This is a genomic window from Hydrogenophaga sp. T66 (assembly GCF_057219855.1).
Window position 1 is genome coordinate 1 of the sequence record NZ_JBXVVX010000002.1, and the last position, 55,787, is coordinate 55,787.

The 55,787-nt window shown below is 69.7% G+C and carries 54 protein-coding genes (1 of these 54 running past the window's edge); 26 read left to right on the top strand and 28 right to left on the bottom strand.

From position 1 onward, the window contains the following. Positions 1-40 precede the first annotated feature (40 nt). From era to AC2D80_RS09040, 17 genes are all read right to left on the bottom strand, one after another. Positions 41-1,063 carry a GTPase Era gene (gene era / locus AC2D80_RS08960; protein WP_484632672.1) on the bottom strand — a complete coding sequence of 341 codons (1,023 nt, stop codon included), beginning with the start codon at positions 1,061-1,063 and terminating at the stop codon, positions 41-43. Positions 1,064-1,065: 2 nt separating this feature from the next. Then, positions 1,066-1,761: a ribonuclease III gene (gene rnc / locus AC2D80_RS08965; protein ID WP_484632673.1), complete on the bottom strand. Its 696-nt coding sequence runs from the start codon at positions 1,759-1,761 to the stop codon at positions 1,066-1,068. A 4-nt stretch (positions 1,762-1,765) separates the two neighbouring features. Further along, on the bottom strand, positions 1,766-2,113 hold the full coding sequence (locus AC2D80_RS08970; RefSeq protein WP_484632674.1) for a DUF4845 domain-containing protein: 348 nt from the start codon (positions 2,111-2,113) through the stop codon (positions 1,766-1,768). A gap of 25 nt (positions 2,114-2,138) precedes the next feature. Next, a complete protein-coding gene (gene lepB / locus AC2D80_RS08975) occupies positions 2,139-3,104 on the bottom strand; it encodes a signal peptidase I (RefSeq protein WP_484632675.1) in 966 nt (321 codons plus the stop codon). A gap of 11 nt (positions 3,105-3,115) precedes the next feature. Then, positions 3,116-4,927 carry a translation elongation factor 4 gene (gene lepA / locus AC2D80_RS08980; protein ID WP_484632676.1) on the bottom strand — a complete coding sequence of 604 codons (1,812 nt, stop codon included), beginning with the start codon at positions 4,925-4,927 and terminating at the stop codon, positions 3,116-3,118. 509 nt (positions 4,928-5,436) lie between these two features. Next, on the bottom strand, positions 5,437-6,942 hold the full coding sequence (locus AC2D80_RS08985) for a Do family serine endopeptidase (RefSeq protein ID WP_484632677.1): 1,506 nt from the start codon (positions 6,940-6,942) through the stop codon (positions 5,437-5,439). Between the two features lie 74 nt (positions 6,943-7,016). Then, positions 7,017-8,057: a MucB/RseB C-terminal domain-containing protein gene (locus AC2D80_RS08990; RefSeq protein ID WP_484632678.1), complete on the bottom strand. Its 1,041-nt coding sequence runs from the start codon at positions 8,055-8,057 to the stop codon at positions 7,017-7,019. Continuing rightward, complete coding sequence (locus AC2D80_RS08995) at positions 8,038-8,649, bottom strand: sigma-E factor negative regulatory protein (protein ID WP_484632679.1); 612 nt, start codon at positions 8,647-8,649, stop codon at positions 8,038-8,040. Before AC2D80_RS08995 ends, AC2D80_RS08990 begins: the two co-directional genes overlap by 20 nt. Positions 8,650-8,679: 30 nt before the next feature. Beyond that, on the bottom strand, positions 8,680-9,321 hold the full coding sequence (gene rpoE, locus AC2D80_RS09000) for an RNA polymerase sigma factor RpoE (protein WP_484632680.1): 642 nt from the start codon (positions 9,319-9,321) through the stop codon (positions 8,680-8,682). A gap of 527 nt (positions 9,322-9,848) precedes the next feature. Continuing rightward, on the bottom strand, positions 9,849-11,093 hold the full coding sequence (gene fabF / locus AC2D80_RS09005; protein WP_484632681.1) for a beta-ketoacyl-ACP synthase II: 1,245 nt from the start codon (positions 11,091-11,093) through the stop codon (positions 9,849-9,851). Between the two features lie 7 nt (positions 11,094-11,100). Continuing rightward, on the bottom strand, positions 11,101-11,340 hold the full coding sequence (gene acpP / locus AC2D80_RS09010; protein WP_484632682.1) for an acyl carrier protein: 240 nt from the start codon (positions 11,338-11,340) through the stop codon (positions 11,101-11,103). 93 nt (positions 11,341-11,433) lie between these two features. Next, the gene (fabG, locus tag AC2D80_RS09015; RefSeq protein ID WP_484632683.1) at positions 11,434-12,195 is read right to left on the bottom strand and encodes a 3-oxoacyl-ACP reductase FabG; all 762 of its coding nucleotides are present in this window, start codon (positions 12,193-12,195) and stop codon (positions 11,434-11,436) included. Between the two features lie 14 nt (positions 12,196-12,209). Then, the gene (fabD, locus tag AC2D80_RS09020; protein WP_484632684.1) at positions 12,210-13,160 is read right to left on the bottom strand and encodes an ACP S-malonyltransferase; all 951 of its coding nucleotides are present in this window, start codon (positions 13,158-13,160) and stop codon (positions 12,210-12,212) included. Between the two features lie 48 nt (positions 13,161-13,208). Then, a complete protein-coding gene (locus tag AC2D80_RS09025; RefSeq protein WP_484632685.1) occupies positions 13,209-14,186 on the bottom strand; it encodes a beta-ketoacyl-ACP synthase III in 978 nt (325 codons plus the stop codon). A 12-nt stretch (positions 14,187-14,198) separates the two neighbouring features. Then, the gene (plsX, locus tag AC2D80_RS09030; RefSeq protein ID WP_484632686.1) at positions 14,199-15,248 is read right to left on the bottom strand and encodes a phosphate acyltransferase PlsX; all 1,050 of its coding nucleotides are present in this window, start codon (positions 15,246-15,248) and stop codon (positions 14,199-14,201) included. Between the two features lie 127 nt (positions 15,249-15,375). After that, on the bottom strand, positions 15,376-15,558 hold the full coding sequence (rpmF, locus tag AC2D80_RS09035) for a 50S ribosomal protein L32 (RefSeq protein WP_234266733.1): 183 nt from the start codon (positions 15,556-15,558) through the stop codon (positions 15,376-15,378). A gap of 138 nt (positions 15,559-15,696) precedes the next feature. Beyond that, positions 15,697-16,266: a YceD family protein gene (locus AC2D80_RS09040; RefSeq protein ID WP_484632687.1), complete on the bottom strand. Its 570-nt coding sequence runs from the start codon at positions 16,264-16,266 to the stop codon at positions 15,697-15,699. 42 nt (positions 16,267-16,308) lie between these two features. On the opposite strand from AC2D80_RS09040, the gene AC2D80_RS09045 reads away from it, so the two are divergent. Both AC2D80_RS09045 and AC2D80_RS09050 read left to right on the top strand, forming a co-directional pair. Then, on the top strand, positions 16,309-16,917 hold the full coding sequence (locus AC2D80_RS09045; RefSeq protein WP_484632688.1) for a Maf family nucleotide pyrophosphatase: 609 nt from the start codon (positions 16,309-16,311) through the stop codon (positions 16,915-16,917). Beyond that, on the top strand, positions 16,914-17,699 hold the full coding sequence (locus AC2D80_RS09050) for an SAM-dependent methyltransferase (protein ID WP_484632689.1): 786 nt from the start codon (positions 16,914-16,916) through the stop codon (positions 17,697-17,699). Before AC2D80_RS09045 ends, AC2D80_RS09050 begins: the two co-directional genes overlap by 4 nt. Before the next feature lie 16 nt (positions 17,700-17,715). Here the strand turns inward: AC2D80_RS09050 and galU are convergent, their stop codons facing one another. Continuing rightward, on the bottom strand, positions 17,716-18,609 hold the full coding sequence (gene galU, locus AC2D80_RS09055; RefSeq protein ID WP_484632690.1) for a UTP--glucose-1-phosphate uridylyltransferase GalU: 894 nt from the start codon (positions 18,607-18,609) through the stop codon (positions 17,716-17,718). Between the two features lie 99 nt (positions 18,610-18,708). On the opposite strand from galU, the gene AC2D80_RS09060 reads away from it, so the two are divergent. Together AC2D80_RS09060 and galE are read left to right on the top strand one after the other, a co-directional pair. Then, positions 18,709-20,130 carry a mannose-1-phosphate guanylyltransferase/mannose-6-phosphate isomerase gene (locus tag AC2D80_RS09060; protein ID WP_484632691.1) on the top strand — a complete coding sequence of 474 codons (1,422 nt, stop codon included), beginning with the start codon at positions 18,709-18,711 and terminating at the stop codon, positions 20,128-20,130. Position 20,131: 1 nt separating this feature from the next. Beyond that, the gene (gene galE, locus AC2D80_RS09065; protein ID WP_484632692.1) at positions 20,132-21,169 is read left to right on the top strand and encodes a UDP-glucose 4-epimerase GalE; all 1,038 of its coding nucleotides are present in this window, start codon (positions 20,132-20,134) and stop codon (positions 21,167-21,169) included. A gap of 17 nt (positions 21,170-21,186) precedes the next feature. Here the strand turns inward: galE and AC2D80_RS09070 are convergent, their stop codons facing one another. From AC2D80_RS09070 to xdhC, 4 genes are read right to left on the bottom strand one after another with little or no spacing between them, the layout of a single operon-like run. Continuing rightward, positions 21,187-22,179: a S49 family peptidase gene (locus AC2D80_RS09070; protein WP_484632693.1), complete on the bottom strand. Its 993-nt coding sequence runs from the start codon at positions 22,177-22,179 to the stop codon at positions 21,187-21,189. Positions 22,180-22,209: 30 nt separating this feature from the next. Next, positions 22,210-22,584 carry a Rieske (2Fe-2S) protein gene (locus AC2D80_RS09075; RefSeq protein WP_484632694.1) on the bottom strand — a complete coding sequence of 125 codons (375 nt, stop codon included), beginning with the start codon at positions 22,582-22,584 and terminating at the stop codon, positions 22,210-22,212. Between the two features lie 13 nt (positions 22,585-22,597). Further along, a complete protein-coding gene (locus AC2D80_RS09080; RefSeq protein WP_484632695.1) occupies positions 22,598-23,275 on the bottom strand; it encodes an HAD family hydrolase in 678 nt (225 codons plus the stop codon). Between the two features lie 46 nt (positions 23,276-23,321). Next, positions 23,322-24,200 (bottom strand): xanthine dehydrogenase accessory protein XdhC, encoded by an 879-nt coding sequence (xdhC, locus tag AC2D80_RS09085; RefSeq protein WP_484632696.1) that lies wholly within the window; start codon positions 24,198-24,200, stop codon positions 23,322-23,324. Between the two features lie 142 nt (positions 24,201-24,342). On the opposite strand from xdhC, the gene AC2D80_RS09090 reads away from it, so the two are divergent. From AC2D80_RS09090 to AC2D80_RS09140, 11 genes are all read left to right on the top strand, one after another. Continuing rightward, positions 24,343-24,861 carry a hypothetical protein gene (locus AC2D80_RS09090; RefSeq protein WP_484632697.1) on the top strand — a complete coding sequence of 173 codons (519 nt, stop codon included), beginning with the start codon at positions 24,343-24,345 and terminating at the stop codon, positions 24,859-24,861. A 290-nt stretch (positions 24,862-25,151) separates the two neighbouring features. Then, positions 25,152-27,080: a methyl-accepting chemotaxis protein gene (locus AC2D80_RS09095; RefSeq protein WP_484632698.1), complete on the top strand. Its 1,929-nt coding sequence runs from the start codon at positions 25,152-25,154 to the stop codon at positions 27,078-27,080. A gap of 34 nt (positions 27,081-27,114) precedes the next feature. Next, entirely contained in the window at positions 27,115-28,731 is a 1,617-nt protein-coding gene (locus tag AC2D80_RS09100; protein ID WP_484632699.1) for a chemotaxis protein CheW, read from the top strand. A 10-nt stretch (positions 28,732-28,741) separates the two neighbouring features. Next, positions 28,742-29,845: a chemotaxis-specific protein-glutamate methyltransferase CheB gene (cheB, locus tag AC2D80_RS09105; RefSeq protein ID WP_484632700.1), complete on the top strand. Its 1,104-nt coding sequence runs from the start codon at positions 28,742-28,744 to the stop codon at positions 29,843-29,845. A 13-nt stretch (positions 29,846-29,858) separates the two neighbouring features. Beyond that, a complete protein-coding gene (locus AC2D80_RS09110) occupies positions 29,859-30,482 on the top strand; it encodes a HEAT repeat domain-containing protein (protein WP_484632701.1) in 624 nt (207 codons plus the stop codon). Further along, positions 30,479-31,354, top strand: a complete 876-nt coding sequence (locus tag AC2D80_RS09115; RefSeq protein ID WP_484632702.1) for a CheR family methyltransferase — start codon at positions 30,479-30,481, stop codon at positions 31,352-31,354. Before AC2D80_RS09110 ends, AC2D80_RS09115 begins: the two co-directional genes overlap by 4 nt. Beyond that, complete coding sequence (locus tag AC2D80_RS09120; RefSeq protein WP_484632703.1) at positions 31,351-31,788, top strand: response regulator; 438 nt, start codon at positions 31,351-31,353, stop codon at positions 31,786-31,788. Before AC2D80_RS09115 ends, AC2D80_RS09120 begins: the two co-directional genes overlap by 4 nt. Further along, positions 31,785-34,079 (top strand): chemotaxis protein CheA, encoded by a 2,295-nt coding sequence (locus tag AC2D80_RS09125; RefSeq protein WP_484632704.1) that lies wholly within the window; start codon positions 31,785-31,787, stop codon positions 34,077-34,079. Before AC2D80_RS09120 ends, AC2D80_RS09125 begins: the two co-directional genes overlap by 4 nt. Further along, a complete protein-coding gene (locus tag AC2D80_RS09130) occupies positions 34,079-34,336 on the top strand; it encodes a hypothetical protein (RefSeq protein WP_484632705.1) in 258 nt (85 codons plus the stop codon). The genes AC2D80_RS09125 and AC2D80_RS09130 overlap by 1 nt, the downstream gene beginning before the upstream one ends. Continuing rightward, positions 34,333-34,701 carry a response regulator gene (locus AC2D80_RS09135; protein WP_484632706.1) on the top strand — a complete coding sequence of 123 codons (369 nt, stop codon included), beginning with the start codon at positions 34,333-34,335 and terminating at the stop codon, positions 34,699-34,701. Before AC2D80_RS09130 ends, AC2D80_RS09135 begins: the two co-directional genes overlap by 4 nt. A 26-nt stretch (positions 34,702-34,727) precedes the next feature. After that, positions 34,728-35,996 (top strand): methyl-accepting chemotaxis protein, encoded by a 1,269-nt coding sequence (locus tag AC2D80_RS09140; protein ID WP_484632707.1) that lies wholly within the window; start codon positions 34,728-34,730, stop codon positions 35,994-35,996. Between the two features lie 16 nt (positions 35,997-36,012). Here AC2D80_RS09140 and uraH read toward each other — a convergent pair whose 3' ends face one another. After that, positions 36,013-36,366 (bottom strand): hydroxyisourate hydrolase, encoded by a 354-nt coding sequence (gene uraH, locus AC2D80_RS09145; RefSeq protein WP_484632708.1) that lies wholly within the window; start codon positions 36,364-36,366, stop codon positions 36,013-36,015. Positions 36,367-36,439: 73 nt separating this feature from the next. Between uraH and AC2D80_RS09150 the strand changes: the two genes are divergently transcribed. The 5 genes from AC2D80_RS09150 to AC2D80_RS09170 all read left to right on the top strand — a co-directional run bounded on the left by AC2D80_RS09150 (position 36,440) and on the right by AC2D80_RS09170 (position 43,608). After that, positions 36,440-37,132 carry a GntR family transcriptional regulator gene (locus tag AC2D80_RS09150; protein WP_484632709.1) on the top strand — a complete coding sequence of 231 codons (693 nt, stop codon included), beginning with the start codon at positions 36,440-36,442 and terminating at the stop codon, positions 37,130-37,132. Beyond that, positions 37,129-38,076 (top strand): allantoinase PuuE, encoded by a 948-nt coding sequence (gene puuE / locus AC2D80_RS09155; protein WP_484632710.1) that lies wholly within the window; start codon positions 37,129-37,131, stop codon positions 38,074-38,076. Before AC2D80_RS09150 ends, puuE begins: the two co-directional genes overlap by 4 nt. A 4-nt stretch (positions 38,077-38,080) precedes the next feature. Beyond that, positions 38,081-39,874, top strand: a complete 1,794-nt coding sequence (gene uraD / locus AC2D80_RS09160; RefSeq protein WP_484632711.1) for a 2-oxo-4-hydroxy-4-carboxy-5-ureidoimidazoline decarboxylase — start codon at positions 38,081-38,083, stop codon at positions 39,872-39,874. Beyond that, a complete protein-coding gene (locus tag AC2D80_RS09165; protein WP_484632712.1) occupies positions 39,871-41,136 on the top strand; it encodes a M20/M25/M40 family metallo-hydrolase in 1,266 nt (421 codons plus the stop codon). Before uraD ends, AC2D80_RS09165 begins: the two co-directional genes overlap by 4 nt. A gap of 189 nt (positions 41,137-41,325) precedes the next feature. Next, a complete protein-coding gene (locus AC2D80_RS09170) occupies positions 41,326-43,608 on the top strand; it encodes an NADP-dependent malic enzyme (protein WP_484632713.1) in 2,283 nt (760 codons plus the stop codon). A 72-nt stretch (positions 43,609-43,680) separates the two neighbouring features. Here the strand turns inward: AC2D80_RS09170 and AC2D80_RS09175 are convergent, their stop codons facing one another. Beyond that, positions 43,681-44,253, bottom strand: coding sequence for an Mpo1 family 2-hydroxy fatty acid dioxygenase (locus AC2D80_RS09175; RefSeq protein WP_484633315.1), 573 nt, complete (start codon positions 44,251-44,253; stop codon positions 43,681-43,683). A gap of 164 nt (positions 44,254-44,417) precedes the next feature. On the opposite strand from AC2D80_RS09175, the gene AC2D80_RS09180 reads away from it, so the two are divergent. From AC2D80_RS09180 to AC2D80_RS09195, 4 genes are read left to right on the top strand one after another with little or no spacing between them, the layout of a single operon-like run. Beyond that, positions 44,418-45,446 (top strand): ABC transporter substrate-binding protein, encoded by a 1,029-nt coding sequence (locus AC2D80_RS09180; protein ID WP_484632714.1) that lies wholly within the window; start codon positions 44,418-44,420, stop codon positions 45,444-45,446. Positions 45,447-45,459: 13 nt separating this feature from the next. Beyond that, entirely contained in the window at positions 45,460-46,293 is an 834-nt protein-coding gene (locus AC2D80_RS09185) for an ABC transporter ATP-binding protein (RefSeq protein ID WP_484632715.1), read from the top strand. 7 nt (positions 46,294-46,300) lie between these two features. Continuing rightward, a complete protein-coding gene (locus tag AC2D80_RS09190; protein WP_484632716.1) occupies positions 46,301-47,077 on the top strand; it encodes an ABC transporter permease in 777 nt (258 codons plus the stop codon). Continuing rightward, positions 47,074-47,946, top strand: coding sequence for an urease accessory protein UreD (locus AC2D80_RS09195; protein ID WP_484632717.1), 873 nt, complete (start codon positions 47,074-47,076; stop codon positions 47,944-47,946). The genes AC2D80_RS09190 and AC2D80_RS09195 overlap by 4 nt, the downstream gene beginning before the upstream one ends. Before the next feature lie 76 nt (positions 47,947-48,022). Here AC2D80_RS09195 and AC2D80_RS09200 read toward each other — a convergent pair whose 3' ends face one another. Then, complete coding sequence (locus tag AC2D80_RS09200) at positions 48,023-50,011, bottom strand: hypothetical protein (protein WP_484632718.1); 1,989 nt, start codon at positions 50,009-50,011, stop codon at positions 48,023-48,025. Positions 50,012-50,221: 210 nt separating this feature from the next. Between AC2D80_RS09200 and AC2D80_RS09205 the strand changes: the two genes are divergently transcribed. Then, entirely contained in the window at positions 50,222-51,889 is a 1,668-nt protein-coding gene (locus AC2D80_RS09205; protein ID WP_484632719.1) for a tetratricopeptide repeat protein, read from the top strand. Positions 51,890-51,996: 107 nt separating this feature from the next. Beyond that, positions 51,997-53,691 (top strand): hypothetical protein, encoded by a 1,695-nt coding sequence (locus tag AC2D80_RS09210; protein ID WP_484632720.1) that lies wholly within the window; start codon positions 51,997-51,999, stop codon positions 53,689-53,691. A gap of 25 nt (positions 53,692-53,716) precedes the next feature. Here the strand turns inward: AC2D80_RS09210 and urtE are convergent, their stop codons facing one another. From urtE to urtC, 3 genes are all read right to left on the bottom strand, one after another. Continuing rightward, complete coding sequence (gene urtE / locus AC2D80_RS09215; protein ID WP_484632721.1) at positions 53,717-54,415, bottom strand: urea ABC transporter ATP-binding subunit UrtE; 699 nt, start codon at positions 54,413-54,415, stop codon at positions 53,717-53,719. 105 nt (positions 54,416-54,520) lie between these two features. Continuing rightward, the gene (urtD, locus tag AC2D80_RS09220) at positions 54,521-55,396 is read right to left on the bottom strand and encodes an urea ABC transporter ATP-binding protein UrtD (RefSeq protein WP_484632722.1); all 876 of its coding nucleotides are present in this window, start codon (positions 55,394-55,396) and stop codon (positions 54,521-54,523) included. Beyond that, a protein-coding gene (gene urtC / locus AC2D80_RS09225) for an urea ABC transporter permease subunit UrtC (protein ID WP_484632723.1) crosses the window boundary here: on the bottom strand, positions 55,393-55,787 show its final stretch. Its footprint extends 775 nt past the window's final position; the window shows 395 of its 1,170 coding nt (coding positions 776-1,170); its start codon lies off the right edge, out of view — the gene reads right to left on this strand; the stop codon is at positions 55,393-55,395. The genes urtD and urtC overlap by 4 nt, the downstream gene beginning before the upstream one ends.

Sequence of the window (55,787 nt, forward strand, 5' to 3'; positions counted from 1 at the left end):
CGGGGGGCAGCGACCCGCGCAGCGGCGGAGCGTGGGGGCCCTATTCATACCCAAACGAGCGCACACGGGCGTCGTCGTCGGCCCAGCCCGACCGGACTTTCACCCACAGCTCCAGAAACACCTTGCCGCCCCACAGCTTCTCCAACTCCACGCGGGCTTCGGTGCCGATGCGCTTGAGCTTTTCGCCCTTGTCACCGATCACCATGCCTTTGTGGGCGTCACGCTCCACCACGATGGTCGCCGCGATGCGACGCAGCGCGCCCTCTTCTTCGAAGCGATCAATGATGACGGTGGAGGTGTAAGGCAACTCGTCGCCCGTCAAGCGGAACAGCTTTTCGCGGACCATCTCCGCGGCCATGAAGCGCTCGCTGCGGTCGGTCAGTTCGTCGGGCTCGTGCATCCATGGCTGTTGCGGCAGGTACTTCTCGCAAATCGCCAGCAGCCGCTGGATGTCGCGCGGGGTCTTGGCCGACATGGGCACAAACTCCGCGAACGGATGCCGCTCCTGCATGCCCCGCAGCCAGGGCGCCAGCTCGCCGCGGCGGTGCACGAGGTCAAACTTGTTGGCCACCAGGATCACCGGCGCGTTCGCGGGCAAGAGCGACAGCACCTTCGCGTCGGCGAGGTTGAAATGACCGGCCTCCACCACAAACAGGATCAGGTCGACGTCGGCCACCGCGCCCAGCACGGTCTTGTTGAGCGAGCGGTTGAGTGCGTTGCCATGGCGGGTCTGGAAACCCGGCGTGTCCACGAACATGAACTGCGTCGCGCCTTCTGTGCGGATGCCGGTGATGCGGTGGCGCGTGGTCTGCGCCTTGCGCGAGGTGATGCTGATCTTCTGGCCCACCAGGGCGTTGAGCAGCGTGGACTTGCCCACGTTGGGCTTGCCGACGATGGCCACAAAGCCGCACCGCTGCAGCGCGGGGTCCACGGGCTCGGCCGCCGCGGGCGACTCCTGCGGGCCAGTCCCTGCCTCGGCGGGCCGTCCCAGTGCGCGGGCCAGCATCGCCTCCAGGTCGGGGTCGGTGGGTTCGGCGGGCGGCGGGCTGGCGGAAGCGGACATGGTCAGGCGCGGCTGCGGGCGGGCAGCGATTGGAGGGTTTGCAACATGGCGGCAGCCGCGGCCTGTTCGCCGGCGCGGCGGGAATTGCCGATGCCGCGCTCCTGGCGACCCAGCTCGGGCACACTGCATTCAATGTCGAAGGTCTGGCGGTGGGCCTCGCCGGTGATGGCCACCACGCGGTAGCTGGGCAGTCGCAGCCGGCGGCCCTGCAGCCACTCCTGCAGCTCGGTCTTGGGATCCTTGCCCAGGGCGGTCATGCCGGCGTGCAACTCAACGTCCGCGTACAGGCGCAGCACCAGCGCGCGCGCCGGCTCGAAGCCCGCATCCAGGTACACCGCGCCGATCAGCGCCTCCACGGCGTCGGCCAGGATGGAAGGCCGCTTGTGACCCCCGGAGCGCTTTTCGCCGTCGCCCAGCCGCAGGTGGGCGGAGACACCCAGATCCTGCGCGAGGCCGACCAGGGTGTCCTGTTTCACGAGATGGGCGCGCACCCGCGACAGATCGCCCTCCGGCAGGCGATCGAGCTTTTCGTACAGAAGGCCGGAAACCGCCAGGTTGAGCACCGAGTCGCCCAGAAACTCCAGGCGCTCGTTGTGGTCGGCGCTGAAGCTGCGGTGGGTCAGCGCCCGCTCCAGCAGGCGGGGGTTGGCAAACACATGCTGCAGGCGTTGCTGCAGCGCGGCGAGGTCAGCGTTCAAACCGTCACTGCGAGCTGCCCTGGTACTTCATGACCAGGTAGGCCGGCCCGGCCAGGTGGATCTCGCGCGCGTAGGCGAAGGACACCACCACGGCGTTGCCCTGCTTGCCCACCTCAAGATCCTTGCCGCTGATGCTGCGGATGTCATCCACGGCAGCGGCCTTGTCGAACAACTCGCGCACCTCGGCCACGGTGTTGCCCGCGGACGCCTTCTTGGCGGCTTTCTGCACCGCGAGAAACTCGATGTAGGTGGGCGCCACCTGAGCGGCGACGATGCCGGTGCAGGCCAGCAGGCCGCCGACGATCACCAGACCGAAAAACGTCAATCCCCGTTGGTGGCGTTTGAGCTTCATGAGGGCAGTCTCCAGCAGCAGCGCTTCACTCGAACGAGCCGATGCGGCTCAGGTCGCCGAAGTTCATCCACACCAGGAAGGCTTTGCCGACGATGTTGGCGTCAGGCACAAACCCCCAGTAGCGCGAGTCCAGCGAATTGTCGCGATTGTCACCCATCACGAAGTAGTGGCCAGCAGGCACCTTGCAGGTGACGCCCTCCACCGTGTAGCGGCAGCCATCGGCGAAGGGAAACTCGGTCGCGCCGGGCACAAAGGCCGGGCGGTCGCTGTCGTTGAGCGTGCTGTAGCGCTTGGCGTCGAGCGTCTCCTGCCACTGCTTCGAATACCGCATGGTGCCGCTGTCGAAGAAGTCGGGCTGGGCCGCCCGCGGCACCGGCTTGCCATTGACCGTGAGCTGCTTGTTCAGGTAGGCCACCTCGTCGCCGGGCAGGCCAATGACGCGCTTGATGTAGTCAAGGCTGGGCTGCGGCGGGTAGCGAAAGACGATCACGTCGCCGCGCTTGGGCTCCTGGTTGGCCCACACCTTGGTGTTGATGACCGGCAAGCGGATGCCGTAGTGGTATTTGTTGACCAGGATGAGATCGCCGATGCGCAGCGTCGGAATCATCGAGCCCGAGGGGATCTTGAAGGGCTCGAACAGGAAGGAGCGCAAGACGAACACCGCCAGGATCACCGGGAACAGCCCGGCGGTCCAGTCCAGCCACCATGGCTGGGCAAGCAGCTTCTGGCGCGCCGTCTCGACATCGCCCTCGATCTGGCTGAAGCCTTGCGCCGCCAGGGCGGCGCGGCGGCGGTTGTGCTCCTCCAGCAGCTGGTCTGCCTCGCGCCGACGGCGCGGCAGAAAGATGAACCGGTCGGCCAGCCAGTAAACACCCGTGACCACCACCGCCAGGAACAGCAACAACGAGAAGTTGCCCTGCACGATCCCGGCGTACCAGGCCCCGGCGTAGCCAATGAACGCCGCCAGCACCACCGCCGTGATGGAAGCCATCGCGCCGGCCATCACTCCTCCACCTGCAGGATCGCCAGGAACGCTTCCTGGGGCACCTCGACCGAGCCGATCTGTTTCATGCGCTTCTTGCCTGCCTTCTGCTTTTCGAGGAGTTTGCGTTTGCGGGTGATGTCACCGCCATAGCATTTTGCCAGCACGTTCTTGCGCAGCGCCTTGATGGTCTCGCGGGCGATCACGTTGCCGCCGATCGCGGCCTGGATCGCCACATCGAACTGCTGGCGGCTGATGATCTCGCGCATCTTGGCCGCCACCGCACGACCCCGGTATTGGGCCTGGGTCCGGTGGACGATGATCGACAGGGCGTCGACCTTCTCGCCGTTGAGCAGCATGTCGACCTTCACCACATCGGATTTGCGGTATTCCTTGAACTCGTAGTCCATCGAGGCGTAACCGCGACTCACCGACTTCAGCTTGTCGAAGAAGTCCAGCACGATCTCGCCCAGCGGCAGCTCATAGGTCAGCAGCACCTGCTTGCCGTGATAGGCCATGTTGATCTGCACGCCGCGCTTCTGGTTGGCCAGCGTCATCACCGGCCCCACATACTCCTGCGGCATGTAAAGGTGCACCGTCACGATGGGTTCGCGGATTTCCTCAATCCGGCCGGCCTCCGGCATCTTGGAGGGGTTTTCCACCATGATGACCTCGCCATCGCCCTTGACCACCTCGTACACCACGCTGGGGGCGGTCGTGATCAGGTCCTGGTCAAACTCGCGCTCCAGCCGCTCCTGCACGATCTCCATGTGCAACAGACCAAGGAAGCCGCAGCGGAAGCCAAAACCCAGCGCCTGCGACACCTCCGGCTCGTAACGCAGGGCCGAATCGTTGAGCTGCAATTTCTCCAGCGCGTCGCGCAGCTGGTCGTACTCGCTGGCCTCTGACGGGTACAGGCCGGCAAACACCTGCGGCTGCACTTCCTTGAAACCCGGCAAGGCCTCCGTGGCGAAAGCCAGATTGGCGCCGCTGCTGGTCTTGATGGCCGTGACGGTATCGCCCACCTTGGCGGCCTTCAACTCCTTGATGCCCGCAATGATGTAACCCACCTCACCGGCTTCCAGCGACTCGCGCGGCTGGTTGGCCGGGGTGAACACGCCGAGTTTCTCGGCGTTGTAGAGCGACTCGGTGGCCATCAGCTTGATCTTGTCGCCACGCGCCAGGCGGCCATCGACCACCCGCACCAGCATCACCACGCCCACGTAGTTGTCGAACCAGCTGTCGATGATCATGGCGCGCAGCGGCGCGTCGGGATTGCCGCGCGGCGGCGGCACCTTGGCCACCACCATCTCCAGGATTTCCTCCACGCCCATGCCGGTCTTGGCCGAGCAGGGCACGGCCTCGCTGGCGTCGATGCCAATGACGTCTTCAATCTCCTGCTTGGCCGTGTCCGGGTCGGCTTGCGGCAGGTCCATCTTGTTGAGCACCGGCAGCACTTCCACGCCCAGATCCAGCGCCGTGTAGCAGTTCGCCACCGTCTGCGCCTCCACGCCCTGGCTGGCATCCACCACCAGCAACGCACCCTCGCAGGCCGAGAGCGAGCGCGACACCTCGTAGGAGAAATCGACGTGGCCGGGCGTGTCGATCAGGTTGAGGTTGTAGACCTTGCCATCGCGGGCCTTGTACTGCAGCGCGGCGGTCTGCGCCTTGATGGTGATGCCGCGCTCCTTCTCGATGTCCATGGAATCGAGGACCTGCTCGCTCATCTCGCGGTCCGACAAGCCGCCGCAGCGCGAGATGAGGCGGTCGGCCAAGGTCGACTTGCCGTGGTCGATGTGGGCAATGATCGAGAAGTTGCGGATGTGATTCATCGGGAACACAGTGCTCGCGCGGTGTCGCGCGAAGAGGGATGACGAGGGGTCGTCGCGGCCATAAAAAAGGGCGCGTCAGCTGCTGACGCGCCCGGAACCAACAATCAATGGCAACTGCGATAGTTGGGGTTTCATTGTAGGCAAAAAGCCCGGAACGCACACCCCGAAACCGCCCGCCACGCCTTGTCGTCCGGCAACAACAGCTTTTTCATCCACAGGATATCCACAGATCGTGTGGGCAAGCTGAGGAGCCCTTGTGGATGATCGGAGGACAACCGCGCGCGCTTCCACATGGTGGTGCCCGATGCTGTCCGGCCGGCCCTGTGGACCGGTCGATGGTTCGATTTTATCGAATAGAGACATGCCACCCGGCAAGCTGGTGAGCGGTCACTGACAAATTGGCCCCTTGCGGCGCCGCGGGATCGGGAAAGTGGCCTGTGGCGAATCGGCCACCCCCACCGGAATACCCCGGGCGTCGCCTGGGGAATCCGGGTGCGGAACGGCCCCGATCAGCGCTGCGGGCGGATGACCGCGTACTGCGCCCACTCGCCGCGGCGGAACAGCACGCTCACGGGCTTGGACTTGTCGAGCTTCGCCAGGGCGGCCTCGACCTCCTTGACGCTGGTCACCTCCACGTTGCCGATCTGCAGGATCACGTCGCCTTCGCGCAGGCCGGCGCGGGCGGCCGCACCGTCGGCAGACGCAATGCGCGCCCCGCCCTTCACGTTGAGTTCCTTGCGCAGATCCGCCCCCAGATCCACCAGGGCCAGCCCCAGCGCCTGCAGCGCGTTGCTCGGCTGCGGCTTGGCGGGCGCCGGCGCGCTGGCGCGGGTCTCGGACCGCTCGGGCTCCAGCTCGGCCACCGTGATGGCGAGATCGCGCTGCGCACCGCGGCGCAGCACGGTCACCGTGCTGCGGCTGCCGGGCTTGGTGTTGCCGACCATGCGCGGCAGGTCCACCGACTTGTCGATGTCCTTGCCGTCAAACTTCAGGATGATGTCGCCGGGCTCGATGCCGGCGCGCGCGGCCGGCGAATTCGGCTCGACGCCGCGGACCAGCGCCCCCTTGGGCTGCCCCAGCCCGAGCGACTCGGCCACGTCCTTGCTGACCTGATCGATCTGCACGCCGATGCGCCCGCGCGTGACGCGCCCGCTGGTGCGCAGCTGATCGGACACACGGACCGCCTCATCGATCGGGATCGCGAAAGAGATGCCCTGGAAGCCACCGGAGCGCGAATAGATCTGGCTGTTGATGCCGACCACCTCGCCGCGCATGTTGATGAGCGGCCCGCCGGAGTTGCCCGGGTTGATGGCCACATCGGTCTGAATGAAGGGCAGGAAGTCCCCCGTGTCGCGCTGCTTGGCGCTGACGATGCCCGCGGTCACGGTGTTTTCCAGGCCGAACGGCGAACCGATCGCCATGACCCACTCGCCCACGCGCAAGCGGTTGACATCACCGATCTTCACGGCCGGGAGTCCGGTGGCCTCGATCTTCACCACGGCCACGTCGGTGCGCTTGTCGGCGCCGACGATCCGGGCCTTGAACTCGCGCTTGTCGGGCAGCGTGACGATCACGTCATCGGCCCCCTCGACCACGTGGGCGTTGGTCATGATGAAGCCGTCGGCGCTCAGCACAAAGCCCGAACCCACGCCGCGCGGCCGCTCCTCGGGCCCGCGCTCCTGCCGCGGGCTGCGGGGCTGGGCGCCCGGCGGCACCGGGATGCCGAAGCGCCGGAAAAACTCCAGCATCTGTTCATCGGGCGTGCCCGCGCCGGCGCCGCCGGATTCACTGCGCTCGATGGTGCGGATGTTCACCACCGACGGCCCGACCAGATCCACCAGGTCGGTGAAATCGGGCAGGCCGCGCGCGCTGGCCACGGCCTGCGCCGCAGCGGGCGAAGGCGCCAGGGCCGTCGCCGCCGTCAAACCCCATGCGCCCGCGGACAAGAGGGCAGAGAGCAGTGCGGACCGGGCCAGACGGGTTTGCGTGGGACGCAACAGCGTGATCGTGTTCATGGGGCTCCTCGACAGGGACACTCACGATAGCGAAGCCGGCGCGCCGAGTGGCGCGCGCGGGCATTCCGGGAAATTCAGGGCTTGGTGCGCTCGAGCGCGGCGGTGAAGCGCTTGAGCGTGGCGCGAGGCACTTCGCCCACCGCTGTCACCCAGTGGTCGCCCACGCGGCGGCTGGCCGAATGGGTGGCGCCGGTGGCGGCTGCGGCCTCCTCGGTGTGGCGCTTGGGGTCGTAAGCCTCGACAAACAGGGACACCGAGGCCAGACCGTCCGAAAACACCCATTGCATCGGCGCCTTGCCGGCGGCCGCACCCGGGGTCTCGCGCACATGGCAGCTCATCGACGCAAACCCCGGCACCGCCTCTTTCAGCCGCCAACCCTGGGCCTCGGGCGTGGTTTTCTTCAGGGTGGGGCGCACCACCTCGTAGCCCCGGGTGTCGCGCATCATGGCCGCGAGCTTGTCCATCGTAACCGGCGCTTCGAGCTTGAGCTCAGAAAAAGCCACCTGCTCCAGCACCGCGCCCTGCTCGCCCAGCGTCTGCAGTTTGATGACCAGACCGGTCTGCCGCTCCGACCAGATGCGGTAGCCAAAGCGCAGCTCATCGCGCGGCTGAAACTCCACCATGTCGGCCAGGTGGCCGGCCACGCGCTGGCTGCCCACTTCGCGCGCGGTGTAGAACTGCGGAATCACGTTGTTGGGCGTGCGCAGCAAGTCAGGAAACAGGCCCAGCGCTTCGCGCCGCTCGACCACCGCGGTGCGGGTGTCGGGCGTGAAGGTGATCACTTCGCTGTTGTGACGGAAGGTGGTGCGCGGCGTCCCGGTGAGGGTTTCGATGCGCTCCATCTGCTCGGTGCCATCGCAGACGTGCCAGATGCGCGAGGCCGACATCGTGGTCCCGGCCGTGACCACCAGCGTGCCGGTGTACGCCCGCTGGCGGGACGCCTCGTGGATGCGGTTGAGCCACTCATTGACCGAGCGGGCGGGGGTCGACGCGCCGGCCGGGGCCGTCTGGGCCCAGGACGGCAAGGCCGCGACAGCGCCCAGCGCGACCGCGCCGGCCGTCATCCAGCGGCGCCAGCGCCGCGCACGAACCAGATCAGCGCTCGGACGCGTCATAGGTGGCGTTGCGGATGAAGCCGGTGGGGCCCTGCAAGGCGGACTGTCCGGCGAATTGGCGGTGATCGGCCAGGAGCTGCTCCAGGCGCGCGTCGCGCACCACCGGCCCTTGCGGCGTGGACACGAGCACCGGCTGGGCGGAGGGCAAGGCCGGCGCCGCCGGCGACGGTTGAGCCAGCACTGGTGCAGCGCCGGGGGCCGGCGCGGTACCGACCAGGCCCCACGCCACCGCCATCACGGCCGCCAGCGAGGCAAAGCCCGCCGCCAGTTTCCAGCGGAAGACACCGTCGTTGGCCGCCGGGCCGCGCACGACCACCGTCGGCTCGACCGGAATCGCCATCGGCACCGGACGGGGCTCTTCGGCCAGGCGGCGCTGCAACCCGGCCAGGAAGTCACCCGGCGGCGTGACCGGCACGGCGGAGGCCCCCGCCCGAAGCGCGTCGCCGATCAGCTGGTAGCGGGCGAGCGTGTCGCCCGGCCAATCGCCGCCGGCCGCGATGGCCGACCACTCCGCCTCGGCCACCTCGCCGTCGAACAGGGCCGACCACGCGTCGTCGCGGGTCGGGAGAGAGGGTGTCGGGTCTGCGTTCATCGTGGGCTCCGGGTGTGGCTCACCAGCTGTTCACCAGCGCTTGCCGCTCTGGCGCTCAAGCATGGGCTTGATGCGGCCGGAGATGGCTTCGCGGGCCCGGAAAATCCGGGACCGCACGGTGCCGATCGGACAGTCAAGCGCCTGCGCAATCTCTTCGTAACTCATGCCTTCGATCTCCCGCAAGGTGATCGCCATGCGCAATTCCTCGGGCAGGGCGTCCATGGCCGCGTTCACGGCCTCGGCAATTTCCTTGCTGGCCAGCACCGCGTCAGGCGTTTCGGTGTCGGCCACACCTGCGCTTAGTTCGCGCTCCGGCGCGGAAGTTTCATCGTCCTCGGCACCCTGCAGCTGCGATTGGAAAACCAGCGGGTCGCGCTTGAGTTCCATGAGCTGCTTCTTGGCCGTATTGACGGCGATCCGGTAGAGCCAGGTGTAGAACTGCGCCTCACCGCGGAACTGGCCCAGCGCCCGGTAGGCCCGGATGAACGTTTCCTGGGCAATGTCGGGCACCAGATCGACGTCGCGCACCATCCGCCCGATCAGCCGCTCGACCCGACGCTGGTACTTCATCACCAGCAACTCAAAGGCACGCTGCTCCCCGGCCAGGGTGCGCTGCACCAGCAAGGCGTCGCTGTCGGGCGCCGGCGGCGCGGTGTGGTCGGGGGGCGTCATGCGCGCGGGACTATACCCGATGGAGCATCCCCCTCAGGGTTTCCCCGAGGCGGCGCGTGTGCAAGCAGCGCCCGCCGCCAATCGTCCCAGCGGGCCGGTTCGTCCCGGCGCTGAAACACCAACCACCGCACCCCGTTGGCGACGCCGAGGTCCAGGCGGACCAGCAACCAGGTCTGCGCGTCGACCGCCACGCGCACGGAACGTGCCGGCGTGGCGCCCTGCGCGCCGACCGGGGCGTACCAGAGCCACGCTCCCGGCCGATCACCGCCGGGAGCCGGCGCCTGGGCGTCCCAGGCCAGGCGGCCTCCCGCCGAACGACGCCAAGCGCCCCAGGCCAGGCAACCCCACAGGACGGACCCAACCACGCCGACCGCCGCAACACCCGACGGCCAGGCCAGCGCCGCGACACCCCACAACTCGGCAGCCAACACCGATACCAGCGCCAGTGCAGCACCCTCCCAAGCCAAACGCCCCGCCGGGTATGCCACGGACGGGGCGTTTCGCATGGGGCAGACCGGCGTTGTGCGTCAGATCCGGCGGAACACCAGCGTGCCGTTGGTGCCGCCGAAGCCGAAGTTGTTCTTCAGCGCGACGTCGATCTTCACGTCACGCGCGACGTTGGCGCAGTAGTCCAGGTCACACTCGGGATCCTGGTTGACCAGGTTGATGGTCGGCGGCACCTTCTGGTGGTGCACCGACAGCACCGTAAACACGCTCTCAATGCCCCCGGCGCCGCCCAGCAGGTGGCCGGTCATCGATTTGGTCGAACTCACGACCATGCGGTGGGCGTGGTCACCGAGCGCCGCCTTGATGGCATTGCTCTCGTTCACGTCACCCAGCGGGGTGGACGTTCCGTGGGCGTTGAGGTAATCCACCTGGTCGGCGTTCACCCCGGCGTTGCGCAGCGCGGACAGCATCGCGCGGCGCGGGCCGTCCATGTTGGGTGCGGTCATGTGGCCGGCGTCGGCGCTCATGCCGTAACCCGCCACCTCGGCGTAGATCGTGGCGCCGCGCGCCTTGGCGTGTTCGTACTCTTCCAGCACCATGACGCCCGCGCCCTCACCCAGCACAAAGCCATCGCGGTCCTTGTCCCAGGGGCGGGAGGCGCTGGCCGGGTCGTCGTTGCGGGTTGACAGGGCGCGCATGGCGGCGAAACCGCCGATGCCCAGCGGCGAGACCGTGGCCTCGGCGCCACCGGCCACGATCACGTCCGCGTCGCCGTACTCGATCTTGCGGGCGGCTTCCCCGATGCAGTGCAAGCCGGTGGTGCAGGCGGTCACCACGGCCAGGTTCGGGCCTTTGAAGCCGTAGCGCATCGACACGTGACCGGAGATCATGTTGATGATCGACGCCGGCACAAAAAACGGCGAGATGCGCCGCGGTCCCCGGTTCGTGAGCTCGGTGTGGGTGTCCTCGATCAGCGGCAGACCGCCGATGCCGGAGCCGATGATGACGCCGATCCGCGTGGCCAACTCCTCCCCCAGCGCCTCACCCGTGGGCAAGCCAGCGTCGACCACGGCCTGATGGGCCGCCGCGATGCCGTAATGGATGAAGGTGTCCATCGTCCGCGCCTCTTTGGCGCTGATGTAGGACTCGAGCGGGAAATCCTTGACCTCTCCGGCGAACTTGCACGCAAACGCCGACGCGTCAAAGCGTTTGATGAAGTCGATGCCGGACTTGCCGGCCAGGAGCGTGGCCCAGGCATCGCCCACCGTGTTGCCCACGGGGCTGATGCAACCCAGGCCGGTCACGACGACGCGGCGGCGGCTCATGGGTGGATCAGCCCTTCTGGTGCGCCAGCGCGTAGTCGATGGCGTGCTGCACGGTGGTGATCTTCTCGGCGTCCTCGTCCGGAATCTCAATGCCGAATTCGTCTTCCAGGGCCATCACGAGTTCCACGGTGTCCAGCGAGTCGGCGCCCAGGTCGGCCACGAAGGCTTTCTCGTTGGTGACCTGACCTTCTTCCACGCCGAGTTGCTCGGCGATGATCTTCTTGACGCGTGCTTCGATGTCGCTCATATGTCCCTCAGGGGGTTGGTTGAAATACAAACCGGCATTTTAGCCGGGGCTAGGGAGGCGTCCCTAGGCGCGGCGACGGGCCGCGCCCGGCCGTCAGGCCATGAACATGCCGCCGTTGACGTGCAACTCTTGGCCCGTGACGTAGCCGGCCTGTGGGCTGGCGAGGTAGGCGACCGCGTGGGCGATGTCGGCGGGCTTGCCCAGCCGGCCCAGCGGAATCTGGCCCAGGAGTGCTTTCTGCTGCTCTTCGGGCAAGGCGGCGGTCATGTCGGTGTCGATGAATCCGGGCGCCACGCAATTGACGGTGATGGAGCGGCTGCCCAGTTCGCGCGCCAGCGCCCGGGTCATGCCCGCCACGCCGGCCTTGGCCGCAGCGTAGTTCGCCTGACCGGGGTTGCCGGAAGCGCCCACCACGCTGGTGATGCTGATGATCCGGCCGTAGCGCTGCTTCATCATGGGGCGGATCACCGCCCGGCTGAGGCGGAACACCGCCTTCAGGTTGGTGTCGAGCACCGCGTCCCAGTCATCGTCTTTCAGGCGCATGGCGAGCATGTCGCGGGTGATGCCCGCGTTGTTGACCAGCACCTGCAGGCCGCCGTGGGCCTTGACGATCTCGTCGACCAGGGCCTCGGCGGCGGCGCCGTCGTTCACATCCAGCCGGACACCCCGGCAGTCCGCGCCCGCGCCAGACACCGCAGTGAGGGCCTGACCGATCCGGGCCGCGCCGTCGTCCGACGTGGCGGTACCGATCACGGTCAGCCCGCGGGCGGCGAGTTCGTGGGCGATGGCGGCGCCGATGCCGCGGGAGGCGCCGGTGACGAGGGCCACCTGGCCGGCGAATTTCACATCAGACATCAGCTCGCTCCGCGTCAGGCCAGCAACTGGCGCACATCGGCCAGCGTGGCGGGGTCGTACAGGGGGGCGCCCGTGAGGTCGGCGCCGATGCGTTTGGTCAGACCGGCCAGCACCTTGCCGGGTCCGCATTCCACCAGCGTGACTAGGCCGCGCGCCTGCAGCGCCTGCACGCATTCCACCCAGCGCACCGGACCAAACGCCTGGCGATAAAGGGCGTCGCGGATGCGGGCGGGATCGGTTTCGACCGCCACGTCAATGTTGTTCACGACCGGGATCTGCGGTGCCGCCAGCGGCGTAGCCTCCAGGCGCTCGCGCAACCGGTCGGCCGCGGGCTTCATCAGGCTGGAATGGAAGGGCGCGGAGACCGGCAGGGGGAGCGCGCGCTTGGCGCCGCGGGCCTTGAGCACCTCGCACGCCTTGTCGACCGCGGCCTTGCTGCCGGCAATCACGGTCTGGGCTGGGTCGTTGAAATTCACCGCCTCCACCACATCGGCACTGCCGGGTCCGAACGTGGCCTGCGCCTCCGAGCAGCCGGCCTTCACCGCCTCGGCATCCAGCCCCAGGATGGCGGCCATGGCGCCCGTGCCGACGGGCACGGCCTCCTGCATGGCGGCGGCGCGGAACCGCACCAGCGGCGCGGCTTGCGCCAGCGTCAGCACGCCCGAGGCCACCAGCGCGCTGTACTCACCCAGCGAATGACCCGCCACCGCGGCCGGCAGCGCGCCACCCTCGGCGCGCCACACCCGCCACGCTGCCACGCCGGCCACCAGCATGACCGGCTGGGTGTTGGTGGTGAGGGCCAGCGCTTCTTTCGGACCCTCGTGGATCAGGCGCCCGATGTCCTCGCCCAGGGCGTCGGACGCCTCCTGCAGCGTGTCGCGCACGGCGGGGTGGTCGCCCCAGGCGTCGAGCATGCCGACCGACTGGGAGCCTTGGCCAGGAAAGACGAATGCAAATGCTTTCATGCGATCGGACGGGAAATGACAGGGGAAAAAACGAGATCGCGCACCCGGTCAGAAATCGACCAGAACCGCGCCCCAGGTGAAGCCGCCGCCCACACCTTCGAGCATGAGCGTGTCGCCGCGCTGGATGCGGCCACCACGCACCGCGTGGTCCAGGGCCAGCGGGATGGACGCGGCCGAGGTGTTGCCGTGCTGGTCGACAGTGACGATGAGCTTCTCCAGCGGCAGTTTGAGTTTGCGCGCTGTGCTGTGCATGATGCGGATGTTGGCCTGGTGCGGGATCAGCCAGTCGATGTCGGCGTCGGTGCGACCGGCCTTGGCCAGGGTGGTCCGGGCCGCGTCTTCCAGCACGCCGACCGCCAGCTTGAACACCGCCTGACCGTCCATCTTGAGCAGCGGGTCGCCCAACACCTGGCCGCCGCTCACATGGCCCGGCACGCAGAGGATGCCCACGTGCTTGCCGTCGGCATGAAGATCGGTGGCAAGAATGCCGGGCGTGTCAGACGCTTCCAGCACCACAGCCCCAGCGCCATCGCCGAACAGCACGCAGGTGGTGCGGTCGTTGAAATCGAGCAGGCGCGAGAACACCTCGGCCCCGATCACCAGCGCACGGCGGGCCGAGCCGGTGCGGATCATCGCGTCGGCCACGGTGAGTGCGTAGACAAAGCCGCTGCACACCGCCTGCACGTCAAACGCCGGGCAGCCGGCGATGCCCAGCTTGTGCTGGACGATGGCGGCGGTGGACGGGAAGACCATGTCCGGCGTGGACGTGGCCACGATGATGAGGTCGATGTCGGCCGGCGTGAGCCCCGCCGAGGCGATGGCGGCGCGGGCCGCTTCGGCGCCGAGATCACTGGCAAACACGCCGTCGTCCACGAAATGGCGCGCGCGGATGCCGGTGCGCTCGACGATCCAGTCGTCGCTGGTCTCCACGCCGCGCGGCGCCAGCAGCGCCACCATGTCGGCGTTGGTCAAACGGCGCGGCGGCAGGGAACTGCCGGTGCCGGTGATGCGGGCGTAACGGGTCATGCGCGGAAGGGGTCAGGAAATCGAAGGGGCGGCGGCCGCGTCGGTGGCCGAGAGCAGGGGTCGCGCGCGGGCGATGCGCTCGCGCACGTCCGGGAGCATGCCGCGGGCGGCGGCATCATACGCCCGGGACAAGGCCTGTTCGAAGGCGAAGGCGTCGGCCGAACCGTGGCTCTTGAAGACCAGCCCCTGCAACCCCAACAGCGCCGCCCCGTTGTAACGCCGGTGATCGACCCGGCGCTTGAACGACGAAAGCACCGGATAGGCCACGATGGCGGCCATTTTTCGGCCGATGCTGCTCGAAAACTCCTGTTTGAGAAAGCCGCCAATCATGGCCGCCAGCCCTTCGCTGGCCTTGAGCGCCACGTTGCCGACGAAACCGTCGCACACCACGATGTCGGTCGTGCCCTTGAAGATGTCGTCGCCCTCGACGTTGCCGTGAAAATTGAGGTCGCCTCGGGCGGCGGCGTCACGCAGGAGCGCACCGGCTCGCTTGATGACCTCGCTGCCCTTGATGACTTCCTCTCCCACGTTGAGCAAGCCCACCGTCGGATCGCTGCGGTCGCCGGTGGCAGCAACCAGGGCAGACCCCAGCACCGCAAACTGCAGCAGGTGCTCAGCGGTGCAATCGACGTTGGCCCCCAGGTCAAGCACGGTGGTCGCCCCGCCACGGGCGTTGGGCATGCGGGTGGCGATCGCGGGCCGGTCGATGCCATCCAGGGTCTTGAGCACGTAGCGGGCGATCGCCATCAGGGCGCCGGTGTTGCCCGCAGACACCGCCGCCTGGGCAGCACCGGATTTCACCTGCTCGATGGCCATGCGCATCGAGGAGTCCTTCTTGCGGCGCAGCGCCACCTCCACCGGGTCGTCCATCGCCACCACCTCGCTGGCGGCCACCACGCGGCACCGTCCATGCGTGGCCAGGGCCCCGCGGGTCAGGGCATCCGGCCGTCCGACGAGCAACAGGTGGGCGTCGGGATGCTGGCGCAGAAACGCTTCGCAGGCGGGCAAGGTCACGGATGGGCCGTGGTCCCCGCCCATGCAATCGACGGCAACGGTGATCATGTCTGGCATTCGACGTCGCGGGGCCCGGACCCCGCGCCAAAAAAAAGACCCGCATGAGCCATGCGGGCCTGCGACTGCCGCACCCGCGCCCGGACACCTGGGCGTCCGCGGCGGGTGGCCCGAAGCGTCAGGCTTCGGACTTGTTCTTCAGCACCTGACGACCACGGTAGAAACCGTTGGGGCTGATGTGGTGGCGCAGGTGGGTTTCGCCGGTCGTCGGCTCCACGGCGATGCCCGGCACGCTCAGGGCGTTGTGCGAGCGATGCATGCCGCGCTTGGACGGGGACTTCTTGTTTTGCTGAACGGCCATGTTGGGCTCCTTGGGCTCGTGGAATCGGTGAGGTCAGATCAGGCGCATCTCCCGGGTTGACCGGGTCGACCGCCAAAGCGGCGCCTGAGCATGTCAGCGCAAAGCCCAGCATTATAACCACCTCGCCGGTTTGGGGGGTCAATCGCCCCGGCGCTTGAGCGCCTGCAGCGCGGCGAACGGGTTGGGGCGCGGGCTGGGGGCTTCCACGGCAGCCGGCGGGCCGACCGGCGGCAAGAGCGGCTGTGGGCAGGTGTCGTGCATGGGCAACACCGGCAGGGACATGATCAATTCGTCTTCCAGCACGGCAATCAGGTCCGGACGTGGCTCGAGCGCCAGCAGGTCTTCCTCGCAGTCGTCGTCCTCGGCTTCGGCGGTCGCCTCGTCCGCCACGAAACGGAACCAGCGGTCGACCTCCAGCGGGGTGTCGACCGGCGCCAGGCAGCGCTGACAGCTCAGGGGGACCACCGCGTCGGCGTGCAAGTGCAACCAGATGGAAGGCTCCCCGCCGGCCGGGCCGGGGCGCTGCTCGGCGCGGGCCCGCCAGCGGACCGAACCGGCCAGGGCCTGATCATCGGTCGGGGTGAGGTCCTCGGCCAAACGCTCCAAAGCAGTCAGGGGCGTTTGGCCTTCGAGGGAGCCGGCCGCGGCCGCGAGGGACCGCACGTCCAGCCGCGCCGGATTCCAGGCGGGGGTTGTCGCACTCTTCATCCGTGGCAGTGTACGGGAGCGAGGCAGCGCGACAATCGCCGGATGACGACCGCCGCCCCCTCCACCGCCCTGCCCCGCCCGCTGGTGCTGGGCTCGACCTCCCCGTATCGCCGGGAACTGCTTTCCCGCCTGGGGTTGCCTTTTGACGTGGCTGCACCCGAGGTGGAGGAAACACCGCAGCCGGGCGAAACGCCGGCCGCCCTGGCGCAACGGCTGGCGCTGGCCAAGGCGCGGGCCGTGGCCGCCCGCTTTCCGAACGCTTTGGTCATCGGCAGTGATCAGGTGGCCGACCTCGCGGGTGAGCCGCTCGGCAAACCCGGCAACCACGAACGGGCGGTGGCGCAACTGCGGCGGCTGTCGGGCCGCACGGTGGTCTTCCAGACGGCGCTGGCGGTGGTGTGCGCCGAGACGGGCTTTGAGCGGGCCGATCTGGCGCCGGTGCGGGTCGTGTTCCGCCCGCTGGATGACGAGGCCATCGAGCGCTACCTGCGCGCCGAGCGACCCTACGACTGCGCCGGGAGCGCGAAAAGCGAAGGGCTGGGCATCGCCTTGCTGGAGCGGATTGACAGCGACGATCCCACCGCCCTGGTCGGCCTGCCGCTGATCCGGACCTGTCAGCTGCTGCGCGCGGCTGGGGCGGTCGTGCCATGAGCCCCCCGACCGGGGCCCTGTACCTCGTGCCCACGCCGCTGGACTTCGGCACCGCCGAGGCCGCCGAGCGCGGTGCCACCGACTGGCTGCCCGCCAGCACGCTGGCCGTCGCTGCGCGCCTGACCCATTGGGTCACCGAAAACGCGAAATCCACCCGCGCCTTTCTCAAGCGGGTGGATGCGGTGGCCGGGCTCGCGGCGCCTCTCCAGGCAATGACGATCACCGAGCTGCCGCGCGCCGCCCACAAACACGGGGACCACCGCCCCGACGCGGCACTCGACGCGCAGGCCCGCGCGCTGATCGCGCCGGCGCTGGCCGGTCATGACGTGGGCTTGGTGAGCGAAGCCGGCATGCCGGCGGTGGCCGATCCGGGCAGCGCGGTGGTGCGCGCTGCGCACGCCGCGGGCGTGCGGGTGGTGCCGCTGGTGGGACCGGTGTCGCTGGTGCTCGCGCTGGCGGCCAGCGGGATGAACGGCCAGGCCTTCGCTTTCGTGGGCTACGTGCCGCAGGCGGCGGCCGACCGGCAACGGCGGCTGCGCGAACTGGAAGCCCGCGCCCGGGACACCGGGGAGACGCAGGTGCTGATCGAAACGCCTTACCGGAACGCCGCCCTGCTCGATGCGCTGCTGCAGACCCTCAAAGGCGACACCCGGCTCGCGGTGGCGGTCGGGCTGGGGCTGACGGACGAACGGGTGGTGAGCCTGCCCGTGGCCACGTGGCGGCAACGCGGCACCGCCGGGCTGGCGCTGGACCGGCCGGCGGTGTTCCTGATCGGCCGCTGACGCGCGGCCGCGGCGATCAACCGGCGGACTGCAGCCGGTCCAGGTGGGCCCGCACCGCGGGGGCGAGCGCCGGATTGGCCAGCGCGAGATCGATCGTGGCCTCGAGGAAGCCCTCCTTGCTGCCGCAGTCGTAGCGACGACCGTCGTAACGGAACGCTTGCACGCGCTCGGTGCCGATCAGGGCAGCGATGCCGTCGGTGAGCTGGATCTCGCCGCCAGCGCCACGCGGTTGGCGGCGGATGCTGTCGAAAACCGACGGCGTGAGGATGTAGCGACCGGCGACCGCGAGGGTCGAGGGCGCCTTGTCCGGGGCGGGTTTTTCAACCATGCCGAAAACCTCGGCCAATGGCGCGTTGACGCCTCGCACATCGACCACCCCGTAGCGGCGGGTGTCTTCGCGCGGCACGTCCTGCACCGCCAGCACCATGCCCGGGCTCGCGGCGTGGGCCTGCACCATCTGGGCCAGCACGGTCGGACCACCGCTGAACTGCTCACGGCCGATCATGAGGTCGTCGGCCAGCAACACCGCAAACGGTTCGTCGCCAACCAGTCGCTCGGCGCACAGGACCGCGTGGCCCAGGCCCAGGGCGCGGGGCTGGCGCACGTAGAAGCAGTCCATGTCGTCGGGCTTGATGGAGGTCACCAACTCCAGCAGCGCGCCCTTGCCCGCGGCCTGGAGTTCGGCTTCGAGCTCGTAAGCCGTGTCGAAATGGTCTTCGATCGCGCGCTTGTTGCGGCCGGTGACGAAGATCATCTCGCGGATGCCCGCGGCATAGGCCTCTTCCACCGCGTATTGCATGAGCGGCTTGTCGACCACGGGCAGCATCTCTTTCGGGATGGCCTTGGTGGCCGGGAGGAACCGGGTGCCGAGGCCCCCCACCGGGAAAACGGCTTTGCGAATCGGGCGCATGAGAGTGAATTCCTTCGCATCAATGGATCGGGACAGCCCACCATAATACCCACCCAATACGTACACAAATCGCTGCGGCTCAAGCCGCAGCGCCCTTCCATGACTTTGTTCCCTGTCGTGTTGTGTGGCGGCTCCGGCACCCGCCTGTGGCCGCTCAGCCGCCAAAGCTTCCCCAAGCAGTTTGTGCCGCTGATCGGCGATCGCAGCCTGCTGCGGCTCACGCTGGAGCGGCTGGCCTGGTGCGGCGCGCCCGCCACCTGTGTGGCCGCCGAGGAGCACCGGTTTTTGGTCAGCGACACGCTGCTGGCCGCCGGACAGCGTGGGGCGGCGGTGCTGCTGGAACCCGCGGGCCGCAACACCGCCGCGGCGATGGCGCTGGCCGCTCTGCAGCCCGGCGACCCGGGGCGGCTGTTGCTGTTCTGCCCGGCCGATCACCACATCCCCGACGCCGCGGCCTTCGCGGAGACGGTTCGCGCCGGCGTGGCGGCGGCGCAGGCCGGCGCCATCGTCACCTTCGGCGTGATGCCGAGCTTTCCCAGCACGGCCTACGGCTACATCCAGCGCGGCGCGGCGCGCGCGGACGGCTCTGAGCGGGTCGCGCGCTTCATTGAAAAGCCGAACGCCGAGGCGGCCCAGGCGCTGCTGCTGCAGGGCGACGTGCTGTGGAACGCCGGCATCTTCCTGTGCCAGGCCGACACCCTGCGCAGCGCGCTGAGCACCCACGCCCCGGACATCCTCGCGGCGTGCGAGCAGGCGCTGGCTGGCGCGGGCCGCGAAACGCTCGACGCGGTGCACTTCGTGCGGCCCGACCGCGAGGCCTTCCTGGCCTGCCGCTCGCAAAGCATCGACTACGCGGTGATGGAACACCACCCGGACGTCGCCGTCGTGCCATTCCAGGGCCAATGGAGCGATGTGGGCAGCTGGAACGCGGTGGCCGACCTCACCCCGGCCGACGGCGCGGGCAACCGCGTCCACGGCGCCGGACACGCGCTGCAGGCACGCAACACTTACATCCACGCTGGCGCGCGCCCGGTGGTGGCGCTGGGCACGGACGACCTGCTCATCATCGACACGCCCGACGCGCTGCTGGTCGCACAGCGCGACCACGCCGAGCGGGTAAAGGACGTCGTGGCCCACCTCGCCCGCAGCGACGTGCCCCAGGCCGCCGCCCACCGGCGGGTGGCACGGCCCTGGGGCTGGTACGACAGCATCGACGCCGGCGAACGCTTCCAGGTCAAGCGCATCGGCGTGAAACCGGGCGCATCGCTCAGTCTGCAGAAACACCACCACCGCGCCGAACACTGGATCGTCGTGCGCGGCACGGCCGAGGTCACGCGCGGCGCCGAGACCTACCTGCTGTCGGAGAACCAGTCGACCTACATCCCCATCGGCGAAGTCCACCGCCTGCACAACCCCGGCAAGCTGGAACTGGAGATGATCGAGGTGCAATCCGGCGCCTACCTCGGCGAGGACGACATCGTGCGCCTGGAAGACCGTTACGGTCGCGAACCGAAGGCCTGACGTGAGCGCCCTCCGCATTGTTCTCACCGGCGGCGCTGGCTTCATCGGCAGCCACACGGCCGTCGCCCTGTGCGAAGCCGGATTCGAGCCAGTCATCCTCGACAACTTCGCCAACAGCCACCCGGCGGTGATGGAGCGCCTGCAGCGCATCACCGGGCGCACGCTGATCCTGGAACGCGGCGACGTGCTCGACACGGCCTGGGTGCAAGACGTGTTGCAGCGCCACCGGCCGGCCGGCGTCGTGCACTTCGCGGCTGACAAGGCGGTGGGCGAAAGCATGGCCCAGCCGCTCAAGTACTACCACCACAACCTCGGCGGGACCATCAGCCTGCTGCGCGCCCTGCAAGCCAGCCGCGCGGTGATCGGCGCGCCCACGCTGGTGTTCTCCAGCAGCGCCACGGTCTACGGCGATCCGGCCAGCGTCCCGATCACCGAAGACTTCCCGCGCCGTCACACCAACCCGTACGGCCACACCAAACTGGTGACCGAGGACATGCTGGCCGCGCTCAATCAGGCCGAGCCCGACTGGCGGATCGCCACGCTGCGCTACTTCAACCCGGTCGGTGCGCACCCCAGCGGCCTGATCGGCGAAGACCCGTCGGACGTGCCCAACAACCTCATGCCCTACGTGGCGCAGGTCGCGGTCGGGCGGCGCGAGGCCCTCAGCGTGTTCGGCACCGACTACCCGACCCCCGACGGTACCGGCGTGCGCGACTACATCCACGTCATGGACCTTGCCGAGGGGCACGTGGCGGCGCTTCAGGCCCTGCTGCGCGACGGCCGCAGCTTCACCGTCAACCTGGGTACCGGCCGCGGCCACAGCGTGCTGGAGGTGGTGGCGGCGTTCGAGAAGGCGTCCGGGCGCCCGATCCCCTGGCGCGCCGCACCACGCCGCGCCGGCGACGTGGCGGAATGCTGGGCCGACCCGGCGCTTGCCCGGGCGACCCTCGGTTGGGAAGCCACACGCTCGCTGGACGCGATGTGCGCCGACGCCTGGCGCTGGCAGCAGGGCAACCCGAACGGCTACCGCGGCGGCTGAGCGCCCGGCGAAACCGCTCAGCGCAGCTGAACGCCCGCGGCGCGGGCGGCGTGGAAGATCCCCTCGCCCACGCTGGCGCCAAACCGCTTGGCCAGCCGCAGGCCCACGTTTTCGCGGTGGGTGTAGTCCACGATGTCCTCGGCCTTGATCACTTCGCGGGCCACGTAATCGAGATTGCCCAGGCCATCGGCCAAGCCCAGCTGCACCGCCTGCTGGCCGCTCCAGACCAGGCCGCTGAAGGTGTCGGGCGTTTCCTTGAGGCGATCGCCGCGGCCTTTCTTGACGACGGCGATGAACTGCTGGTGGATCTCGGTGAGCATGGCCTGGATGTAGGCCTTCTGGTTCGCGTCTTGCGGGCTGAAGGGATCCAGCAGGGCCTTGTTCTCACCGGCGGTCATCAGGCGGCGCTCGACGCCGAGCTTTTCCATCAGGCCGGTGAAGCCGAAACCGTCCATCAAGACGCCGATGCTGCCCACCAGACTGGCCTTGTCGACGTAGATTTCATCGGCAGCGGCGGCGATGTAGTACGCGGCCGACGCGCAGGTTTCTTCGACCACCGCGTACACCTTCTTGTTGTGCAGCGCTTTCAGGCGGTGGATCTCGTCGTTGATGATGCCCGCCTGGACCGGGCTGCCGCCGGGCGAGTTGATCAGCAGCACGACGGCGCGCGACCCGCTGTCCTCAAAGGCCGACTTCAGGGAGCCGACCACGTTTTCCGCACTCGCATCAGCGCCGTCGCCGATCTCGCCCTTGACCTCGATCACCGCCGTGTGTGGCGTGCTGGGCGCGCCGGTGGTGGCTTCGGCCTGATACACCAGCCACACAAAGGCGCCGGCCAGCAGCAGCCAGAAGAAGCGGAAGGCGATCTTCCAGCGGCGGGCCGCCTGCTGCTCGCGCAACTGGGCGAACAGCAGCTTTTCGATCGTTTCGCGCTCCCAGGGACGGCCGTCGGTGCCACGGGCGGGCGTGCTGGCCGGGAGGTCGGTGGGCGGAAAGTCGTTGTCGGGCATGGGGTCGCCGCGCGAGGCGGTGGTTCGGGTTCAGAACACGACGGGCTTGAACGGGTATTGTGCCCGCCAGTGCACGACCCCCTGGGTCTCGACGAGTTCAATCTTGACCAGCCCGCCCCGGCAGGGGCCGCCGCGGCAAGCGCCGGTGTCGGGCTCGTAGACCGCGCCGTGGGTGGCGCACAGCAGCCAGCGCCCGGTGTCGTCGAAGAAACGGTCGGGCTGCCAGTCCATTTCCATGGCCACGTGGGCGCACCGGTTGAGGTAGGCGTGGACGCGGCCCTGGTACCGAACCGCAAACGCCCGGCAGGTCTGTCCGGCGTGGTTCACATCGAAGGGCACCGCACGGCCGCCGTCGACCAGGTCGCGGCTGTTGCACAGCGGGATCAGGGCGTCGTCGGGGGCCATGCGATCTCCGGTGTCAGGCGTGGGCCAGCAGCCAGTCGTGGAGCTCGCGCACCGAATGGACGACCGCGAGCGGACCGAGTTCGGCGAAGGCGGCGGGCTCGTGGGCGCCGTAGCTCACGCCGACGCTGGCGCACCCGGCATTCACCGCCATCTGGAGGTCGTGGGTCGTGTCGCCAATCATCAGGGTGCGGGTGGGGTCCACGCCGAATTCGCGCATCAGCTCGTGCAGCATGCGCGGCGCCGGCTTGCCGGCGGTCTCGTCGGCGGTGCGCGAGCCGTCGAACACGCCCGCCAGCGACTCGCTGTGCAGCACCTCGTCCAGCCCACGGCGGCTTTTGCCCGTGGCCACGGTCAGCCAGTGGTGGCGCGCGCGCAGGTCGGCCAGCATCGGCAGCACGCCGTCGAACAGACTGAGGTCGTTCTGATGGATCAGGTAGTGGTGGCGGTAGCGCTCACCCAGTTCGGGGTAGCGCTCGCGCGGCACGTCCGGCGCGGCGTGGGCCAGGGCCTGCATGAGGCCCATGCCGATGACGTAAGAGGCGTCGCGGTCGGAGGGTGGCGTGCCACCCACGTCGCGCACGGCGGCCTGGATGCAGCGGGCGATGACGGCGGTGGAGTCGTAAAGCGTGCCGTCCCAGTCGAAGGCGATGAGGTCGAAGCGGCGCGGACGGTGATCGGCGGACAGTGGCATGGCGGGATCGTAGCGCGGCCGGTACCGCCCAGCTCAGTCGCCAGGATCAATCGCCGGGGAGTTGCATCAGCAGCTGCGCCGCCACCGACGCCGCGATCACGGCGGGCGCCTTGCCGCCGATCCCGGGCAGGCCGATCGGGCAGGTCACCCCGTCGAGCTCGGCCTCGCTGAAGCCGCGCGCGCCGAGGCGTCGACAGAACGTGGCCCACTTGGTGCGGCTGCCGATCAGGCCGATGAAGGGCAGGTCGTCCCGCGCCCGCCGACGCTCGAGGCAGGCGGCCACGATGTCGAGGTCCTCGGCGTGGGAGAAGCTCATGATCAGCACGGCGGAGCCGGCCGGCAGGTCGTCGACGGCGCGGTGCACCGGCTCGGCGTGGTCGGTGGTGGCCAGGGCGGCGAGGGCGGGTGGAAAGACGCCGTCGCGGCTGTCGATCCAGTGCACGGCGAACGGCAGCGGGGCGAGCGCGCGCACGATCGCCGCCCCGACGTGGCCGCCACCGAACAGCCCGACCGGGCGCCGGGACGGCGCCAGCCGGGCGGCCAATGCCGCCGCGTCGGCCTCCCCGACCGGCTCGCCGCGCCAGCGCAGCGCGCCGCCGCAGCACTGGCCCAGCGACGGGCCCAGCGCCACCTCGCGCTCCCAGGGTCCGGTGCGTCGGGTGGCCAGTGCGTCGCGCGCGGCGGCGACGGCGTCCCACTCCAGATGCCCGCCGCCGATGGTGCCGATCACGGCGTCCGGCGTGACCGCCATCCAGGCGCCGGGCCGCCGGGGCACCGACCCACGCGCGGCGATCACGGTGACCAGCACCGCGGGGCGGCCGCCTTGCAGCCACGCCAGCAACGCGTCCAGCGGGCGGTCGACCAACGCCGCACCGAACGCGCCGGACGGCGCGGTGGAAGGCGGATCGTGTGGCGTGGCGGCCATGGGCGTGTGAGCAGACGTAAACAGACGAAGCAAGGGTGAGTATCGGGCCGGCCCCGATGGGCGCACTGAAGGAATCGCCATACACTCCATCGCGCTGCGTGTATGGCCGCCCCCCGCGGTCGCCCCCTGAGCCGAGGCCCCGATGAACACACCCTCTCCCGCTCCCCGTCCCCTGCCCGTGTGGCTGGGCGTTGCCGCCGCGGTCTTGCTGGCGTCGTGCGCCGCGCCCGTGCCGGCTCCGCCGCCACCGCCGCCCGCCCCCGCACCGGCCCCCGCGCCGGCGCCGGTGACCGTGGCGCCCACGCCGGAGCGCATTTCCCAAGCGGCCTCGCCGCTGGAATACCGCAAGGACGGCGCCAAACACATCTACGAGCGCAACGCCGACCGCATCTACAAGGGGCAACTGCCGCCGCTGATGCACGCCGTCGGGGTGTTGCAGGTCGAGGTGGACCACCTCGGCCACGTCAAACACCTCAACTGGATGCGGGCGCCCAGCCACGTGCCCGACGTGATGCGCGAGATCGAGCGCACCGTGCGCGCCGCTTCGCCCTTCCCGGCGCCGGTGCGCATGGGCCGCGTCACTTACACCGATGTGTGGCTCTGGGACAAAAGCGGCAAGTTCCAGCTCGACACGCTCACCGAAGGCCAGCGCAACCGCTGAAGCCTTGGGTCCCGACCTCCGGACGGCCGCCCTCGGGCGGCCGTTTCGTTTTGGGCCGGGAACACTTAGGGATACACGCAAACGGGTGACAGTCAGTCGACTTGAGTACCGGCCAACGGGCGGTTCAGGCCACCCATCGCACTGGCAGCCGCCTGCGATGACGAATGTCACGCAAACGCGTGTCAATCCGCTCAGACGGCTTCAGCCGGCTCCGATAGCTCACACACGGCCGGTCCAACGGCCGAGGGCCCCGCAAGGGGTTCCGTGCAGCCATCCCGAGGAGCCCAACGATGTCCCTGGTCATGAAGAGCCGCAGCGCGGCCACCCCTCCCCTCGTTCCCAACGGGGGCATCCCCGGCGTGACGCGGCGCATGACGCGCGATGCCGAAGCCAACCGCAAACGGGCCCGCACCGTGGCCAAGCAGCAGCAAGCCGCCGAGCGGGTGGCCAGCGCTTCGAGCCAGCTGTCCTCGGGCATCAATGAGGCCGCGGCCGCGGCCGAGGAACTCAAGCGCGCTTCGGATCAGATCGCCACCGGCGCCGAAGAGGCATCCAGTGCGGCGCAGGAGTCCCTCGCGGCCATCACCCAGGTCAGTGGCGCCATCACGCGGCAGATGGAAGCATGCCGTGTGGCCCAGGCCACCGCGGGCGGCCTGCAGTCGATGGCCTTGCGGGTGAACCAGGCGGTGCAGACCACGGTATCGGCCGTCGGCACCGCGGCTCGGCGTCAGGCGGAGTCGGTGAAGATGGTCGCGGAGCTGGAGCGGCAGGCCGCCAACATCGGGGACATCGTGAAGGCGGTGGCCCGCATCGCCGACCAGACCAACCTGCTGGCCTTGAACGCCGCGATCGAGGCCGCCCGCGCCGGTCAGCATGGCAAGGGCTTCGCCGTGGTGGCCGACGAGGTGCGCACGCTGGCGGAGACGAGTGAGAAGAGCGCCCGCCAGATCCAGGAACTGGTGAGCCAGATCCAGGGCGAGGTCAAGGTGATTGCCGGCGGCATCAATGAATCGGCCGACACCATCCAGGGCGAGGTGGACAAGAGCGACCGCATCCTGCAGCAGCTCGACCAGATCCGCGCAGACGCGGCCGAGATCGTGGCCGGCGCGGGGGACATCGCCACCGCCGCGACCCAGAGCAACACCGCCGCGCAGCAGGCCCTCAAGGGCGCCGAGCTGGTGGCCGCCGCAGCCACGGAGCAGGCCTCGGCCTGCGCGGAGGCCAGCAAGACGGTGGAAGAGCAGAGCGCCGCGCTGGCGGAATGCGAGCAAAGCTCGGCCAGCCTGTCGGAGATTGCGGACGACCTGAAAAACTCGACCGACATCGGCAAGAGCGCCGAGGAGGTGGCCTCGGCGGCCGAGGAGCTGTCGTCAGCGGTGCAGGAAATCAACCGGGCCGCCTCGCAGATCATGATCGCGCTGGAGCAGATCCGCAAAGGCTCGCAGGCCCAGGCCTCGGCGACCACCGAGTCGGCCGCCGCCATCACGCAGATCGAGCGGGGCGCCCAGCTGGCCGAACAACGCGCCACGGCCGCCCGCGACCGGGCCGGCGCCATCCGCCAGTTGATGGAGGAGAACCGCCGCCAGATCGATGGCCTGATCGCCAGCATTGGCCATGGGGTGAGCGCCACCCGGCAAAGCCTGCAGCAGATCAAGGAGCTGGAGCTGGTCAGCCGCAAGATCGACAAGATCGTCGACGCCATCACGCAGGTCAGCATCCAGACCAACATGCTCGCCGTCAACGGCAGCATTGAGGCCGCCCGCGCCGGCGAATATGGCAAGGGTTTCGTCGTGGTGGCCACCGACATCCGCAACCTCGCGCACGACTCGGCCGAGAACGCCGACCGCATCAAGGATCTGGTCAAGGGCATCCAGGACCAGATCGGCATGGTCGGACGCGATCTGATCGACATCATGGCCGCCGGCCAGACCGAGGTGGAGAAGACGCGGGTGATCGCCACCGACCTGGTCAACATCAGCGCCGATGTCGAACAGCTGGAGCAAGGCAACGTACAGACGGTGGCGGCCTCGCAGGAGATCGCTGCGGCGCTGGCGCAGGTGAAAGTCAGCGTGGATCAGGTGTCGGCCGCCGCACAGCAGGCCGAGAAAGCCGCCGAACAGGCCGCTGCCGCCGCCAAGCAGCAATCGCAGGGCGCTGAAGAGCTGAGCGCCGCGATCGAGGAAATCGCGTCGCTCGCCGACGAACTGCAGAGCAACTGACCGCGGCCGCCGCATCCACGAAAGGAGGTGCGCCGTGCGTGCCGACACATCGACCGACCCCGTCTCGGACGACCGCCAGTTCGTGACCTTCAGCGCCGCCGGCGAGCGCTTTGCCGTGCCGATGGCGCCGGTGCAGGAAATCATTCGCCTGCCCGAGGTGGCGCGGCTGCCACTGGCGCCTCCGGCGCTGGAGGGACTGGCCAACCTGCGCGGGCGGGTGCTGCCCCTGATCGACCTGCGCCGCCTGCTGGGCGCGGCGGACACCGCCGACAGCGACGCCACGCGGGCCCTGGTGATCCATCTGGGCCAGCCCCTGGGCTTCATCGTCGACCGGGTCAGCAGCGTGATCGAGGTGGAGCCCGCCCACATGGAACCGGCCCAGCGGATCCGGGGCGTGGTCGATGCCGATTACCTCACGGGCGTGATCCGTCAACCGCGCAGTGATGGTGAGGACGAGCTGTTGCTGGTGCTGGACTTTCAGCGCCTGATCGGGGCGCAGTTCCGTGGCGCCGGCGGGCGCAGCGAGCGGGCGGCCGGCGGCAGGCTGGACGGCGGTTCGCCCGGGAGCACCGTCGCTCCCGAGACCGCGGGCAGCGACGATCTGCGCCTGGTGAGCTTCACGGTCGACGCCCAGGAGTACGCGGTGGACATCGCCGACGTGCAGGAGATCGTGCAGATGCCGGCCCAGGTGACCACCGTGCCCAACGCGCCGCCCCACGCCCTGGGCCTGGTGACGCTGCGGCAGCGGCTGTTGCCCCTGGTCAGCCTGCGCAGCCTGTTCGGGCTGGCGCCGGTGACCGCGGACGAGCACCACCGCATCGTGGTGGTGGGACACGGCGGCGCGCAGATCGGGCTGGTCACCGACACGGTCAAGGAAGTGCTGAGCGTGCCGCGCAGCCTGACACAGGACGTACCGCCGCTGCTGGCGCGCGAGGGCGAGCTGAGCGAATTCGCCGGCATCTGCCGGCTCGACGACGGGCGGCGGCTGGTGTCGGTGATCGACATCGGGCGCCTGCTCGGACTGCCAGCGGTGCAGGCCGTGGAAGCCACCCTGCACGCCGCCGCCGGCGCCTCCCTCTCCCATCCCGAGGAGTCTTCCATGAACACGCCCCGCGCCAGCGCATCCTCCCCGGTCAACGACGATCTCCAGGTGGTGATCTTCCGGCTGGGTGCCGAGGAATTCGGGGTCCCGATCATGAGCGTGCAGGAGATCGTGCGCGTGCCGGAGGTGCTCACCCGCGTGCCGCAAACGCCGGCGTATGTGGAGGGGGTGATCAACCTGCGCGGCACGGTGCTGCCGGTGGTGGACCAGCGCCGCCGCCTCGACATGGCGCCGATCGAACGCAACGACCGCCAGCGCATCATGGTCTACACGCTGGGCGGCCAGCGAACCGGGTTCATCGTGGACTCGGTGGCCGAGGTGATGCGCATCGACAGCGCGCAGGTCGAACCGGCGCCCGACCTGAGCGACACCCAGCGCGCGCTGTTCTCGCGGGTGGCGAAGGTTGAAGGTGGGCGTCGGCTGGTCATGCTGATCGACCCGGACCGGCTGTTGGGCCATGGCGAGCGGGTGGCGCTGGACGGGGCGGTCGGCGGGGTGATGGGCGGACCCGAGGCCATCGACGCACCGGCGTGGCGAGAAGCCGCGTGAGGACACCGCGATGAAGGTGCTGGTGGTGGATGACTCGGCGCTGATGCGCCGTCTGCTTGGCACGGTGCTGTCGGAGGCGGGCTTGCAGGTGCGTTTTTCGCGCCACGGCCGGGAGGCGCTGGAGATGCTCACCAGCTGGCAGCCGGACGTGGTGACGATGGACGTGAACATGCCCGAGATGGACGGCCTGACCGCGCTGGCCATGCTCATGCAGGCGCGGCCCACACCGGTGGTGATGGTGTCATCGCTCACCGAGCGCGGCGCGCAGGCCACGCTGGAGGCCCTGGCGCTGGGCGCGGTGGACTTCATCGCCAAACCCGGCGGCACGATCTCGCTGAACATCGACCAGATTGCCCAGACGCTGGTGGAGAAGGTCCGCGCGGCGGCCCGCGCCCGGGTACCGGCACCGCGTGTCAGTGCGCCACCCGCGGCCGCGCCAAGCCGCGTGAGAGCCAGTCCGTCGCCCACACCGCGCGCCACCGCACCCGGCGTCAGCGACGAACGGCCCGCGGGCCCACGACCGGCCGAGGGCGTGGTGGTGATTGGCGTGTCGACGGGGGGACCGCGCACGCTGGAGGACATCCTGCCCCAGCTTCCGGCGGACTTTCCCTGGCCGGTGCTGGTGGCCCAGCACATGCCAGTGAACTTCACCGACGCATTCGCCCGCCGCATGGACGCGCTGTGCGCGTTGCGGGTGCGCGAATGCAGCGCCGCAATGCCGCTGGAGCCCGGTCTGGTCGTGGTTGGCAAGGGCGGCACCGACATGGTCGTGCAGCGACGCCTGGGCCGTCTGGTGGCGGAAGCGCGCACCGAGTCACCCGCGCACCCGTGGCATCCGTCGGTGGACGTCCTGATGGACAGCGTCCTGCGTGTGCTGTCGCCGTCCTCCGTGGTGGGGGTGTTGCTCACTGGCATGGGAGATGACGGTGCGGCCAGCCTCACCCGGCTGCGCCAGCAAGGCGGTCGCACGATCGCCGAGTCGCGCGACACCGCGGTCGTGTTCGGCATGCCGCAGGAACTCGTCAAGCGCGGCGGGGCAGGCGTCGTCCTGCCCTGCCATGCCATCGCCCGCCAGCTCTGTGGCTGGCTTCACACCGAGCGGGCCAGCGCCTGAACAGGAGATCACCATGGGACTGCGACGAACCGATCCACCGCCGCTGCACCCCGTGGTGCCGCGCCGCTGGGGGCGCGACCGCGATGGCCTGCTGGCGCAGCTGCACGAGGGCCTCGGCCACGAACGCCGCTGGGCCGCGCGCGATCTCGCCGAGCACCCCGACACCGCCGCCCAGCTGGGTGCCCACCTGGGTGACGAGCAGGACCCCAGCGTGCGGGAAGCCTTGTTCACCAGCCTGAGCACCCACGCCAACGAGGCCGCGGCCAGTGCGCTGATTCCGCTGCTGCGCAGCGAGGACGCCAGCCTGCGCAACGGCGCCATCGAAGCCCTGGCCGGGATGCCCGCCGCGGTGGCGCCGCGCATGGCCGCGCTGCTGCACGACCGCGACCCGGATGTGCGGATCTTCACCGTCAACCTGCTGGGCGACCTGCGCCACCCCCGGGTGGCCGACTGGCTGGTGGACGTGCTCGTGCACGACTCCGAGGTCAATGTGGTGGCGGCGGCGATCGAGGTGCTGGCCGAAGTGGGCGGGCCGCAGCACCGCCCGGCGCTGGCCGCGGTGGTGCGGCGCTTCCCTGACGATCCCTTCATCGGCTTCGCGGCCGACATGGCCGCCGGCCGCGCGGAGGCGGCATGAAAGCGGCGGTCGCGACCCGGCCCACCGATCCGGTCATCACCGACGCGGACTTCCTGAAGTTCCGCGACTTCTTCTATCGGAAAACCGGCATCCACTTCGATGAAGGCAAACGCTACTTCGTGGACAAGCGCCTGATCGAACGGATGGAGGCCACCGGCGCCGACAGCTTCCGCAGCTACTTCGTGGGCCTGCGGTTTGAAAGCGGCAGTTCGGAGCTGCAGGCGCTGGTCAACGCCATGACGGTCAATGAGACCTACTTCTTCCGCGAGGCCTACCAGTTCGACTGCATGGTCAACAACCTGCTCGACGAGGTGGTGCGGCGCAAAGCGCCGGGCGAGCGGATCCGCATCTGGTCGATCCCCTCCTCCACCGGGGAGGAGCCGTACTCGATCGCGATGTACCTGCTGGAGCGCTGGCCCCACATCGACCGCCACGACGTGGAAATCCTGTCATCGGACATCGACACGCGCGTGCTGTCGGCCGCGCAACAGGGCATCTACAGCGCCCGCTCGGTGGCCAACCTGCCGCGCGCCTACCTGGAGAAGTACTTCACGCCCCACGGCGACGGCGAGTTCCGCATCTCGCGCGACCTGGTGGATGCGGTCGAGTTCTCGCAGGTCAACCTCAGCGACGCGCGCGACACGCGCCGGTTCCGGCAGATCGATCTGATCTTCTGCCGCAACCTGCTGATCTATTTCGACGACCTCTCGCGCCGCGTGGCCGTGGAGGCGATGTACGACGCCCTCCACCCCGGGGGCTTCATCTGCCTGGGCCACTCCGAGTCGATGAGCCGCATCAGCTCGCTGTTCCAGGTGCGCCGCTTTGCCGACGCCATGGTCTATCAGAAGCCGCTGGAAGGAGGCCGCGCATGAAGCCCGCCCGCATTCTCATCGTCGACGACGCCGCGACCGTGCGGCTCTACCACCGCAAGATGCTCGGCGACGCCGGCTGGCAGACCGACGAGGCGGTCAACGGCGTGGAAGCGCTGGAGCGGGTCGTGGCGCAGCCGCGCGATGAACCCTACGACCTGTATGTCGTGGACATCAACATGCCCAAGATGGACGGCTACAGCTTCGTGCGCGAGTTGCGCCGGCTGCCGCAGGTGGCGCCGGCCCCGGTGCTCATGGTCTCCACCGAGGCCCAGGTCCATGACGCCACCGCCGCGCGCGACGCCGGGGCCAATGCCTACCTGATCAAACCCGCGCGGCCGCCGGAACTGGTGTTGACCGCGGCGCTGCTGCTGGGCGACCTCCCCGCGGCCGAACGGGCCGCCAGCCTGCACGTTGCCCAGGGAGCCCGCGCATGAAGACCCAAGACCTGCTCGACCAGTTTGTGCAAGAGGCCCGTGAATGCCTAGAGCGAATCGGCCAGCGGCTGCTCGCGGTCGAGCGCGACCCGGCCAACCGTGAGCTGCTCAACGACCTGTTCCGCGAGGTTCACACCCTCAAGGGCAACTGCGGCCTGTTTGACTTCGGCGCGCTGGAGCATCTGGTGCACGCGGCGGAGGACCTGCTTGACCGCGTGCGCGATGGCCAGATCGCCTACCGGCCGGCGCTGGCCGACACGCTGCTCGATGCGATGGATCACACCGGCGCGCTGGTGGACCGGATCGCCCGCGACGGTCGGCTCGACGGTGAAGACCCGGCCGCTGCCACGCTCGCGCAGGCACTGCGGCACCACCTCACCGCGCCCGACACCGCCCCGCGCGGCGAAGCGGCCGCGCCCCCGCCGCGGGCGATGCCCGACTGGCTGTCGGCCTTGCCCGATGGCGAGCGCCCGGCCGGCGCTGTGGCCGTGACCTACGCGCCCGAGCCTGGCTGCTACTTCAAGGGCGAAGACCCCTGGCGCCTGGCCCGGTGCGCGCCGGGCCTGCGGCACCTGGCCGTGCACGCGCCCACCGACTGGCCTGCGGCGCCCGAGGCATTCGACTGCTACGACCACCGGCTGTCCTTCCGGCTGGTCTGTGACGCCCCGCTGGCGGCGGTGCAGGATCATTTCCGCTACGTGCCGGAGCAGGTGGATTGCGTGGTCCTCGCCAGCGAGCGTGCCGACCCCGCCGCCCGGTCGGTGCCCGCGAACGACGCCGACCCGGCCCTCGTCGCACTGCGACACCACGCCCGCGCGCTCTGGACCGCCCAGGGGGAGCTGCTCGCGCGTCCCGGCGTCGCGGCGGCGAGTGTCGAATCCGCGCGGCGGGTGCTGGAGCGGCTCGCGCGCATCCTGGGCCTGGACGCCGCAGATTCGCTGGCGGGGCTCGCGCCGGGCGCGGTGCCGCTGGCGACCTGGGCGCGCGAGCACCACCCCGACGGCGCCGCGGCGGCCGACCGCACCACCGACGACTCGGTCGCGCCACCCGCGCCCCGGCTGGGTGCGGCGAGCGCCGCCAGCCCCAGCGCCGAGGAAGGCCACAGCGGCGACCGCGGCCCGCGGGTGCTCAAGGTGTCGCAGGACAAGATCGACCGTCTCATGGACCTGATCGGTGAGATGGTGGTCGCCAAGAACGCCCTGCCCTATCTCGCCGCCCGCGCCGAGACGCAGTTTGGCCAGCGCGAACTGGCCCGCGAAATCAAGACCCAGTACTCAATCATCAACCGCATCGCGGAGGACATGCAGCACGCGGTGCTGCAGGTGCGGATGCTGCCGGTCGGGACGGTGTTCCAGCGCTTCGGGCGCCTGGTGCGCGACATCTCCCGCAAGCTGGGCAAGGAGGTCGAGCTGGTGCTGGAGGGCGAGGACACCGAGGCCGACAAGAACGTGATCGAAAGCCTGGCCGACCCGCTGATTCACATCCTGCGCAACAGCCTGGACCACGGCATCGAGCCCCCGGATGCGCGACGCGCCGCCGGCAAACCCGCCACCGGCACGCTGCGGGTGAGCGCGCGCCAGGAAGGCGACCGCGTGGTGCTGGAAATCGCCGACGACGGCGCCGGCATTGACACCCGGCGGGTGCGCGCCAAGGCGGTGGAGCGCGGGCTGATCCCGGCGGACCGGGCGGACGCGCTGACCGACGCCGAGGCGGTGCAGCTGGTGTTCCTGCCCGGTTTCTCCACCGCCGAATCGGTGTCGGACCTCTCCGGACGCGGGGTCGGCATGGACGTGGTACGCACGGCGGTGGAGCGGGTCAACGGCACGGTGGCATTGAGCAGCACGGCGGGCGCCGGCACCACCATCCGCCTGTCGCTGCCGCTGTCGATGGCGGTGACCCACGTGATGATGATCGAGACGGCGGGGCGGCGCTTTGGCGTGCCGATGGACCTGATCGTGGAGACGGTGCGCGTGCCGGCCGAAGACATCCACCACTTCAAGCAATCGCAAACCGTGGTGCTGCGCGGACGCATCGTCCCCCTGCGCTCGCTCAATGCGCTGATGGGCCTGGACGACCCGCCGCGCCCCAACCCGGAAGGCGAACACGCGGTGCTCGTCGTGCGGCTGGGCGGCGAGACGATCGGCCTGGTGGTGGACGACTTTGACGGCACCAGCGACATCATCCTCAAACCCCTGGAAGGCGTGCTCGCCGGCCTGACCGGCTTCGCCGGCACCGCCCTCATGGGCGACGGCAGCGTGCTGATGATCCTCAACCCCCGGGAGCTGATCTGATGGGCATCCGATACACCCGAACCCATGCGGCGCTGGAAGGCGACATCGCGGTGGACGACGCCGAGGCACTGGCGCATTGGCTGCGCGCCCAACGCCGGCCCGCGGTCGCGCTGAAGGCCGTGGGTCATGTGCACAGCGCGGTACTGCAGGTGTTGCTGGCCCTGCGTCCGGCCCTGCGCAGCGAACCGACCGACCGCTGGCTGCGCGCCGCGCTGGGCCTGCCCCCCGTGCCCCCATCCGAAGGAGAGCCTGCATGAGCAAAACCGTGCTGCTGGTGGACGACTCCGCCACCATGCTGATGAGCCTGAAGAACACGCTGGAGATCAGCGGGTTTCACGTCAAGACCGCCGGCGACGGGCTGGCGGCGCTGGGTCAGGTGGAGGCCGGGCTGAAACCCGACCTGATCATCACCGACATCAACATGCCGCGGATGGACGGGCTGGCGCTGATCGCCGCGGTGCGCCGCCAGCTGCGCTTCGTGCCCATCCTGGCGCTGACCACCGAGAGCCAGGCGACCAAGCGCGAAGAGGCCAAGCGCAGCGGCGCGACCGGCTGGCTGGTCAAACCGGTGGGCGGCAACGACCTGTTGAACGTGATCCGGCAAGTGCTGCCGGGCACCTGAACACCCCGGCACCTGAGGAGCCCGCCATGAGCCTGCGCACGATCTCCCGCCGCTGGCGCGGCCACGCGCTGCCCGCCGCCCTGCTCGCCCTGGCAGCCCTGCTGCTCGTGCTCGACTCGCCGCCGGTGGACGGCGCGGCCGTGGTCTGGTGCCTGGCCGGTGTGGTCGCGGGCACGGCGCTTGGTCTCAACCTCGCCGGCCGGGCGCCCCGAACGCGGGAGGTCGATCCCCACGATCCCACCCGGGCCGTGGCGCAGGACATCCGCACCCTGCAGCAGGCCTTTGGCGTGCTGCGCCAGCAGGTGCAAGCCACGATCCAGACCTCGGAGACGGCCGTGATGTCCATGATGGAGCGCCTCGACCGCGTGCACCGCGAGGCCCGCGCCTTGCGTGAGCGCGTGGGCGCCGCGGTGGCCCACTCCCACCACCTGTCGGACGACTCCCTGCGGGAGGCGCAGGACCAGGCCCAGGCGCTCAACGGCCTGGCCGAGCACCAGCAGCGCGCCGACGCGGCGCAGCGCGAGCACCACGCGCGGGTGCAGGCGGTGGCCGCCCAGGTGCAGCGCCTGACGCCGCTGGCCGAACTGATCAGCGACATCGCGCGCCAGACCAACCTGATCTCGATCAACGCCTCGATCGAAGCCGCGCGCGCCGGCCCGGAAGGGGCCGGCTTCAAGGTGGTGGCCACCGAGGTGCGGCGCCTGTCCGCCCAGACCGCGGAGGCCGCGCGCGAGATCGGCGCCGGCATCGCCGCCGCCAGCCTGGCCATCGGCAGCCACGCCGACGGGGCGCAGGCCTTGTCGGGCGCCAGCGCGGGGGACCGCCTCGGGGCGATCGCACAACACGTACGCCACAGCCACGAACGTCTGGCCGAGGTCGTGCCCTACCTGGGTGCGCTCACCGAAGACATGGACAGCGGCATGGGCCGCGTGACCCAGGACATCGTGGACACGCTCGGGGACATGCAGTTCCAGGACATCAACCGGCAGCTGCTTGAGCAGATCAACGACGCCATGGCCAGCCTGTCCGAGCACTTTTCGCAGGTCTACCAGCTGCTGGACGGGGAAGCGCCTCCCCCGCCGGTGATGCTCGAAGAGCTGCTGGCGCGCTGGACCGAAAACTACGTCATGCACTCGCAGCGCGTGGCCCACGCGATGGCCACCGGCGGCGCCGCGGCGCTGGGGGCGGCCGTGGCCGTGCTGGACGAGCCGGCGACCACCGAGGACACCGGCGCGCCCGACGCACCACCGCTGGCGCTGGCCACGGCCAACGGCCCGCGCATCGAGCTGTTCTGAGGTCGTCCGGTCGCGCTCAGCTGCCGCGGTAGGTGGCGTAGCTCCACGGGCTGACCAGGAGTGGCACGTGGTAGTGCGCCGCGGGGTCGGCGATGCCGAAATCCAGGCTCACACGGTCCAGAAAGGCCGGTTCGGGCAGCGCCACGCCGCGGCCGGCGAAATAGGCCTTGACGTCGAACACGAGCCGGAACGTCCCCGCCCGCAACGCCGCGTGATCGATCAGCAGCCCGTCCGGGTTGCGGCCGTCGGCGTTGAGCGTGAATGCGCGCAGCAAGGTCGCGCGCTCGCCGTCGGTGGCGTACAAGGCCACGCCCATGCCCGCGGCCGGGCAACCGTGCATCGTGTCCAGAACGTGGGTGCTCAGGCCCATGGGAAGTCTCCGCGGTGGTGGTCTTGGCGTCTAAAGTGTATACAGTTTGTGCATTCAGCACTACCATCGCGGCATGGATTTCACCCGCACCGACGCCACCAGCACCGGCCAGATCGTGGACGCGCTCACGCGCGCCATCGTCGAACACCGCCTCGCGCCGGGCACCAAGCTGGTGGAGCAGAAGCTCGCCGACCATTTCGGCGTGTCGCGCACGCTGGTGCGCCAGGCGCTGCACCAGCTGGCCCGCGACCGGCTCGTGTCGCTGGCCCCCGCGCGCGGCGCCTTTGTAGCCACGCCATCGCCCGAGGAGGCGCGGCAGGTGTTTGCGGTGCGCCGCATGCTGGAGGCCGAGATGACCCGGGCCTTCGTGCGCGCGGCCACCCCAGCCCACCTGCGCGCCCTGCGCGCCCACCTGTCGCGCGAGCAGGAGGCGGTGCGCGCGGGCACGCCGCACCAGCGCGTCGAGTTGCTGGGCGACTTCCACGTGCGCATGGCCGAGTTGCTGGGCAACGAGGTGCTGGCGGAGCTGCTGCGGGACCTGGTGTCGCGCTGCGCGCTCATCACGCTGATGTACCAGAGCGACCAGGCCGCCGCCGACTCCGGCGAGGAGCATGTCGCCATCGTGCGGGCGCTGGCGGCGCGGGATGAAGCCCAGGCTGTGCGCCTGATGGAAGATCACCTGCGCCACGTGGAAGACAGCCTGCGGTTTGACCGGCCCGCCCCCGCCAACGACCTCGCCCGGGCCCTTGCCCAGACCCTCGAATGACCTACGACGCCACCGCCCCCTACCCCCGAGACCTGCGCGGCCACGGCCGCGACACACCCCACGCCGGCTGGCCCGCCGGCGCGCGCATCGCCGTGCAGTTTGTGTTGAACCACGAGGAAGGCGGCGAGAACTGCGTGCTGCATGGCGATCCGGCGTCCGAGACCTTTCTCTCCGAACTGTTCAACCCGGCCGCCTACCCCGAGCGCCACATGAGCATGGAGGGCATCTACGAGTACGGCGCGCGCGCGGGGGTCTGGCGCATCCTGCGCGAGTTTGAGCGGCGCGGCCTGCCGCTCACCGTGTTTGGCGTGGCGACCGCGCTGCAGCGCTGCCCCGAGGTGACGGCCGCCTTCGGCGAACTCGGCCACGAGATCGCCTGCCACGGCTGGAAATGGATTCACTACCAGTCGGTGGACGAAGCCACCGAGCGCGCCCACATGGCGCAGGCCATGGCCCTGATCACCGAACTGACCGGCCAACGCCCGCTGGGCTGGTACACCGGCCGCGACAGCCCCCGCACCCGCCGGCTGGTCGCCGATTTCGGCGGCTTCGCCTACGACAGCGACTATTACGGCGACGACCTGCCGTTCTGGATGAAGGTGCTCAAGACCGACGGCACCACGGTCCACCAGCTGATCGTCCCCTACACGCTGGACTGCAACGACATGCGCTTTGCGCTGCCGCAGGGTTTCTCCCACGCCGATCCGTTCTTCCTGTACCTGCGCGACAGCTTCGACGCCCTGTACGCCGAAGGCGATCCGGCGGGGCTGAACCGGCCGAAGATGATGAGCGTGGGCATGCACAGCCGCCTGCTGGGCCGACCGGGCCGCATCACCGCGCTGCAACGCTTCCTCGACCACATCCAGTCGCACGAAGGCGTGTGGGTGGCCCGCCGCCTGGACATCGCACGCCATTGGGCCGCCCGCTTGCCCCAACCCGCCTGACGCCATGGCCCTCACGCTCGACCAGTTCAACGCCGCCTCGCCGGCCGACGCCGCCGCCCTGCTCGACGGCCTGTACGAACACTCCCCCTGGGTGGTTGAGCGGGCACTCGCGACCCGGCCCGCGGACGGGTTCCCCAGCCTGGCGGCCCTGAAATGGGCCCTTGTGCGGGCGCTCGACGCCGCCAGCCCCGACGAACAGATCGCCCTCATCCGCGCCCACCCGGAACTCGCCGGCCGGGCCATGGTCGCCGGGACGCTGACCGCCGAGTCCACCGGCGAGCAGCAACGCGCCGGCCTCACCCACTGCACGCCCGCCGAATTCGAGCGGCTGCAGGCCCTCAACGAGGCCTACCGGACGCGCTTCGGCCACCCCTTCATCCTGGCCGTGCGCGGCCCGCGAGGCACCGGCCTGAGTCGCACCGAGATCATCGACAGCTTCGCGCGGCGCCTTGCGCTTCCGCCGGACGCGGAGCGGGCCGAGTGTCTGCGGCAGATCCACCGCATCGCCGAGATCCGTCTGGCCGACAAGTTCGGGGCGTCCCCCATCGACGGCGCGCGCCTCTGGGACTGGCACGCGGCCCTGGCGCGCCACAGCGAGCCCGGCTGGGCCGAGGCCGGGCAGCTCACCGTGACCTACCTCAGCGACGCCCACCTCGCCTGCGCCGCCGAGATCGCCGACCGCATGCGAGCGGCCGGCTTCGACCACGTCCGCATCGACGCCGTGGGCAATGTCGTCGGGCGCCTGGACGGGCGCGACCGCGAGGCCCCCGCCCTGCTCACCGGCAGCCATTACGACACCGTGCGCAACGCCGGCCCGCACGACGGCCGCCTGGGCATTCTGTTGCCCATCCTCGCGGTGCAGCGCCTGCGCGAGCGCGGCGAACGCCCCCGGCACGCGATCGAGGTGGTCGCATTCGCCGAGGAGGAAGGCCAGCGCTACAAGGCCACCTTCCTCGGCTCCAGCGCCCTGACCGGCGCGTTCAACCCGGCGTGGCTGGACCAGGCGGATGCGGCCGGCGTCACCATGCGCGAGGCGATGCGCAGCGCCGGCCTGCCCGCCACGATGGACGCCATCGGTGCCTTGCGGCGCGATCCGGCCCGCTACCTGGGCTTCGTCGAGGTGCACATCGAGCAAGGACCGGTGCTGGTGGAAACCGGGCTGCCGCTGGGCATCGTCACCTCCATCAACGCCAGCGTGCGCTACACGGGCGAGGTCACCGGACTGGCCAGCCACGCCGGTACCACGCCGATGAACCGGCGGCGCGACGCCGCGGCGGCGGTGGCGGAGATCGCCTTGCTGGCCGAGGCGCGCGCCGCGCGCGATGCCGACGCGGTCGCCACCGTGGGCATCCTGGAGGTGCCCGGTGGCTCGATCAACGTGGTGCCGGGCCGCTGCCGCTTCTCGCTCGACCTGCGCGCGCCCAGCGACGCGCAGCGCGACGCGCTGGAGCGCGACATCCTCGACGGCCTGCACGCCATCGCCAGCCGGCGCGGCGTGGACGTGTCCCTGACCGAAACCGTGCGCGCCAGTGCCGCGCCGAGCGACCCGGCCTGGCAGGCGCGCTGGGAGCGCGCGGTCGAGGCCCTTGGCCTGCCGCTGCACCGCCTGCCCAGCGGCGCCGGCCACGACGCGATGAAGCTGCACACCGTGATGCCGCAGGCCATGCTGTTCGTGCGCGGACAAAACGGGGGCATCAGCCACAACCCGCTCGAGTCCACCACCGCCGACGACATGGAACTCGCCCTGCGCGCCTTCGAGCAACTGCTCGCCGACCTCGACACACCAGCCACCCGATGAGCACCGACACCCACACCACCCTGGACCGCTGGATCGCCGACCATTTCGACGACGAGGTGCGCTTTCTGCAGGCGCTGGTGCGCGTGCCGACCGACACGCCGCCGGGCCACAACGCACCCCACGCCGACACCACCGCCGCGCTGCTGGAGGCCATGGGCCTGACCGTCGAGCGCCATGCGGTGCCCGAAGCGACGGTGCGCGCCGCCGGCCTGCAGAGCGTGACCAACCTGATCGTGCGCCACCGCTTCGGGCCCGGCCCGACCATCGCGCTCAACGCCCACGGCGACGTGGTCCCCCCCGGCGAAGGCTGGACGCGCGACCCCTACGGCGGCGAGATCGTGGACGGCGCGCTCTATGGCCGGGCGAGCGCGGTGAGCAAAAGCGACTTTGCCACCTACACCTACGCGCTGCGCGCCCTGCAGGCGCTGCACGCCGCCGGCACGCCGTTGCACGGCGCGGTCGAACTGCACTTCACCTACGACGAAGAGTTTGGCGGCGAGTGCGGCCCCGGCTGGTTGCTGGCGCAGGGCCTGACCCGGCCCGACGCGCTGATCGCAGCGGGTTTCAGCCACCAGGTCGTGATCGCCCACAACGGCTGCCTGCAACTCGAAGTCACCGTGCGGGGCGAGATGGCCCACGCCGCCATCCCCGACACCGGCACCGACGCGCTGCAGGGCGCCGTCCACATCCTGGGCGCCCTGTACGCGCTCAACCGCGACTACCTCGGCGTGCGCTCCCACGTGGAGGGCATCACCCACCCCTACCTCAACGTGGGGCGCATCGAAGGCGGCACCAACACCAACGTGATTCCCGGCCAGGTGGTGCTCAAGCTCGACCGCCGCATGATCCCGGAGGAAGACCCGGCCGTGGTGGAGGCCGCGCTGCGTGACACCATCGCCCGCGCAGCCGCCGACTTCGCCCCGCCGCGCGGCGGCCGCACGCTCGACGTGCAGGTCCGCCGTCTGCTGCTCGCGCGCGCGCTGCAACCGCGCCCCGGCCACGAGACGCTGGCGCGCGCGCTGCAGGTGCAGGCCGAGGCGGTGTTTGGCGAAGCGGTGCCGGTGGTCGGCACGCCGCTCTACACCGACGTGCGGCTCTACGGCGAACACGGGATCCCCGGCGTGATTTACGGCGCCGGGCCGCGCAGCGTGCGCGAGTCCAACGCCAAGCGGGCCGACGAACACCTGCAACTCAGCGACCTGCACGGCGCCACGCGTGTGGTTGCGCGCGCGCTCGCTGCGCTGCTGGCCACGCCCGCCTAGCGGGTTGTCCCACTGATCCAAGCACCCGGCAACGCCGCCCGGGCTCGCAAGAGGCGGCGTTCAGTGCAGGTAGCCGCGGGACCGCCCACCAAAGGCCCACCCCACCGCGCCCGGCCTGGGTCGGGTGCACAATGGCCGCCCGCCGCGCCGGCAGACCGGCCGCGCGGCGACCGACCACGGAGACAACGCATGACCCCCGCCGAACAAGCCTTGCGCGACGCCGCGCTGGACTACCACCGCAGCCCGCGCCAGGGCAAGATCGCCGTCACCCCGACCAAGCCCCTGTCCAACCAGCGCGACCTGTCGCTGGCCTACTCGCCCGGCGTGGCCTACCCCTGCCTGGCCATCCAGGCCGATCCCACCAAGGCCGCCGACTACACCAGCCGCGGCAACCTGGTCGGCGTGGTGACCAACGGCACCGCCGTGCTGGGCCTGGGTGACATTGGCCCGCTGGCGGGCAAGCCGGTGATGGAAGGCAAGGGCTGCCTGTTCAAGAAGTTCGCCGGCATCGATGTGTTCGACATCGAGCTGGCCGAGAAGGACCCGGACAAGCTGGTCGAGATCATTGCCGCGCTGGAGCCCACGCTGGGCGGCATCAACCTCGAGGACATCAAGGCGCCCGAGTGCTTCTACATCGAGAAGCAGCTGCGCGAACGCATGAACATCCCGGTGTTCCACGACGACCAGCACGGCACCGCCATCATCAGCGCCGCCGCGCTGCTCAACGGCCTGGAACTCGTGGGCAAACCGATTGGCGAGGTCACGGTGGCGGTGTCCGGCGCCGGCGCGGCGGCCATCGCCTGCCTGGATGTGATGGTGGGACTCGGCGTGAGCCGCGAGCGTATCTTCGTGTGCGACTCCAAGGGCGTGATCTACCAGGGCCGCCCGGGCGGCATGGACGAGTCCAAGCAGCGCTATGCGCAAGCCACGGACAAACGCACGCTGGCCGATGCGGTCAACGGCGCCGATGTGTTCCTCGGCTGCTCGGCCCCGGGCGTGCTGACGGCCGAGATGGTCAAGACCATGGCGCCGCGTCCGATCATCCTGGCGCTGGCCAACCCCGAGCCGGAAATCCGGCCCGAGCTGGCCAAGGCCGTTCGGCCCGACTGCATCATCGCCACCGGCCGCAGCGACTACCCGAACCAGGTCAACAACGTCCTGTGCTTCCCCTACATCTTCCGCGGCGCGCTCGACTGCGGCGCCACCCGGATCACCGAAGCGATGAAGCTGGCCTGCGTGCGCCAGATCGCCGACCTGGTGAAAAGCGAGACCAGCGAGGAGGTGGCCAACGCCTACGCCGGTCAGGACCTGAGCTTCGGCCCCGACTACCTGATCCCCAAGCCGTTTGACTCGCGCCTGATCCTGCGCATTGCACCCGCGGTGGCGCAGGCCGCGGCCGAGTCGGGCGTGGCGACGCGGCCGATCACCGACATGGACGCCTACCGCCAGCGCCTGGGCAGCTTCGTCTACCAGACCGGCATCCTGATGCAGCCGGTCTTCAACGCCGCGCGCGCCGTGCCGGCGGGGCAGAAGCGGGTGGCCTACGCCGACGGCGAGGACGAGCGCGCGCTGCGCGCGGCCCAGCTGGCCATCGACGACGGCCTGGCGCACCCGATCCTGATCGGCCGCCCGGCGGTGATCGAGGCGCGCATCGCCAAGGCCGGCCTGCGCATGAAGCTCGGCACCGACGTGGAGAACGTCAACCCCGAGGACGATCCGCGCTTCCGCCAGTACTGGGAGCACTACCACCGCCTGATGGCCCGGCACGGCGCCACGCCGGAGGTGGCCAAGGCCGCCGTGCGCCGCTCCAACACCATCATCGGCTCGCTGATGCTGTCGCTGGGTGACGCCGACGCGCTGATCTGCGGTCTGGTGGGCAGCTACATGACCCACCTGGAGCGCATCGACAGCATCCTCGGCCGGCGCCCCGACGCCCACCTGTACGCCGCCGTGAACGCGCTCATGACCGACCGCGGCCCCGTGTTCATCGCCGACACCTACGTAAACGAAGACCCCAGCGCCGAGGAACTGGCGGAAATCGCCGGCATGGCGGCGCAGGAGGTGCAGCGCTTCGGACTGCCGCCCAAGGTGGCCTTCCTGTCGCACTCGAGCTTCGGCTCCAGCAAGCGCGCCTCGGCCCGCAAGATGGCCGCCGCGCGCGACCTGTTCGTCGCGGCGCACCCGGGCATCGAGTGCGACGGCGAACTGCATGGCGACGCCGCCCTGCAGCCGGAGATCCGGGCCGCCTACCTCGGCGACAGCACGCTCCACGGCTCGGCCAACCTGCTGATCTGCCCCAACCTGGACGCGGCCAACATCCTCTACAACGTGATGAAGACCACCACCAGCGGCGGCGTCACGGTGGGGCCGGTGCTGATGGGCGCGGCCCGCTCGGTGCACATCCTCACGCCGGCCGCGACGGTGCGGCGGGTGCTCAACATGACCGCGCTGGCCGTGGCCGGGCGCGCCTGAGCCCAGCCGACCGCGGGTTCGCCCGCGGTCAATCGGCGCTCAATCGGCGCTCACTCGGCGCTCACGTGGCGGTCAGCCTGCCACGGACGACGTGCCGCCCGGCCCGCGCCGCAGGGGACCGGCGCGGCGCTCGATCGCCTCGCGCAGCGGCGCCCGCCAGCCGAGCGCAAATCCGGCCTCGGCCACCACGAAAAGCGGCCCGACGATCAGGCCGCGCAGGTCATCGACGAACGCGGGTTTGCGGCCTTCCCACAGATGGCCGAGAAACTGGAAGGCCCAGCCCACGACGAACAGGCCCAACCCGGCGCCCAGCCAGGCGGGCGTGGCCAGCGCCGCCATCGCCTGCGCCGCCCACAGGCCCAGCGCGAGCAGCGCGGTCATGACCAGCCCGAAACGCGCATCCAGCCGCAGGTACCAGACGGCGGCGGCGAGCGACGCGAGGAGGGCGGGGGTCAGGCCGGCCGCCCCCAGGGAAGGCCGCGACAACAACACCTGCACGGCCAGCACGATCATCGGAATGCCCACAAAGTGGGTGGCGATATTGCGCCGGTCGCGGTGGTAGGCGGCGTAGTCGGCCAGGCGGTCCAGCAAGGGACCGCCGGGGGCGGGGCTCGGGGACTGGCTCGGGGCCTGGGTCTGCGGCATCATGGGTCGTCTCTTCCGGTCGATAGTCGCCCATGACGCTACACCGGACGCGGGCCGCGCGCCACCGCACCAACCCGGAGCACGCGAGCGCCCCAAGGCTGGCACCAGAATTGCTTATCACACCGCACCCGCGCACCACCGCGCGCACCGCTCACGGAGTCCCCATGCACAAACGCCAGTTCCTGCACACCCTCGCACTCGCCGGCCTGCTGACCGCCGGGCTTGCCCACGCCCAGACGCCCATCAAGTTCCAGCTCGACTGGCGCTTTGAGGGGCCCGCCGCCCTGTTCCTGCACCCGGCGGCCAAGGGGTACTTCAAGGCGGCGGGGCTGGACGTGAGCATCGACGCGGGCAACGGCTCGGGCGGCACGGTCACGCGCGTGGCCTCCGGCACCTACGACATGGGTTTTGCCGACATGGCCGCGCTGATGGAGTTTCATGCCAACAATCCCGACGCGCCGAACAAGCCGGTGGCCGTGATGATGGTCTACAACAACACGCCCGCGGCCGTGCTGGCGCTCAAGAAGAGCGGCATCACCAAGCCCGCCGATCTCAACGGCAAAAAGCTCGGTGCGCCGGTGTTCGACGCCGGCCGCAAGGCCTTCCCGATCTTCCAGAAGGCCAACGGCCTGGCCGCGCCGACCTGGACCTCGATGGACCCGCCCCTGCGCGAGACCATGCTGGTGCGCGGCGACATCGACGCCATCACCGGCTTCTCCTTCACCTCGCTGCTCAACCTGGAGGCGCGCGGCGTCAAGCCGGCCGACGTGGTGGTCATGCCCTACGCGGAACACGGCGTGAAGCTGTACGGCAACGTCATCATCGCCAGCCCCAAGCTGCTCAAGGACAACCCGGCCGCGGTGCGCGCCTTCCTCGCCGCGTTCGCCAAAGGCGCCGGCGAGGTGATGGCCAATCCGGCCGCAGCCATCGAGAGCGTGAAGGCGCGCGACGGCATCATCAACGTGGCGCTCGAAACGCGCCGGCTGCAGCTGGCGATCGACGCCGTGGTGGCCAGCCCCGACGCCCGCCGCGAGGGCTTTGGTCAGGTGGTGCCGGGCCGTCTGGCGCTGATGGCCTCGCAGGTGTCCGACGCCTTCGGCACCAAGACCCGCGTGAACCCCGACGCCGTGTGGAACGGCAGCCTGCTGCCAGCCGCCGCCGCCCTCAACGTGCTGCCGCCGGCCCGGCGCTGAGGCGGGAGCGCGCATGAACCAGGACACGAGCGAAGGCGACGCCTTCATCGCCTTCGACGACGTCTGGCTGGCCTACAACGAATCCCTGCTGGCGCAGGGTGTGTTTGCGGTGGAGGCGATCGACCTGCAGGTGCCGCGCGGGGCCTTCGTGGCCATCGTGGGGCCCTCGGGTTGCGGCAAGTCGACCTTCATGAAGCTGACCACCGGCCTGAAGATGCCCAGCCGCGGCCGCATCCGCATCGACGGTCAGCCCGTCACCGGGCCGCTGAAGATTTCGGGCATGGCCTTCCAGGCGCCGTCCCTGCTGCCCTGGCGCACCACGCTGGACAACGTGCTGCTGCCGCTGGAAATCGTGGAGCCGTACCGGCAGCAGTTCAAGGACCGCCGCCGCGAGTTTGAGGACCGCGCCCGGCGGCTGCTGGACAGCGTGGGGCTGGGCGGCATGGAGAAGAAGTACCCGTGGGAGCTCTCCGGCGGCATGCAGCAGCGCGCGAGCATCTGCCGCGCGCTGATCCACGAGCCCAAGATGCTCCTGCTCGATGAGCCCTTCGGCGCGCTGGACGCATTCACCCGCGAGGAGCTCTGGTGCACCCTGCGCGACCTGTGGGAAGCGCAGCGGTTCAACGTGGTCCTCGTCACGCACGACCTGCGCGAATCGGTCTTTCTGGCCGACACCGTGTACTGCATGAGCAAAAGCCCGGGGCGCTTCGTGGTCCGGCGCGACATCGACATCCCGCGCACCCGCGACCTGGAAGTCACCTACACCAAGGGTTTCACCGACGTCGTGCAAGAGCTGCGCGGCCACATCGGCGCCTTGCGCAAGCCCGGCGCCTCTCTCCCGCAATGAGCCCGTCATGAACGCCCGACAACGCAAAAACATCGAGCGCTTCGCGCCCTGGCTCCTGCTGCTGCTGATCGTCGTGGTGTGGGAAGTGATCTGCCGCGGCTTCGCCGTGTCCGAATTCATCTTCCCCAGCCCCTCGCGCATCTGGGCGCAGACGCTGGAGCACCAGAGCACCATCCTCGGCCACGCCTGGCGCACCTTCTGGGTCACGATGGCCGGCTTTGGCATCGCCATTGTGGTAGGCGTGCTGCTCGGCTTCCTGATCGGCAGCTCGCGGCTGGCCTACGCAGCGGTCTACCCGCTGATGACGGCATTCAACGCGCTGCCCAAGGCGGCGTTCGTGCCGATCCTGGTGGTGTGGTTCGGCATCGGCATCGGACCGGCCATCCTCACCGCCTTCCTCATCAGCTTCTTCCCGATCATGGTGAACATCGCCACCGGCCTGGCCACGCTGGAGCCGGAGCTGGAGGACGTGTTGCGGGTGCTCGGCGCCAAGCGCTGGGACGTGCTGACCAAGGTCGGGCTGCCACGCTCGCTGCCCTACTTCTTCGGCTCGCTGAAGGTCGCCATCACCCTGGCGTTTGTGGGCACCACCGTGTCGGAGATGACCGCCTCGAACGAGGGCATCGGCTACCTGCTCATTTCGGCCGGGTCGTCGATGCAGATGGGCCTGGCCTTCAGCGGCCTGCTGGTGGTGGGTCTGATGGCGATGGCCATGTACGAGCTGTTCAGCCTGGTGGAAAAGCACACCACGGGCTGGGCGCACCGCGGCACGCAGGCCTCATGAACCCAACCCAGGTGCTGGGATCGGCCGCCCCGGTGGCGGCGCGCTGGCGCGCACGCCTGGCGCTCGATGTCGTGGCCGAGGCCGGACGCAGCGTGACCCGCTTCTCCCACGACGGGCCGCTTCGCGTGCTCAAGACCCTGTACCCCGAGGGCCCGGGCGTGTGCCACCAGGTGATCGTGCACCCGCCCGGCGGACTGGTCGGCGGTGATGAGCTGGTCATCGCCGTCCACGCACACGCCGGCGCCCACGGGCTGGTCTCCACCCCCGGGGCCACCCGCTTCTACCGCAGCGAAGGCGCAGAGGCCACGCAGCGCGTGCGCCTGACGGTCGACCACGGCGCGCGGCTGGAATGGGTGCCGCTGGAGACCATCGCTTTCCCCGACTGCGTGGCACGCAACGACTGGGCCGCCACGCTCGCGCCCGACGGCGAGCTGCTGGCCTGGGACGTGACCGCCCTTGGCCTGCCCGCGGCAGGCCAACCCTTCGTGCGCGGACGCCTGCGCCAGCGGCTGAGCCTGGGCAACCACTGGCTGGAGCAAGCCACCCTCGACGCCGGCGACCGCCGCCTGCTCGACAGCCCGCTGGGCCTCGGGGGCCACCGCTGCCTGGGCACCCTCGTGTTTGCGCGCGGCGAAGCGCTGCCGCGCGAACGGCGCGACGCCCTGCTCGACGCGCTGCGCAGCGCGCTGCCGGCTCCGTCGGAGCATCTCCGAGCGGGCGCCACCGCGCCCCACCCGCAGCTGGTGGTGCTGCGCGCCACCGCGCCGGTGGTGGAACCGCTGATGGCGCTGTTCCAGCAGGCGTGGGCCGCCCTGCGCCACACCGCCTGGGGCCTGCCGGACCGACCGCCGCGGATCTGGCGGGTCTGAGAAAACCCGACCTCACCCCTCCACGGACTGGAGCGAGCAGCGCAAGGGCGTCGGCTCGCCCCAGATAGCAATCGGATCAAAGACGCTCGACGTGCAGGACGGCGCAGGTCTGGAAGGTGTCGAACCACCCACGGGTGTTCATTTTCGGGAATGCCTCCGTGGACTCCATATCAAAGGGATCGTCCTTGGATTCATCGTAGCGTTGCCACAAATGGACCGACACATCGAACGCGTATCCGCTTTGACTGCTGCCGGTCACGTGGAGAGCCAGCGCTTGATCGCTGGATAACAACACACGGCTCTCATCCATGAACACCGTTTGGACCACCGAGCAATACCGCTGGTGATAGCGGTCACGCACCGCAGCCCACTGGTCCAAAGGCATCGGGCAACCGATCACCCCTCCGTGTCGCTTGCCGACGATCAGCGCCTCTTCGATCAAGCGCTGGCTCAGGCATTCCCCGAACTTAAGCAATCGATCCGTGGCCGCCTTAACGGGCTTGATCGCCGCCCGCAATGTTTCCGCGCAGCTGTCGGCAAGCACCAATCTCATCTGAGCGGCGGCCACGTTCAGTTTCCTCTTCGTGGACTGAATATCTGCGAGGGCCTGTTCGAGACTCCGCAATGCGTCGACGGCGGCTTCCCGCTCTTTCCCCTTCACGCCCAGGCTGTCTGCCAGCGAACCAAGGTCCCGCAGGTCGTCACGCAGGTACTCCGCCGACTGGATCAAGCCCTGCCAAACGATTTCCTTCGCCTGAATCTCGGTGAGGGCCAGATCTTCTTCCTCCGGCTTGTTCTGTACCTCCGCACCGCTGCGCTTGCGATCATTGTTCAGCAGGAGTTTGTCTCGGGCCGCCAGCGTATCGGGGTCTGAAAGGGCTTTACCCGCGTTCTTGCCGGTCACAGGGCCGTTGATCCATCGAACAATCCGGTCCACCGGCCATGCATGGACCGGGTCATCGGTCGTTGCGGCCGCGGGATCAGCCGTCAGGGTCAGGGCTGGTACGGCCGGTACCTGACCCAACAACCAGCGCTTACGTCGAGCGATGCGCAGCGCTGCGGACAAGCCGCTTTGCTGGGTCAGCAAGTCGTGGCTCCGCTGCAGCTGAGGCGACAGCGGCCTCGCATCTCCAAGGGAGATCAAGTAACCGCGCGTCAGACGGTAGGTTATGCCGGTACACCCCTCGATCCACATGGCCGCCCTGGAGAACACGTCATCCGCCAGGGTCGCCTCGTCGGCGAGCTGCCTAGGATCCTGGCAGTTCAGCACCTCGTTGAGCTTCATGTAGAGAGCTTCGCAAAGCGAGAACAGCGGAAACTGCGCGCCGAGCTGCTCCACGCGCTGCGCTACCCGATGAACGACGCCCACGCGGTTCGCCTTGACCAGCGCTTCAAACCTGACCAAAACGTCCCGATGGAATTTGCAGTCCATGGAAAACAGCAACCGGCGGACGAGACGGCGAATCTGCGTGTTCTGTTGATCGGCATTCGCCGGAATGAGTGCCCCTCCGGTTGGGTCTGGAAGCCCGGGGGACGCAATCAGCAGCATGCTGTCCAACCGGTTCAGGCACTGATTTATGGACGCGTGCGGCGCCACGACGCTGTGATCGTCATGCAGCTTCTCGCGCGCGCGGGACACCAAGTCGTTGAGAAACACACGCCGGGTGGTGGACGTCAGCAGCAATGCGACGGTTTGAAGATCCTCGATCTGCTTGGTGCAGTCCACTTTGGCTGCGATCAGATCGCTAAACGGCGGATTGATCAGCTTCCCGAACTCGCCTCGCTTGTCGAACAGCGAAGGATTGAGATTGGCATACATCACCAGGGTTTCCAGCGCGAACTCGAACAGGTCCTCTGACAACCAAACGATCGCCGACCCCAGAGAGTTTCTGATGGACACACGCAACTTCTGACTGAGTTTCATGTCCTTGACCAAGTCCATCACCTCGGCGGTCTTGGCCTTCGCATCGCCAGGAGACAGACGAGGTCCGTCCACGCAGTTCCACGGCGGAATTACCACGCGCAACCGCTGATTCGCTTCATCCCATTCCAGCCATCCCAACATGATTGATCTCCACCGATCTTCGATGAAATCAGTGTCGAAGGGTGATCGGCGTGTCGCCATCCCGTCAAACGCCCAACTGCGTCGCCGGGCAACCTCCCCCAGCGGCCAAAGGGATGAAATGGGCTATCTCCCAGGCCCAATTCCGGCCGCTGCCAGCGCGTCAGGCTGCCCACAATCGCAGCACCCGGCCATGCGCCGGGCTGAACCACCATGGCTGCAACCCAACCACCGCTCCACGAATCCAGCGCCCTCGTGATCGAAGGCAACCCGCAGTCGCGCTCGATCCTGGTATCGCAGCTGCGCGACATCGGCGTGGGCACCGTGGTGCAGTGCTCCCGGCTGCACGAAGCGCGGCGCAAGCTGGAAGCCGCGCGTTTCGACGTCATCATTTGCGAGCAGCATTTCGACCGCGACAGCGGCTCCGGTCAGGAGCTGCTGGACGACCTGCGCCGCAACCAGCTGCTGCCCTTCTACACGGTGTTCATCATGATCACCGCCGAAGCCACCTACACCAAGGTGGCCGAGGCGGCCGAGGCCGCGCTCGACGCCTACCTGCTCAAACCCCACACCGGCGCGCGGCTGGCCGAGCGCATCCTGCAGGCGCGCCAGCGCAAGCGCGCGCTGCACGACATCTTTGCCGCCATCGACGCCGAGGATTTCGACACCGCCTCGATGCTGTGCCAGGCGCGCTTCGAGTCGCGCCAGCCCTACTGGCTGTACGCCGCGCGAATCGGCGCCGAACTGATGCTGCGCGCCGGCCAGATCGACGACGCGCAAAAGCTTTTCGAGGCTGTGATCGAGGCCAAGACGGTGCCTTGGGCCCGGCTCGGTGTGGCCCGCGCGCAGCTGGAATCGGGCCAGCCCGCCCGCGCACTCAGCACGCTGGAGAGCCTGGTGCGCGACGACAACGACTATGCCGACGCCTACGACGTCATGGGCCGCGCCCAGTTCGAACTGGGCCAGTTCCAGAACGCGCTGGCCACCTACGCCACCGCCACGCGGCTCACGCCCGGGTCGGTGAGTCGGCTGCTCAAGCACGGCATGCTGGCCTGGTACGCCGGCGACCGGGCCGAGTCCCTCGAGCTGCTCGACCGGGCCACACGCCTCGGCCTGGACTCCAAGCTCTACGACCCACAGACCCTGGTGTTGCTCGCCTTCGCCCGCCTCGACAACAACGACGGCAAAGGCCTGCAGCGCTGTGTGGACCAGCTCACGCGCCTGCGCGACCGCAGCTTTGAGCCGGAGCGGCCGCACCGCCTGCTGGAGGTCGCGGAGGCGATCAATGCGCTGCACAACGGCCAGGGCAGCCGGGCCACCGAATCCGTGCTGCGTGTGGCAGGGCAGATCGGCGAGCCCGCATTCGACCTGGAGGCGGCCTGCAACCTGCTCGGTGTCATGGTGCGCCTGCACCAGCGGGGCCAAACCCCGCCCGACCACGAAAACACCGTCCAGCGGCTCGCGCTGCGGTTTGGCAGCAGCCGCTCACTCAGCGAGGTCCTGCACGGGGCTGCGCGGGGACACGAGGGCTGGGCAGAGATCCTGCGCGGCGGCCATGCCACCATCCTCAAGCTCACCGAGGAGGCCATGAAGCTCACGCTGCGCGGCGATCCGCGCGGCACCGTGACCCAACTCATCGCCGAAGGCGAGCGCACGCTCAACGCCAAGCTGTTCGAATCCGCCCACCAGGTGCTGCAGCGCTACCGCGCGCGCATCCCCGACGCCGACGATCTGGAACCACGGGTGGACGAATTGCGGGCCCGCTTCAAGGGTGCGCCGGTGCGCATGGGCGAGACCCGCGATGCCGGCGCGGTGCCCCTGCCGTCGGGCTTCCGCACGCCACAACGCCCCGGCCTGCTCGACGAGGCGATGGTGGCCTGATCCCGGTCTCCGCGGGGCCTGGGGTAGCGGGCCGATCGGGCATCGGCCCGAGCGACAGCGGCAGCCGGGCGCCGCACGATGGCGGCCTCCTTCACCGTCGCGCCGCCATGAACACCACCCCCACGCCCTTCGGCTCCCGCCTGCGTCCGCCCCCGGGTCCGCTCCTGCTCACGCTCGACACCGCCCACATCCTCCACCCGGACACCCCGCTTCCCGAAGCCCAGACCCATCTGCTGGCCGCACTCGACGAGCTCGAAGGCCGCGGCGTGGACGGTGTCGACCAGGAACGCGCCGCCCGCCACCACGAGGCCTTCGTGCGCGTCCTGCACACCGCGCGCCTGCGCCACCCCTCGGTCGAAGCCGCGGTGATCGGCCGGCTGGTTGAACACCTGCACCACCACGCCAACCGCCACGACCACCGCCACGACCACGTGGTCCACGCGCTGATCGCCAGCTTCGCCGGTGCCAGCGACCCGACCGCCGTGGCGCTCGGTCTGCTGGAGCAGGCGGTGGCGCAGAGCGGTCCCCTGCCCTTCTGGGTGCCGCACGCGCTCTCCCTGCTGCCGCCCGGGGGATCGTCGATGGCAGCCGACCTGGCCCAGCGCCGGGCGCGCAACCTGCTGCTCCCCCGCTGGGACCGGCTGGCCCCGGACCCCCTGCGCCACACCCTCGACGCGCTCAGCGAGGACACCACGCTGCACGGCCTGCACGACCTGATCGGCGACCTCGGCGCCATCGCGCTGGACACCGGCTTCGCCACCCTGCTGGACCAGCACCCCAGCGCCCAGGCGACCCACGCCGCGCCAGACAGCGGCGCCCCCTGGCTCATGCACCGCCACCCGCCGGTGATCCGCGTGGGTCACACGGCGTGCGACGACCACTGGCTGCTGACCCCCGTCGGCGACGAGGCGGTGCAAACCCTGCTGGCCCTGTGCGCCCGCGTGGGCCAGGAGGCCGGCAGCCGCCTGCGCCACCGCATCCTCTTCGCCCTCACCCACGCCGCCGGCCTGAGCCTGACCGGCGCCGGCCGGCGCCACCCGTGCATGGCGCTCGTGCGCCTGCACCACACGGTCGGCGCCCTGGCCACCGCGGGCGACGGCGACGCCTGGCCGCTGGTGTGGCATTGGCTGCCGCGGCGGCACACCGCGTGGCTCGATCAGCAGGGACGGCACCATCCGCGACAGGCCGTGCTGGAAGCGCTGCTGGCCCCGTCGTTCGCCCACCACGCACCACTGGCCCTGCGCGCCCTGCTCGGAGGCGGCATCGACACCGACGCGTGGATGCCGGGCCTGGTGCGCGGTGCCCTCGCCACCCCGGACGGCCTGGAGCGGCTGGTGCACGCCCTCGGCCAGGCCCACGCCACCACCCACGCGCACCAGGCGATGGCACAGGCCCTGCTGCTGCAATGCCCGCTCACCGACCGCCTCGCCGCTGGACAGGCGCTGGCCCACGCCATGCTGGCGGACGAGCGCCATCCCCCCCACGCCCTCACCCGGGACACCCTGCACGGCCTGGCCCGGGTGCAAGCCCGCTTCCAGGCCCCGTGGGTGACCGTGGCCTGGCTGCACGCGCTCATGGCCCGCTTCGAACGCTTCGGCCACACCGGCCTGCACCGCGACGATGGCGAGTGGCTGCTGGGCTTCGTGACCGCGCACACCGAGGGCGTGTCCCACGCGCTGCCGCCGCAGCCGCTGATGGAGGCGCTGGAAGGCCTGTTTGACCTGCTGATGGCCGTCGGCGTGGCGCACCACGAGGCACACCACGCCTGCACCCGGGCACTCGGCCACCACGCCCCGGCCTGACGCGCTGCCGCCGTGGTCGCGGTCCTCAGATCGCGACCAGCTGGCGCACCCCGCGCGCGGCCATCTCCGACCCCGGCCCGCGCGCGATCACCTCGCCGCGCTCCAGCACCACGTACTGGTCGGCCAGCGCTTCAGCGAAGTCGTAGTACTGCTCGACCAGCACGATCGCCATGTCGCCCCGATCGGCCAGGAGGCGGATCACGCGGCCGATGTCCTTGATGATGTTGGGCTGGATGCCCTCGGTCGGCTCGTCCAGGATCAGCAGCTTCGGCCCCGCGGCCAGCGCGCGCGCAATCGCCAGCTGCTGTTGCTGCCCGCCGGAGAGGTCGCCCCCGCGGCGACCCAGCATCTGCTTGAGCACCGGAAACAACTCGTACAGCTCGGCCGGCACCGGCGTGCCGGCCGGCTTCGTGGCCAGTCCCATCTGCAGGTTCTCCTGCACCGTCAGCCGCGCGAAGATCTCGCGCCCCTGGGGCACGAAGCCAATGCCCCGGCGGGCCCGCTCGTAGGGCGTGGCCGCGTGGATCGCTTCACCCTCCAGCGTGATGCTGCCGCTCTTGATCGGCACCAGCCCCATCAGCGACTTCAGCAGCGTCGTCTTGCCCACGCCGTTGCGCCCCAGCACCACCGTGACCTCGCCCAGCGCGGCGCTCAGGCCCACGTTGCGCAGGATGTGGCTGCCGCCGTAGTACTGGTTGACGTCCTTGACTTCCAGGAGGCTCATGGATGGATTCCTATTGCATTCACTGGCCCGGAGCACCGCGGGACCGGCTTGGCCGGGCCGCTGGTGTTGCCCCCCGTGGGGGGTCGCGCGAAGCGCGGCGGGGGGCTATCGTCCAAGATACACCTCGATCACACGCTCGTCGGCCTGCACCTCGTCCAGCGTGCCCTCGGCCAGCACCGCGCCGTCGCACAGCACCGTCACCTTCTCCGCGATGGCCCGCACGAAATGCATGTCGTGCTCCACCACCATGAGCGAATGCCGGCCCTTGAGTTGCAGGAACAGTTCGGCGGTGCGCTCGGTTTCCTCATCGGTCATGCCCGCCACCGGCTCATCGAGCAACAGCAGCCGCGGCTCCTGCATCAGCAACATGCCGATCTCCAGCCATTGCTTCTGACCGTGGCTGAGCAGGCCGGCCGGGCGATCGACCGCCGCCGCGAGGTGGATGGTCTGCAACACCTCGGCCACCCGGTCGCGCTGAGCACTGTCGAGCGCGAAACGCAGGCTGCGGCGCACGCGCTTGTCGGTGGCCAGCGCCAGCTCCAGGTTCTCGAACACGGTGAGCTGCTCAAACACCGTGGGCTTCTGGAACTTGCGGCCGATGCCCAGCGCGGCGATTTCGGCCTCGCGGTGGCGCAGCAGGTCGATGGTGGAGCCGAAGAACACGCTGCCGCGGTCGGGCCGGGTCTTGCCGGTGATGATGTCCATCATCGTCGTCTTGCCGGCGCCGTTGGGGCCGATGATGCAGCGCAGCTCGCCCGGGGCAATGTCCAGCGACAGCCCGTTGATGGCCTTGAAGCCGTCGAAGCTCACGTGCACATCGTCCAGGTACAGGATGCGGCCATGGGCCACATCCACCTCGCCCGGCTGCACCAGCCGTGAAAAACCCGCGGTGCGCCCACCGCTTTCGGTGGCCCCTGGCGCGACCGCGGCCAAAGCCCGTTCGTGGCGCTGCGCGCCGTCCTGTTGAAGATCGGGTGTCATGCAGCGGACTCCTCGCGCGGTGCACTGGCCGGCGCGGGTGCGCTCGCTGCGCGAACCGCGGCGCGCCGCTGGCGCCACTGGCGCGCCAGGCCGACCACCCCGTGGGGCATGAACAGCGTGACCGCGATGAACAGCGCGCCCAGGCAATACAGCCACACCTCGGGGAACGCCACGGTGAGCCAGCTCTTGGCCCCGTTGACCAGAAACGCGCCCACGATCGGCCCGATCAGCGTGGCCCGGCCGCCCACCGCCGCCCAGATGGCGATCTCGATGCTGTTGGCCGGGCTGAGCTCGCTGGGGTTGATGATGCCGACCTGCGGCACATACAGCGCCCCGGCGATGCCGCACATCACGGCCGACAGCGTCCAGATGGCGAGTTTGTAGGGCAGCG

Excerpts from the sequence above, each read along its gene's own strand:
- AC2D80_RS09110 (WP_484632701.1), top strand. The coding sequence starts at position 29,859 with ATGGGACTGCGACGAACCGATCCACCGCCGCTGCACCCCGTGGTGCCG.
- AC2D80_RS09115 (WP_484632702.1), top strand. The coding sequence starts at position 30,479 with ATGAAAGCGGCGGTCGCGACCCGGCCCACCGATCCGGTCATCACCGAC.
- xdhC (WP_484632696.1), bottom strand. The coding sequence starts at position 24,200 with ATGGCCGCCACGCCACACGATCCGCCTTCCACCGCGCCGTCCGGCGCG.
- AC2D80_RS09095 (WP_484632698.1), top strand. The coding sequence starts at position 25,152 with ATGTCCCTGGTCATGAAGAGCCGCAGCGCGGCCACCCCTCCCCTCGTT.
- AC2D80_RS08990 (WP_484632678.1), bottom strand. The coding sequence starts at position 8,057 with ATGACGCGTCCGAGCGCTGATCTGGTTCGTGCGCGGCGCTGGCGCCGC.
- rpmF (WP_234266733.1), bottom strand. The coding sequence starts at position 15,558 with ATGGCCGTTCAGCAAAACAAGAAGTCCCCGTCCAAGCGCGGCATGCAT.
- lepB (WP_484632675.1), bottom strand. The coding sequence starts at position 3,104 with ATGGCTTCCATCACGGCGGTGGTGCTGGCGGCGTTCATTGGCTACGCC.
- AC2D80_RS09140 (WP_484632707.1), top strand. The coding sequence starts at position 34,728 with ATGAGCCTGCGCACGATCTCCCGCCGCTGGCGCGGCCACGCGCTGCCC.
- AC2D80_RS09190 (WP_484632716.1), top strand. The coding sequence starts at position 46,301 with ATGAACGCCCGACAACGCAAAAACATCGAGCGCTTCGCGCCCTGGCTC.
- urtD (WP_484632722.1), bottom strand. The coding sequence starts at position 55,396 with ATGACACCCGATCTTCAACAGGACGGCGCGCAGCGCCACGAACGGGCT.
- AC2D80_RS09040 (WP_484632687.1), bottom strand. The coding sequence starts at position 16,266 with ATGAAGAGTGCGACAACCCCCGCCTGGAATCCGGCGCGGCTGGACGTG.
- AC2D80_RS09175 (WP_484633315.1), bottom strand. The coding sequence starts at position 44,253 with ATGCCGCAGACCCAGGCCCCGAGCCAGTCCCCGAGCCCCGCCCCCGGC.
- AC2D80_RS08995 (WP_484632679.1), bottom strand. The coding sequence starts at position 8,649 with ATGAACGCAGACCCGACACCCTCTCTCCCGACCCGCGACGACGCGTGG.
- AC2D80_RS09210 (WP_484632720.1), top strand. The coding sequence starts at position 51,997 with ATGAACACCACCCCCACGCCCTTCGGCTCCCGCCTGCGTCCGCCCCCG.
- era (WP_484632672.1), bottom strand. The coding sequence starts at position 1,063 with ATGTCCGCTTCCGCCAGCCCGCCGCCCGCCGAACCCACCGACCCCGAC.
- AC2D80_RS09150 (WP_484632709.1), top strand. The coding sequence starts at position 36,440 with ATGGATTTCACCCGCACCGACGCCACCAGCACCGGCCAGATCGTGGAC.
- AC2D80_RS09125 (WP_484632704.1), top strand. The coding sequence starts at position 31,785 with ATGAAGACCCAAGACCTGCTCGACCAGTTTGTGCAAGAGGCCCGTGAA.
- AC2D80_RS09135 (WP_484632706.1), top strand. The coding sequence starts at position 34,333 with ATGAGCAAAACCGTGCTGCTGGTGGACGACTCCGCCACCATGCTGATG.
- AC2D80_RS09060 (WP_484632691.1), top strand. The coding sequence starts at position 18,709 with ATGACTTTGTTCCCTGTCGTGTTGTGTGGCGGCTCCGGCACCCGCCTG.
- AC2D80_RS09120 (WP_484632703.1), top strand. The coding sequence starts at position 31,351 with ATGAAGCCCGCCCGCATTCTCATCGTCGACGACGCCGCGACCGTGCGG.
- cheB (WP_484632700.1), top strand. The coding sequence starts at position 28,742 with ATGAAGGTGCTGGTGGTGGATGACTCGGCGCTGATGCGCCGTCTGCTT.
- AC2D80_RS09075 (WP_484632694.1), bottom strand. The coding sequence starts at position 22,584 with ATGGCCCCCGACGACGCCCTGATCCCGCTGTGCAACAGCCGCGACCTG.
- AC2D80_RS09080 (WP_484632695.1), bottom strand. The coding sequence starts at position 23,275 with ATGCCACTGTCCGCCGATCACCGTCCGCGCCGCTTCGACCTCATCGCC.
- AC2D80_RS09025 (WP_484632685.1), bottom strand. The coding sequence starts at position 14,186 with ATGACCCGTTACGCCCGCATCACCGGCACCGGCAGTTCCCTGCCGCCG.
- AC2D80_RS09165 (WP_484632712.1), top strand. The coding sequence starts at position 39,871 with ATGAGCACCGACACCCACACCACCCTGGACCGCTGGATCGCCGACCAT.
- AC2D80_RS09090 (WP_484632697.1), top strand. The coding sequence starts at position 24,343 with ATGAACACACCCTCTCCCGCTCCCCGTCCCCTGCCCGTGTGGCTGGGC.
- AC2D80_RS08970 (WP_484632674.1), bottom strand. The coding sequence starts at position 2,113 with ATGAAGCTCAAACGCCACCAACGGGGATTGACGTTTTTCGGTCTGGTG.
- galU (WP_484632690.1), bottom strand. The coding sequence starts at position 18,609 with ATGCGCCCGATTCGCAAAGCCGTTTTCCCGGTGGGGGGCCTCGGCACC.
- AC2D80_RS09050 (WP_484632689.1), top strand. The coding sequence starts at position 16,914 with ATGAGCCCCCCGACCGGGGCCCTGTACCTCGTGCCCACGCCGCTGGAC.
- AC2D80_RS09170 (WP_484632713.1), top strand. The coding sequence starts at position 41,326 with ATGACCCCCGCCGAACAAGCCTTGCGCGACGCCGCGCTGGACTACCAC.
- AC2D80_RS09180 (WP_484632714.1), top strand. The coding sequence starts at position 44,418 with ATGCACAAACGCCAGTTCCTGCACACCCTCGCACTCGCCGGCCTGCTG.
- urtE (WP_484632721.1), bottom strand. The coding sequence starts at position 54,415 with ATGAGCCTCCTGGAAGTCAAGGACGTCAACCAGTACTACGGCGGCAGC.
- AC2D80_RS09070 (WP_484632693.1), bottom strand. The coding sequence starts at position 22,179 with ATGCCCGACAACGACTTTCCGCCCACCGACCTCCCGGCCAGCACGCCC.
- AC2D80_RS09195 (WP_484632717.1), top strand. The coding sequence starts at position 47,074 with ATGAACCCAACCCAGGTGCTGGGATCGGCCGCCCCGGTGGCGGCGCGC.
- fabF (WP_484632681.1), bottom strand. The coding sequence starts at position 11,093 with ATGAGCCGCCGCCGCGTCGTCGTGACCGGCCTGGGTTGCATCAGCCCC.
- AC2D80_RS08985 (WP_484632677.1), bottom strand. The coding sequence starts at position 6,942 with ATGAACACGATCACGCTGTTGCGTCCCACGCAAACCCGTCTGGCCCGG.
- uraH (WP_484632708.1), bottom strand. The coding sequence starts at position 36,366 with ATGGGCCTGAGCACCCACGTTCTGGACACGATGCACGGTTGCCCGGCC.
- lepA (WP_484632676.1), bottom strand. The coding sequence starts at position 4,927 with ATGAATCACATCCGCAACTTCTCGATCATTGCCCACATCGACCACGGC.
- AC2D80_RS09205 (WP_484632719.1), top strand. The coding sequence starts at position 50,222 with ATGGCTGCAACCCAACCACCGCTCCACGAATCCAGCGCCCTCGTGATC.
- puuE (WP_484632710.1), top strand. The coding sequence starts at position 37,129 with ATGACCTACGACGCCACCGCCCCCTACCCCCGAGACCTGCGCGGCCAC.
- uraD (WP_484632711.1), top strand. The coding sequence starts at position 38,081 with ATGGCCCTCACGCTCGACCAGTTCAACGCCGCCTCGCCGGCCGACGCC.
- AC2D80_RS09185 (WP_484632715.1), top strand. The coding sequence starts at position 45,460 with ATGAACCAGGACACGAGCGAAGGCGACGCCTTCATCGCCTTCGACGAC.
- AC2D80_RS09130 (WP_484632705.1), top strand. The coding sequence starts at position 34,079 with ATGGGCATCCGATACACCCGAACCCATGCGGCGCTGGAAGGCGACATC.
- acpP (WP_484632682.1), bottom strand. The coding sequence starts at position 11,340 with ATGAGCGACATCGAAGCACGCGTCAAGAAGATCATCGCCGAGCAACTC.
- fabG (WP_484632683.1), bottom strand. The coding sequence starts at position 12,195 with ATGTCTGATGTGAAATTCGCCGGCCAGGTGGCCCTCGTCACCGGCGCC.
- AC2D80_RS09045 (WP_484632688.1), top strand. The coding sequence starts at position 16,309 with ATGACGACCGCCGCCCCCTCCACCGCCCTGCCCCGCCCGCTGGTGCTG.
- plsX (WP_484632686.1), bottom strand. The coding sequence starts at position 15,248 with ATGATCACCGTTGCCGTCGATTGCATGGGCGGGGACCACGGCCCATCC.
- fabD (WP_484632684.1), bottom strand. The coding sequence starts at position 13,160 with ATGAAAGCATTTGCATTCGTCTTTCCTGGCCAAGGCTCCCAGTCGGTC.
- rpoE (WP_484632680.1), bottom strand. The coding sequence starts at position 9,321 with ATGACGCCCCCCGACCACACCGCGCCGCCGGCGCCCGACAGCGACGCC.
- AC2D80_RS09200 (WP_484632718.1), bottom strand. The coding sequence starts at position 50,011 with ATGTTGGGATGGCTGGAATGGGATGAAGCGAATCAGCGGTTGCGCGTG.